The following is a 57,671-nucleotide window of genomic DNA, read 5'->3' on the forward strand; positions in this document are numbered from 1 at the left end:
ACAGAATATTTCCCATGCCGTGCCCTCAGCTGTTGTAGGGGCACGGCAATCATCAAATGTTGGCTGGTACAGAATATTTCCCATGCCGTGCCCTCAGCTGTTGTAGGGGCACGGCAATCATCAAATCTTCCCTTGTACAGAATATTTCGGATGCCGTGCCCTCAGGTGTTGTAGGGGCACGGCAATCATCAAATGTTGGCTGGTACAGAATATTTCGGATGCCGTGCCCTCAGGTGTTGTAGGGGCACGGCAATCATCAAATGTTGGCTTGTACAGAATATTTCGGATGCCGTGCCCCTACGCAGAAATTGCCCTATGCCTGCTGTTCGCCTGCCCACCTACCAGGTGGCACCAGAGCGCTTTGTGCTTTGCGCCCTACACCAGTAGTGTAGGCATAACTCAGCGCCAACAGCCACAGCCACAGGGAAGGAAATCGGGGTTCTAAAACTGGCTGTAGGCGTCGCAGCAAAGTAGGGAACCAACCTGCCAACAACCAGCCGATGAAAGCACTGATGGTAAAGTCTAGATAGCTGCCTACCCAGCGCAGGAAATCTTTTGCCCCAGCAAGTTCCCAAATCCAAACTATTAACGCCGGGTTGATTCTGGCTGCTTTAAGTGCGAGTCGGTTAAAAGTCAGCCAGTTGGTTCGGTCTTTAATAAAAGTTTCCGCCACGGGGATGGGTTCGGCTGCCAAAATACCAAAAAAGGTATTGAGCATTGAGTTAATTCGCTGGGGCGGCAAGAAGCTTCCAGTGGGAACCATCATGCCTTTAGAAAATAGCCAGGTGACCGAAATATTGCTTTGATAGGCGCGAATTTGGTTCAAGTGTTTGGCGGAAAGCAAATCGTATTTCAGCGCCGTATCCAACAATTCGGTTAAGCGTCCGAGATTGCGAACTAAAGAGCCAAATCCGGTAAAAACAAGGGGAGATTGGAGCGAGGCGGCGTCGCCGATGGCGATGAGACGGTCGAAGGCAACGGTGCGATCGCGACTCCCGACGCTAAAATGTCCCGGTATATACCCAAACGTCGCCTTTCGCCACACCAACTTATCCATATCGCACCGCCGATACTCTGGCAAAATCTGGAAAAAGTCTTCGTACATCTCTAACAACGAACCAGGATTATCTGGATTTACTTCGTGGTAGTGAAATAAATAAATCGTCAGCGCATCATCTTCGGCGGGAAATAACTCCCAAATCAACTGTCGTCCCCGGGAAATATCCCCGTGACTATAAAGGACATCGCCGTATTGAGAATCCCACACCCCCGGCTCAAATCCTTTTTCAATTACCGCCCCTACCGTCGGACAAACGCTGTCAAAAGCGCGACCTCCGTTTAATTGCCACGCAATCGGCGATGCGGTTCCCATCGCATCTACTAACAGTCGTCCTTTGGCAACTCGCTCGGATTGACTGGGTAAATGTTTAGCTTGAACGACTATCCCATCTTGCCCTACATCTGCCCGCACAAATTCCGTTTCGTCCCAAATTTCACCTCCGGCTGCGGTTAGTTTTTGTCCGCACAATCGCAGCAGTTTTTCTGCATCCAAACCCACATTTAGTACGGTTGGAGTATGCAAAACAGGCGCTTTCAGGTGGGGCGGATTGTTCGCATCAAAAAATTTACTAAACCCGTCTACATATTCCCTGGCAATAATGCTTTCAAACTCAGCCGGGGTAAATAAACCCAAATCGATAACGTTTTGAAACTCTTCGCGGGAAATATTCCATTCCCGATTCATTCTGCCAAACGGTAACCGTTCCAGCAGCAGCACCCGATAACCCAGCCGCGCCATCACCGCCGCGTGAATCACCCCTAAAGCACCACCTACATAAATTAGGTCGTAAGGGGGCAGGTGGGCAGGTGGGCAGGTGGGCGCGTGAGAAGTAGAATCTACATTCTCACCTGCTCCTTTGCTCACCTGCTCACCTGCTTTAAAAATAACTTGCTTCGGCTGCTGCGGATTGCGGACGCTATTGCGCCAGCGTTGCTCCCACCAGTAGACGCGGGTTAGATCGTACTCGCCATTGGGCATTTTCTCAAAATAACGAACCGTCTGCGGATAATGGGGCGCTAGGGCTGCAAAAATCGACTGTTGCGACAAATCGATTGCGGGAGGTTCCGGATATTGATGGGGAAACTGAGTGCGGATTTGGGTTTTCAGGCGTTGGAGAATCTGGCTTTGTTGCGGGACTTTTGCGCCAGTGCGAAACACCTTCAGATAGGTGGTTCGCTGCACCGACCAAACAAAAGCGGATAGTTCGGCTGCGGTTGACGTTTCCGGAATCGTTGTTGCTTCTGATGTAGGTTTGGGAACCCTAAGCAGAAAGCCATCGCGGGTAGCGATCTTTTCTCCGCAGCCTGGGTTAAAGCTTTGTTGTAACCAAGCGCGAACTGCTCCTGTATCCTGGGTGGGAACTTCTAAATAAAGGATTTCTTCCATTGTGCCGCTCTCTATGGGGGTTAACTTAACCAAAAAGGAGGAATTGACAAAGGCTCAAAGTACGGTAAAATTCCGGTTACTTAAGGTTTTCTTAAAAAACTTTACAAGTTTCTCATTTTAATTAAGGTAGTCGCTCCTCTCACTCACACGCCATGAATTATCCCATTCCAGCCAGCCCACAAGAAGTTGCCGCCTTGCGGCAAAAGCCCGTAGACGAAGAATTGGTCGCCGCAGCGATCGCGGGCGTGATTAAGATTTCCCGCAACCAAGGCAAATCCTTAGAACAGTTAACCGCTGAAGTCCTCGCCGATGACAGACTGTTGGATATCCAGCAACGGCGTTGGCTTAAGGATGTGGTTACCCAAGCTTGGGAAAGTTTAGCTTAGTTTAGTTACGTTTCATTGCGGTCTTGACGGTGAGGGCTGATAAATCATGCCTCTGCACTGGTTGCGTCACAAGAGTCGGCAAATTATTCGACTCTGGCGGCAAAAGGGTTACGCTAGACTGCTGCCGCTACTCTCAGCAATTCGAGTTGGAGGTTTGCTAGCAGCTGCCTTAGCGCTGTGGGGGTTCGCACTAATTGCAGATGAAGTATTAGAAAATCAAACTCAGAAATTCGACTCTGCAATTTTGCTGGCGCTATTGCGTCTGCATACGCCGCTGCTAGATCGAGTGATGCCAGCGATTACGTTTCTTGGGCAACCGTCTTTCTTGCTAGTAATATGCCTGATTGTGGCAAGTTGGCTGTTGTTTCGCAGGCACAGATCCGCAGCAATGACGTTAGCGATCGCATGTATCGGTGCTATCGGCTTAAACTTTTTGCTGAAAAACTTGTTTGCCCGCGCTAGACCAATGTTGTGGCAACGTACTGTTGATGTCAGTTTCTACAGTTTCCCCAGCGGTCACGCTATGGTTTCCCTCGTCATCTACGGGATGCTAGGCTATTTGCTAGCTACTCGCTTCCACCGCTGGAGGAAATCTATTCTCAGCGTGACTATTTTATTAATTGCAGCAATTGGTTTAAGTCGGCTTTATCTAGGCGTCCACTGGCCCACTGATGTTATAGCTGGATACGCGGCGGGATTTGTTTGGTTAATTGCTTGTATCTTCAGTTTAGAAGTTTGGCGGCAACGTCGAGCGGTACGTAGTCTTTCTGAGGAAAATTAACCTCAGAACCAAACTACTTGTGAGGCTCTAATATTTTAAAAATACTCAGAACTAACCAACATAGAATTGCGCCCATTAATCCCAATTGCCACAAGCCACATCCAGCAGCAATTCCTAAAGCCGCCGAAACCCAAATAGCTGCCGCCGAAGTCAGCCCGCTCACTGGCATTGACCTCCCATTTGGCTGAGATTCCCGTAAAATTTCCCCCGCACCGATAAAACCAATCCCAGCAGCAATACCCTGAATCACCCGACTAATCGCGTCAAAATTATGTTGGGCTGCACCGAGTTCTAGGGGTATCAAAACAAAGATGGCTGAACCAAAACTCACCAACATGTGAGTTCTTAACCCTGCTGGTTTGTGTTTCAGTTGGCGTTCTAAACCAATAATTGCTCCCAGGATTAAGGAAAGAATTAACCGCCAGAAGAGATTTAACCAATCCTTGGCAGGCAGAGAGTAATTTCCCGTGGCAATTCCTAATATCAATTCAAAATTAACTGCATCTATCTGCGGGATGATTAATTTTAAATACCCGAAGATATAAAATTGAATTCCATCGCTCATGATTGAATCGCCAAGTAATGACGAGGCAAGAGCTTACCTGTGGCTATTGTATCGAGAGCCAGCCGGGATAAGTAGAGCCAGATTGCTCCTAGCGGCAATAGCCAAGCAGATGATCGTGATATTTATTGACTATTTTTAACCATGATAAAATCGCTATCTCGCAAATATAAATTTTGTTTTCAAATCCAATGAATTGATAAATTAAGTTGCTATACCTTAAGAATACCTCTTGATAACGTCCGAATAAGCCCCTGGCTGAAATTAACTTTTATAATTCTGCCAGTAGCTTAACAAAACTTAATTACAAAGAGTTAAAACTTGGGAATGAATCTCATTGTTTTAATTAAAAACATCGATTGAAAGTTGGCAGTTTAAATCATGAGCGACAACAGAGCGCCTGCTGTTTTTTTCGACATTGGCGATACGCTGGGAGCGGCGATCATCTCACCTTTGCCTTATCGCCTTGAAGGTTTGGATGTTTACCCTTATGTGCCAGGTGTATTGGGATACCTGCGCGCTCGCAAGATTCGCATCGGGATTATATCGAATATCGGTGCCGATACACCCGAAAATATCAAGAGAGTGCTGGAAGCGAGCGGAATTTACCAATTTTTAGCTCCGGAACTGCTGATTTTTGGGGCGAAAGATTCCTCAGAAATATTTAAGCAGGCTGCAAGTAAAGCAGGGTATTCTGATAGTTTGAACGAATGTTTATTTGTGGGGGAGGATAGTCAGGAACGGAGTTATGCAAGAGAAGCTGGTTGGCGAGTTGCGCCGCATCCGCTGCTGGCTTGGGAAGTGCTGAACGGGAGCCATTTAAGATATATTCGCGTTGCAGTTCCAGCGGAGAGAAGCGAACAAGAATGGCGGAAAGTAATGAGAAATTTGCCTGTAGTTCCATTGTACGTAACGGGGGAAAAAGGAAGGAAAGTGTATGCGATCGCTTCTACAGATACCGCCGCCAGACTGGATGATTTGGGGTTTGAAGTAGATAGGCTCCTTAGGGAGGATGTGCCTCTAACAACCGAGTTGTATCTGCTGCGAGACGATAGGCAAACGCGCACGGGTTTTCTAGCGCCAGAAGGACATTCCGCCCAGTTTTTTACCGAAAGTGAAACATCGAATTGGGTATTGTCTTCATCGCGTGAAGGGCTTTTCATCGCCTTACCCGCAGGTCGTTCCGTTGAGCAATATCACTTTGAAGAAGCATATCACGGACACAATCTTAAACTGTTGCCCGATCTGAGTTTGCTCGAACCATTTGGAGAGGGCAACAATGCCAGAATGGCGAGCTTTATTCAACTACCAACAGAGGAGCTATCTTTAACTTCTGAGGAATTGGAGAAGCTGCAAGAAATTACTCCCGAACTGATTAATAATTACCTTGACCGTTACAGCGGGATTAAACCACTTAATGCAGCAAGTGATATCAAGATTAAAAGTCGGCACATTCAAAATCCCGATAATGCCTTAGCAACGGAAGCATTAGCAAGGGATCTGATGGCGATAGGTGGTGACAATTTTACAGTCAGATTGTACCCATTCATCCATGAAGGCCGCACTCTGCATAACGTGGAAGCCGAATTGCGCGGTAGCGAATCAGAGGAAATGGTTTTAATTACCGCGCACTTGGATTCTACAGCTGCCTTCAGCCACGATTTCGACCCGCAAAAAGATATTGCCCCCGGCAGAGACGACGACGGTAGCGGCGTTGCGGCGGTGTTGGCAATGGCGGGTGTAATCAAGCAGCTAGGCGAAATTAAACCGCCAAAGCGTTCGATTCGTTTTGTGCTGTTTAATGCAGAAGAACATGGTTTAGTTGGGAGTAAAGCTTATGCGCGAGGACAAGCTGCGATCGCAGCACCGATTGTAGCCGTCTACCAAATCGATATGATCGGCTATAACGTCAAACCTCCTCGTTCTTTTGAAGTTCACGTTGGCTATTTGCCTTCACAAGACGTGCAAAACAGGTCTTTAGTTCTCGCCAAACGCCTGGCAAAGCTAACCGAACAGATATCCCCAGAACTAAAGCCAATTCAAATTTACACCCAACCAGACCCAGCTGCGGGTAGAAGCGATCATGCCAGCTTTCACGAACGGGGATACGCTGCCTGCGTTGTTTCCGAGGATTTCTTCGCTGGGCCAAATTTGGATTCGCCACAACCCGAAGCCAATCCAAATTATCACATGAAATCCGATACAGTCGTCGATATCCAATACGCGACTGACATTGCTCGCGCCATTGCGGCGGCGGCGTGGGTAACCGCGAATTTGTAACAACAATTCGCCCAATATATGGTGTGGGTTTTACAGATACCCATTAAACTAAGCCCACCCCTTTTGAACAGGCGCATTAAATACCTTAATTCACAAAAAACAGGAGACAAAAATGCATACTTGTCACAACCATTTGCATTGCTTTCTTCCGCCTCACGTACTCGATCGTCTATTAGAGTCCGATGACGCAGAAATTCGCCGTCTTGCCCTTGATGCTATCAAGCGATCTGCGGCGGCGCGTGCGATGCGGTTGACACTTTCCAGAATGCCAATAATGGCAGCAATACCGTCACCAGCGGCTACAAAATACCGCCTCGTGTACGACATGAATCATATCAACTTGATGCAACTTCTTCCGGGGAAACTTGTCCGTTCTGAAGGTGACCCCCCAGTTAGCGATGAAGCTGCGAACGAGGCATACGATTATTCTGGAGTTACTTACGATTTCTACAAAGAAATATTGAACCGCAACTCTCTAGACGATCGGGGAATGAGCCTGATCTCCAGCGTTCACTTTGGGACGAGATATAACAACGCTTTCTGGAATGGCGAACAGATGGTTTATGGAGATGGAGATGGCTCGTTGTTTATCAGATTTACTAAAGGTTTGGACGTAGTTGCCCACGAGCTAACCCACGGAGTTGTTCAACATACCAGCAACTTACAATATTTGAATGAATCGGGGGCACTTAACGAACACTTTGCCGATGCGATGAGCGCCTTAGTCAAACAGTGGCATCTCAAACAAGATGTTACTCAAGCTGACTGGATGCTCGGCAATGCTATCATGGGTTCTCGCGTTAAAGCCAAGTGTTTGCGAAGCTTTAAAGCTGAAAAAGCTTACGAGAACGACCCAATTTTGGGAACCGATCCCCAGCCCAAACACATGAAAGATAAATACACCGGATTTGACGATAATGGTGGGGTGCATATTAACTCAGGCATTCCGAATCACGCCTTCTATCTGGTGGCAATGGAACTGGGTGGAAACCCATGGGAAAAAGTCGGGCCAATTTGGTATCAGACACTAAAGAATCTGAATCGATTTAGCGATTTTCAAGAAGCTGCATCAATGACTCATGAAGTTGCTGGGACGATGTTTGGAACTGGCAGCATCGAACAACAGGCTGTTAAAAAGGCATGGGATGCCGTTGGCATTACTGTTTAGCTCAGGACTGGCGCGGGACCTGGCCAGAAACCCGGTTTTTTCGCAGATTTCTGGCTGCCAAACCCACCATTTTTCCTAAAAACCGGGTTTCTTTGTGTAAGTCTTGTATTACTGAGCCGATCGCTCCTCTCTAAATCATCCGCTTTGAATCTTGACCACGATTGAATCGCTATCGGATTGCCAGCGAGGTGTATATAGCATGAAAGTTACATTTCGTCAATCGGGAGGATACGCAGGGTTGAGAATGGGTTGTGAGTTCGATACAGACTCGCTACCCGCCGACGAAGCCGCTAGGTTAGGGTCATTAGTCGAACAGAGCGGTATTATGCAGGCTCAAAGCGGGTCCAATCCGACGGCAAGGGATCTGTTGAATTACGACCTCACCGTCGAAACGAGCGAGGGTAGCCATCATGTATCCTTCGATGACATGACCGTACCACAAGGGGTTGCTCCCCTGCTCGAGTATCTGCAAGAGCGATCGCATCCAGTTAAGAGGGGATGAGCTACTTGGTTTCTACTGGGTAAAACTCCTTTGTATCTTCCGAGTATTCCCAAGCAATTCCCTGTGGATCTCTGCTTTTGCTCCACTCCGGAAAATCCGAATCGTATCTGCGTTTATAAACCGTGCTGGAATGAACTCCCAGTCGGTTCGCAAGTTCGATTTGAATTAGAGAACCAAAAGCCATCAGTTTTTTGGGGGATTTTTCTGCTACTAATGGTTCCAGTTCCTCCTGATCGTCGTATTCAGTCGGCTGCTGTTCTGGCGGCGGTGCTTCCGTTTGCGCCTCTGTTGGCGTATCAGCTTCAGCCGTTAAGGGTTCCGCTTCCCTGGCGACAGTTTCTCCCGGCGCTGCGACTGGCATTTGCTCAGCAGTTGTTGATATTTCCCCAACGCTGGCGACAGTTTCTGGCGGTACTGCCACTGGCATTTGCTCAGCAGTTGTTGATATTTCCCCAACGCTGGCGACAGTTTCTGGCGGTACTGCCACTGGCATTTGCTCAGCAGTTGTTGATATTTCCCCAACGCTGGCGACAGTTTCTGGCGCCACTGCCACTGGCATTTGCTCAGCAGTTGTTGATATTTCCCCAACGCTGGCGACAGTTTCTGGCGCCACTGCCACTGGCATTTGCTCAGCAGTTATTGATCGTCTGAGCGGAATTTCTTTGCGTGTTTCGCTGCCATCAAGCAGGCTGTTTAGGGTGCTGCCGGTTGTAAAATAATACACCGTTCCCTTATCTTCGTACTCAATAGCACGGATACCGAATTCCTTAGCTTTGGCATCCAAGAACCGCTTTGCTGCCGTTCCGGAGATGTTGGCCTTCATTGCCAAATCCAGTGCTGTCAGGCATCCTTGGTTTGCTTGGATTAGCTGGTGGAAAATTGGGTTAAGTTGCAGGCTCCACTTTAGCCATTGGTAGCGCTGCCAAACATTCAAAGCACCGCCTAGCAAAACTAGCACCAGTAGTAGAGGCCAAGCCGTGAACAAGAGAACGATCGCCAGCGCAAAGGGGATAATGAGAATTAGAACGCCACTGGCGCTATCATCGATTACTTTTCCAGCCATGTCTTTTGCTGCAAATTTACTTCATGGCAAATCATCCTTAATTTTGGCAAAAATTGGGATCGCTAGTTTGCCCTGTCGGCAAATTTGCCAAATCTTGCCTCCGGGGGCGCTTTAATCCGGGTTCTTTACCTTCACCTCCCGGCGTTGGCATCCAAGCCGTTGTTGTGCTTGACTTTGTAGCTATACAATGTAACCCGACTGCAAAAGCGATCTCTATGGGTAACTACAGCCAAATGGACGGTAGACGAGTATTGGCAACAATGATTTATCATTAGCGTATGGAGTTTGAGTGGGACGAAGCTAAAGCAGCCGCTAACCTCAAAAAGCACGGTGTCAGTTTTGAAGAAGCCAAGACCGTCTTCGACAATCCACTGGCGGTTATTTTCGATGATAAAGCTTATTCCGTAGACGAGCAACGGGAAATTATCATTGGTCACTCTCAGCAAAATCGGTTATTGCTAGTCAGCTTTACTGAACGTCCCAACAGCATCCGTATTATTAGCGCCCGTCTAGCTACCCGAAAAGAGCGTGAAGATTATGAAGAAAACGCCTTTTGATCGCTCTCCAAACTCTGAGGACGAGCTTTTGCCTGAGTACAATTTTAACTACCAGAAGGCAAAACCTAATCGCTTTGCTACTCAAAGTGGAAAGCGAAAAATGAAAGTCGTTGTGCTAGAAGAGGATGTTGCTCAAGTTTTCACAACACCGGAGTCTGTAAATAAGGTTTTACGGGCGTTAATTGAAACGATGCCTAGAACAATGGACAGTGAAACCGCATCAGACAGTCGATGACTTTAATTTGGTGCGGCAAGCGAGCGCTTAATCCATCCTATAACTACTGATTTCGACTTGAGTTTATCAGCTATATTTATCAGGCTTTTAAACAGGCGTTTATTTATCTTAGGATTTTATACTAGATGTGGGGTGTCACTACGGGTATTATTGGGTATCCTAAGAGAAAGCTAAGCCACAAGCATAAATAGATCCAGACATGTTGCCACATCAGAACGGTTTTGTATCCATTACTGAAGATGGTCAGTTACTTGTTTCAGCTAAGTCAATAGCAGAAGCAAAAATAGCTATTAAAGAATTAAAGCTGAAGAAAAAGGAGTATGCTCTGATAAAAAGAGAAATTTCTCAACAGCAGAAGCAAATTCGTGCAGCGTACACAGATAGAGTACGTCAAAGAGGTTCTAAATTTAGAGGTGGTGGTAGTATCGGTAGTTTTGTACGGACAGTTCAAACAATTAATCGTGATGCCGATCGTCGCCTCTTGGCTCAGCAACTTGCACCATTAGAGCAGAAAAAGAATGTTGTTGAGGCAATTATTAATGCAATCGATTGGGCGATTTTACAAGTCGTATATTATTGAAAATTCATAGCTTATGGATTGACAATAATAAGTACGCGCAAGGCGAAAAGACTAGCGACAGTTGCTAACTTTGAGCGGTGCGTTACGCTGTCGCTAACGCACCCTACGTTTATTATTGTTTGTCTCCAGTTGCTCAAATAAAGCTGCCAAAATTGTATTAGAAAATAAGAATCCTTCTGGGTCTGTTAATTTCAACATACCAGATTTCGGGAATTTATTTAATTCAGATTCTTCATTTAAAATTTCGACCCAACCTTGCTGATAATAGGGTTGCAAACAAGTCCAAATTTCCTTTAACGTCTCTTCTCCAAATTGCTGCAATAAATTAGATAAATCCAAACCTTCTGCTAGACGCAATCCCAGCATCAATGTTTCTAACAAAATATCATTTGCCGATAATTCTGAATCATCTATCTGGCAACCCGATGCTACCCATTTATAATACTCCTGCCTTGTACGAGGTCGGGTAAATCTTTTTCCCTCAACGTAACTCGCCGCACCCATACCAAACCCATAATAGGGGCGATTTTCCCAGTAAACTCGATTGTGGCGACATTGATGTCCGGATTGGGCATAGTTGGAAATTTCATAATGTTCGTAACCGGCATTTGTCAGTATTTGTTGCGCCAGTTTATACATTTGTACGGTCATTTCGTCGCTGGGTAATGGTTTGACACCTGGTTGATATTGTCGCGCAAAAGCGGTCACTGGCTCGACAATTAAGTCGTAAACTGAGACGTGAGTGGGTGCTATTCCTACTACTGTTTCTAATGACTCCTGCCACTGTTGTAAAGTTTGATACGGCAGTCCAGAAATCAAGTCGATGCTGAATGAGGGAAACGCGACTTGACGGATTAACTCAACGGCTGCGAAGATGTCGGCGACGGTATGCGATCGCCCGCTAATTTTGAGCAATTCATCCTGAAACGCTTGGACGCCCAAACTAATTCTATTTACCCCAGCATTTCGATATCCTTGTAGCTGAATTAAATCAAAGGTTCTGGGGTCTATTTCCATTGAAATCTCGGCATCAGATGCAATCCCAAATTGCTTTTCTATGACTGACAGGATGCGATTTAACTGTTGCACTGATACTAGGGAAGGCGTCCCACCCCCAAAGAAAACTGTCTTGAGAGATTCTCCTAATTTTGGCGTTGCTTCTATTTCTTTACATAACCACTCTACATACTGAGAAATTGTGCCGGAGTTTTCGCCACTGAGTTTATCTCCCACTACAGATATCGCAAAATCGCAGTAATAGCACCGCCGCCGACAGAAGGGAATGTGGATATAGGCTGAAGTCGGTTTATTTAGAGATGCTGCCTCTTTTTTTACCGTCGTTAATTGCTGGATCCTGAGGATTGATGACATTTTAACCTAAATACAGTTTGGATTTTTGAATTAATTTATACCAACATTTAGGTAATAATAAGCAGAAGTTGTTCGGGAAACCGGCGACAGGAGTCTCGAAGGGTAGGACGGGGGAATGGTGAGAGAGCGATAGCAGGGTTTGTAGTAGGCGCTTGAGCGCCCGTCGGCAAATCCCAGTCAGGCTTTCCCCTACTTGTACCAAAAAACCTTCGTTTAGGCTACCCTGCATCAAAAAACCAGGACTGACGCCAGGGCGTTGCCAGAAACAAAGGTGAGACCGTCGTTCGCGCTAGCGTTGGGAGGCATATCTCTGGTTGCCAAACCAACGATTTAAGGACTTAGGCAGGCGGGGTGAAAAACAAAGGTGATGCGTCAATCTCGCTGGTGTAAACGCACGATTTTTCGGAGAAACCGGGTTTTTTTGCGTAATTCCTGGATTTTTCGGAGAAACCGGGAATATGGGGGTAAGTCCTGAAAACCTGACTCAATCAGCCTTTGAGCAGATTTATCAGTTTTACCTGTTTGTATTTTGATTAACACTTGTAAATTTAATCAACGGAGCAAGGGAAAATTGTACCAATGTGTAGAGATGTTTACGGTTTTCCGCAATTAATGTGAAACAAAGGACGCAAAGCGTTGAAGATATAATATAAAAGTGGAAAATCAAACGGTTGCGTTTGATTTTAATCGGTTCTTAATGATTCCAACAAAATGGAAATTAAATCCCAATTAGCTGAAGACAATGCTTGACGCAATCATAATTATTTTATTCATCCTAGCAGCAGCGGGGATAGGGTTCCACGGGGTTGATTTGCTACCTTCTGGCGCACTGACGCAAGTGACGAATCTAGAGGGTTTGCGCTGGGTAAACGCCGGTTTTGGAGCCATACTCGGAATTGCCCTTGGTTTAAGCGCCCAAACAACTTACCGGCGCATCGAAAGACAAGTCCGCGAAATGCCTGTAGAAGTCCTGATCACCCGTTCCATAGGCTTGGTAATCGGGCTGTTGGTGGCAAACTTGATGCTGGCACCGGTGTCTTTACTGCCCATTCCGGCGGAGGTCGCTTTTATTCAGCCAGTGGTAGCAGTTTTAGCCAGCGTCACCTTCGGGTTTACCGGCGTAACTTTAGCCGATACCCACGGACGAGCCTTTTTGCGGCTGATTAATCCCAACTCGGTGGAAACCCTGTTAGTCGCAGAAGGCACGCTCAAACCAGCAGCGACCAAGGTTTTAGATACCAGCTGCATTATCGACGGACGCATTGAAGAACTGCTCGATACCGGGTTTATCGAAGGTCAAATTCTGGTGCCGCAGTTCGTGCTGCGGGAATTACAGCAAGTCGCCGATGCCGCTAACGATCAAAAGCGAGTCCGGGGACGTCGGGGACTGGATATTCTTAACCGGATGAAGACGGATCACCCAGAACGCATCGTCATCCACTCGGCGGACTACGACGATATACCCACGGTGGATGCCAAGCTGGTACGTTTGGCGCAGGAAATCAACGGTACTCTGCTGACCAACGACTTCAACTTAAGTAAAGTTGCCAGCGTGCAGAGAGTACCCGTCTTGAATATTAACGACCTAGCGCAAGCGCTTCGTCCTTCTTATCTACCTGGTGACAGCTTGGATCTGAAGATTATTAAAGAAGGCAAAGAACCGAGTCAGGGCATCGGCTATCTGGATGACGGGACGCTAGTTGTGGTCGAAGAAGGAAGTCGGTACGTGGGGAGCCAACTACGAGTAATCGTCACCTCGGCCTTACAAACATCTGCTGGGCGGATGATTTTTGCCCGCCTCCAGGCCGTTGAAGGCATGAAGGTGTAATTGCATCGGTTATAAGGTCATAGTTTATTTGACCAATTACCAATTAGCAATTAGCAATTAGCAATTCAAGAGTCGCTCTGTAACACGGTTTTAGAAACGATGCGGGTTTTCTTGCGATCGCTGTCTGAAAGTTCTTGCCCTTCTTGCAATCTAGTAGCACTGGTTTGCAGGACGGTGGCGGCGTTTTTGTCGCCCATTTGCAGTGCTGTTTTTGCCGCAGTTTGCAGCATCGTAGCAGCACCGACGCGATCGCCTTGTTGTAATTTTGTCTCGGCTAACTGTGTTTGTCGGTATTTCGCCAAGGCCAATATAGACTTTTGTACCTGCGGGTTGAGGACTGGTTGGTAATTTGGCACGAAGTTCGCCTCTACCGGAATCAATTCAGAAAGCAATCCTGTCCGATCGACTCCTGGGTCATCGTAGCGGATTTGCAATCTGGCAATGGTTTGTTTTCCTTCTGGCATCTGACCAATATAAAGGTTAGCCAAGACAACCCGCTCTAAATCGGTCATCAAATCTCCCAGTCGCACGACGAACCGATCCCCCTCCTTTTGGACTGGTAGTTCGATGGTATCGGGTGCTACTTGGGCAATCGGTTTGAGTTCTGCTAGCCGCACTTGGGGCATGAGTTCCAATAACAGGTAAGAATTAGTTAATCCCACCGACTGGATGCGGTTGAACAGCTTACCAAACTCGTCGAGTACTTGTTCCGGTTTGGCGATGTGAGAAAGAGTACCGCGACCGGCATCGGCAATGCGTTCTAATATATCTTGGTTCCAGCGATCGCCAAATCCCAAGGTGTTCACCGTCAGGTTATAGCTGGCAGCGAGTTCGGCTAATTTCAGGCAGCGGTTATTGTCGCCGTGTTCGTTTTCGCCGTCGGTTAATAAAAATGCCTGGGAAATCGCTTCTCGCTTACCCTTCGCCATTTCTTCAATTCCCAGCTTCAACCCTTCATCGATGGCGGTTCCCCCGTCTGCCTTTAGCAGAGCGATTTGGCGTTTAATGTTGGCTGGATTATCAATAACTTGATTAGAGACTAAAACTTTAGCGCGGTGATCGAAGACTACCACAGACAAGCGATCGCCCTGTGAAAGTCGCTCTACAAGGCGTCCGGCTGCCTGTTTCACCGTTTCTAAGGGACGCCCGGCCATCGAGCCAGAATGATCCAAGATTAAGCATAAATTCAGCGGCACATTGCGACTTGGTGCATCTGCGATCGCTCGAATTGACATCTCCAGCTGACGCTGGCTCGATGTCTGATGGGCATCAATATTAACATCATTCCATACTGGATTTAACCCGACTTTCATACCCCAAACTCCAACAATGAGTAATATAGGCTACCTCAAGGCGCGATCAGGACTTTTCGCAACCTACCATTAGCTTAGGCCAATCAAGAAGGATAATAGAACAAGCATAGGTGTTGGGAGCCGTACCGCGTCTGCCTTTATGTATACCCCGCCAGCGCGTTACTATGATTTAAAGAAAGATAGAGCCATTGTTTTGGAACGCGCATATGGACTCACCGATTAAGGCTGTTCAAGCTCCCTACTACGGAGATGCCTCTTTTCGCACACCCCCCCCAGATCTACCGTCCTTAATGTTGAAGGAACGGATTGTTTATCTGGGAACTCCCCTCATTTCCCCTGACGAATACAAGCGTCAAATGGGAGTCGATGTCACCAAGCTAATTATTGCCCAATTGCTCTATCTGCAATTTGACAATCCAGAAAAGCCGATTTTCTTCTACATCAACTCCACAGGTACTTCTTGGTATACCGGAGATGCGATCGGCTATGAAACAGAAGCCTTTGCCATCTGCGACACGATCAACTATATCAAGACACCCGTGCATACGATCTGCCTTGGTCAGGCAATGGGAACCGCAGCCATGATTTTATCAGCGGGAACAAAAGGTTGTCGAGCCAGTTTGCCTCACGCCACGATTGTTTTAAACCAACCTCGGAGTGGCACGCGGGGTCAAGCAACGGATATCCAAATTTACGCTAAGGAAGTGTTGGCAAACAAGGCAGCCATACTGGAAATTTTCTCCAAAAACACGGGGCAGCCAGCGGAAAAAATCGCCAAAGACACTGAGCGGATGTTATACATGACACCCCAAGAAGCCAAAGAGTATGGACTGATCGATCGCGTCCTGGAAAGCAAGAAAGATCTACCTGCACCAATACCCACATTCGCCTAAGTATCTTCCTATCCTATGCCTGTTAATGCAGCACTTCGGGTACCCTACAACATTCCAGGTAGTAACTATTGGCAGTGGGTCAATATTTATACTCGCTTGAGCCAGGAGCGAATTCTGTTCTTGAACCAGCCACTTACTACCGATATGGCGAATTCGCTGATTACCGCAATGTTGTATCTGGACTCAGACGACCAAACCAAACCGATCTACCTTTATATCAATTCTGTGGGCGATCCTGTCCTGGCGGGTATGACGAATGAAACGGTTGGTATGATGTCGATTACGTCTGGCTTGGCAATTTACGACTCGATGCAGCACATCAAGTCAGAAGTTGTAACCATTTGTTTGGGTCAAGCTGTCAGCATGGCAGCTTTTATCCTATCATCTGGAACCAAAGGAAAACGAGTTAGTTTGCCCCACGCATCGATCGCTCTCACCCAGTTTCGCAGCAGAACGCAAGGTCAAGCAACCGACATTCAAATCAACGCTAAAGAAGTCTTGGACAAAAAAGCCGTAGTCCTGGATATTCTGGCGCAAAATACGGGGCAGTCAGTTGAGAAAATTGCTAAAGACAGCGAACGCATTTTCTATATGACCCCCCAGGAAGCTAAAGAGTACGGACTGATCGATCGCGTCCTCCAAAGCACCAAAGAACTGTCTAACCCAGTTCCAGCGTTGACTTAGTTTTGCTCTGGAACTGTTGCAATCAACCTTCAAAGTAACCCCCCTGCAATCCTATGCCTATTGGTATTCCCAGCGTTCCGTATCGCCTTCCCGGTGGTTCCTACGAACAATGGATTTCTCTAGAAGATCGTCTATTTCGGGAACGCATTATTTTCCTGACAGAAGAAGTGGATGATGGCATTGCTAATGCGATCGTTGCTTACTTGCTGTATTTAGATTCCGACGATCAAACCAAGCCGATTTATCTGTATATCAATTCTCCCGGCGGCTCGGTCACCGCAGGCATGGCAATTTACGACACCATGCAGTACATCAAATCTGAGGTAATCACGATTTGTATGGGTCTAGCAGCCTCGATGGGGTCTTTCCTGTTGATGGCTGGGACAAAAGGAAAACGCATGGCTTTGCCTCACTCGCGGATCATGCTCCACCAACCTTCTGGCGGTACGCGGGGTCAAGCTACGGATATTCAGATTGAAGCGAAAGAAATTCTGCGGGTTCGCCGTCAGCTGAATGAAATTTACGCTCAACGGACGGGTCAACCCCTGGAAAAGATCGAGCGAGATATGGATCGAGACTTTTTCTTGTCGGCGCATGAGGCTAAGGAATATGGCCTGATCGATAAGGTGATCGAGGAACGGTAATAAAATTTTGGATTTGGGAATGGGTAATTGGTAATTGGTAATTGGTAATTGGTGATTTTACCCTCGTTACCAGGCTCCTGCCTGGTAACGCAATCCCCAGGCTCCTGCCTGGGAACGCCATTACCGATTACCGATTACCCAATCTAAAATCTAAAATAAACTCCCGATCATGAATCTGGCAGATTGTTACCGATTGTTAGAATTAAATACCGGCGCGTCAATTGCTGAAATTAAAGCTTCTTATCGGCGATTGGCGCGACGGTATCATCCTGATGTTAACCCGACGGATGGGCAAGCGAAGGAAAAGTTTATTGCGATTACTGAGGCTTACGAAATTCTGCTGGCGATCGCACCGACAGTAGAGATACCCAAAGAAAAGCCACCCGCAACGCCTTATAAAGCCGCTGAGTGGTCGCCGCCGCCAAAGGTAACAGTAACAACTCGGAAGGAAAAGCCAGTTACGCCAGAACCTCCGTTATCGGAAACGGATAAACAACTGAAGTGGCAATCTTACGATCAATTGCAACTGCTGCTGAAAACGCAAAAATTTCCCCGCGCGATCGCTTTAGTTGAAGGACTCGCCCAACGCCTACCCCATGACATAGAAGTGCGTCAATGGCAAGCTATTACTTATCAACGCTGGGGGCGTTATCTAGTCAGTCAGGGAGATTTAGATAAAGCCAGAATTTATCTTAAAAAAGCTTTGAAAACAGACCCCCATAATAAATCCCTCTGGTATGAAGTCAAGCGAGATTTCGACCGAATGGAATATTTGTATTAATTAATGGGTCATTGTTTATGATGGAAATTATTATCGTTGCAGGAAAGGAAATGATAGGGAATTAACCCGATCATTTCCACTTTTCTGGAGTAAACCTAACTAGAGAATCCAACTGGATCGGCTAACAACCCCAACTGCTCAAGAGTCGCTAGCCTGAGAACACCATCTGCAATCAAAAAGTTCGCTACTGCTTAATTTCTTTCTCTTCTGCCTCCTCTGTGGTAGGAGGACTCTTTGCCGGACGCTGCACAACATAACCCAAAAATACCGTAGCAATCCCGCCGACCGTCCCAGCAATTTTTTTATCAACCACCCCCTGGGTACTTAAAACTGTTGAGATTCCGGCGATCAAACCTAGAATAGTACCTAGTGTATCCAGCTGATTTTTGTTAAATTTGAGACTCATATTTAGATCTCCGTCATACTGGTCAAAAAGATTAAGTTTTTGTCAAACAAGGCTGAAAGTTTCGATAGCAAAGCTTTCAGCCTTCAGCAGCAAGAAATTCCTGACGGGAATTCAACGGGAGAGAATGCTAAATCAGGAATAACTTACTTGCACGGGAATGGAATTCACGCCAGACTTAGCAATTTGCTCCATGCGATCGCACAAAGCATCAAATCCCGACTTGTTCTTCAAAACAATGCAACCCGCAGAACCAGGCACGTTGGCATCAAAATGGATGCCAAATTCTCCCCTGGTTACACCAGAGGAAGACTCCACCGGATCTGGCGTAATGTGGAAGAACATTCCTTCGACTCCTTTGGTAGGAACGTAGTAAGGAGTAGTGGGAATGCGATACTCAAATCCCTGGGGAATTGGCCCTCTTGCTCGCGTCCACTGGTCTTCCTTGCCTTGATATCCAGCAATTCCCGATGTAGCCAGGTAATTGATATCATTTCCGTCTGGGTAAACCAGTTGGAGGTTGCCCCATAAAAGGCTGCGGGAATCGTCCAAATCCATTGAAAAAATCAGTTTATATCCATTACCGTTATTAGACATTGTTGTACTCCTTGAATGGTTTTTGAGTGAGAAGAAATCTGTCCTCTTTCTTGATTTTTAATAGTTGTAGTTGAAATCAAGTTATGCACTTTTTCAGATAGAAATGGGAAAGAATGTCAGTGCTATCCTGTCTAGTAAGTAGGTGAATATAAATAAACTCACCACAATGGCGGGCGATTATCCCACCCCACAAGAGTTGAAAGCTTTGTGGGGTGGGCGTCCCGCCCGCTATAGGATGAGATAGGGCCCACCCCACAAGAGTTGAAAGCTTTGTGGGGTGGGCGTCCCGCCCGCTAGAGAATTAGATAGCTATTTAACTGGTTCGTGGTAGCGCAAACAGCGAAGACAGCGCTACTACTAACCATTCAAGTCAGAACTGCATAAGCTCAAAACCCTGGCACCTATTTACCTAATGTAATTGGATCGGGAGGTAAGTTAAATCAGATCTTGCGTCAGCCTCCCAACCCGCCCGGAAATAAATTTCCGGATTGTAGAGACGTTACATGTAACGTCTCTACAAGTCGGTTAAAACCGACTCAATGCCATCAAACCAGTTTGTTTTAACGGACTTTCGCTGTCAGCTTTGGAATTTATTCTCTGGCGGGCTATGAGATTGGTGCAAGATCTCAATTACAGCCGATTGCTTTTCGTGTGAGGTACAGCCTTTTGGCGCAAGGCAAGTATAGCGGCAGCAAAAATGGCAGCGCGCTTGACAAACTCAGGTGTACCATCACCGCCTGCAATCCGCTATAAGTAAGTATCTGGGTATGAATACAGAGCATTCAAGTCGAGCGCAAAAACCCGGTTTCTGATGCGGTCAAGACTGATATTTCGTTACCATAACTCAAAGAAACTGGGTTTTTTAGCCCGAGACACTATTCCTCTCAAGTCTGACGATCTCACCCAAAACAGTGAGGTAATTGACCGAATAAAGATGTTAAGTAAGTAGTGGAATAAATGCAATCAAAACCTAACTCCCACTTCCATAAGTTGAAGGGAAGAAAGAGCTTTTCACTCGGAGCGGTGGCAGAGTTTATCCGTTTAATTCTCCCGATCTACTTAGTTTGAGGATACTGTGTTAGCTATGGATGCTTCATCAAGATACTGGAACTGCCGAATTAGTCTAGCTCGCGAAAATTTGGGATATGAATATCGTTTGGTTCCGACTGCACGGGAGTTTTTTAACAAACAATTTATGGAATTAGAAACAAAATCAGAGTTATCGAATTCAATCCAGGGTCAAAATGGGGATATCCAAGCCGTTCTGCTATCATATTTTCATGCCAAAAATTATTCTGTTGATGCCACCAGTCGTGCCCAAGCAGGACTTTGTCTGAGGTGCGATGTTTCTTACCCGATTCTGAAAGCTTGCCAAAAAATCGACAATCTGTTCGGGGGTGAAAAGCAATTCACTTACCGGGATTTGCTGCCATTTGTTCTCAATGATGATGGGCAAACTCCGATCGTTTTAGACAGAGATGGGAAAACTCAACTCATCCTGGATAATAAGGGTGAAGCTAAGACAACGCCTTATAAGTTTTTTACCGTTGAGATTCTGCGAACCTTTAAGCGGAATTCCCAGTCCAGCATGAGTTTGGAAAATTGGGCTTACTTGCAAACTAAACAAAATCCAGAACTGAAAGATTTTCTATCAGAATTTGGCTTTAAACAACTGAGCGACTGGGCGCTTTTGAATCGAGCGAGACCTACACAACTCGAACGGTTATCGGTGCGCGATCGCATTATCGTAGAAGTCTTTCATGCCGTCTACCGTCGAGACAGGCGTCAGCAACCAAAAGGCGCAAAAAAATGTCCGGACCCCTGCAACACTCAACTGCAAGAAATGCTGACCCGCCTGCAAGAACGAAATGTCGCGATCAACACCACGATCGAGTTGATGAAAGAACTTAGACAGGTAGCAAAGCAACTGAGACAGTATGACATTTGGAGTTACAGAGAACCGCTGGAAATCCAAGACCCCGATACGGGAGATTGCGTACCCAGACCCGATTTACCTCACGATTCCATCAATGAATTAGAGGTGGAACACCGGGAAGTTTCGGAGTTTTTCTATCAGCAACTGCGGTTAGCATTGTCTGGTGCAATAGAGAAAGAGATTGGCGATCGCATCACCACCTTGCAAAAAAGCAAAAAGTATGCTTCTTTCGCTCAAAAATTCATCCCAGGTTTGCAACTCTATTACTGTCAATGCCTGTCTCTGAAGGAAATTGCACCCTTGTTGGGAATGACCAGTTGGGATCAAGCGAGGCGGGTGTTGAATCCAGGGGAACTTCTTACCAAGGTTCGGGCTTCCTGCGTGCAACAAGTTCTCGACAAGATGTTAAAAAAGGCTCAAGATATGGGTCTGACCAAAATTCCCCCCGAACCAGACTATCTCAAAAACTTATCCGAGCAAATTGAAGCTTTTGCTGATGCAGAAATTTTCCAACAAGCAGCAGAAGAAATCCAAGCGGGGAAGAACCGTTCGATGGACAGCATATATGCCCAACAACTTCGTTTTTACTTTGAACAACATCAATGAGAAGACATTAGTACAGGAGTAAAAGAATGTTTAATCACAAGGTGCATTCAACTGATTTGAGACTCTTGCTTCCCGAAGTTATTTGGCTGGGAACAAAACATTTCGATCTGGCAAGAGAGATGAGCGATCGCGTAACTGGTGAAGCGCAACAGTGGCAAACTTATCTGAATGCTTTAGCGCTACTTAGCTTTGAACAATGGCTAAGCAATCGCCTACCCGATCGAGCAATCGATCGAGATAATTGTTCGATTGACTATCTCAGGGTTGGGGAGTTTAAATTTTGTGCGATCGCTACCGAACACCTACTTGATGAAATGGTCAATATCCCTCAAGATGCTATCGAGCAACCAGAACTCGCCGCTCATTTTTATGTAGTGCTTGAGGTCTTAGAAGAAGAAGAAAAAGTTATTCTTAGAGGCTTTCTGCGTTACGACGAACTGGTTAACTATCGCTGGCGGTTCAATTTACAATTACGGGACGGTTGTTATCAGCTACCGCTGTCTTTATTTGATGGTGATCCAAATCACTTGCTGTTATATTGCCATGTCTTACAAGCGGCTGCTATTCCTTTACCTGTACCATCTCCTGAAGAAAAATTACCGGGATATCTGAAGGAAACCAGAACCAAATTGAGCCAATGGTTACAGGGGGTATTTGATGAAGCTTGGCAGGCTATTGATAGACTGATCGGCTCAGAATTCAATTTAGCTTTGAGTACCAGAAACCTTGAGGAGGGTGCAAAGCGAGGCAAACTCATTGACTTGGGAATGCAACTGGGAAATCAAACTTTTGCGTTGCTGGTGAGTGTCACGGAAGAAGCTGAGGAAAAATTAGGTATTTTGAGTCAGTTACATCCAACGGGTAAAGAAAGGTATTTGCCGCCTCATCTTAAATTTACCTTATTGTCTAAAGCGGGTAAAACACTCCAGGAAGTCACTTCGAGAAGTGAAGATAACTACATTCAACTAAAACACTTTAAAGGTGAACCGGGAAAACGCTTTAGTATCGAAGTCAGTTTCGGAGATGTCACCGTCAGAGAAAATTTTGAGTTCTGAGATCGGCTAGTCAGATTGAGATTAATTAACTTGGGTTAGTTAAGTAATATCATCTCCGCTAGTATGGGACTCGTATAGTTAATAATGTTGTAGGGGCGGGTTTTACCAGAAATCGTTGCTACTAGGCGAATTGTATTGATAAACCCGCCCCCGACATGGGATGCCCTTCGCAAGTGGACATGATATAAATCTAACCCAGCCTAATTCATTTTTTATATTTTTTAAATCAATTTACCTTTGAATATTGCATAAGTTGATTTGAGATGCACCTATTAAAAAGTAAGGCAATATAAATATTAATTCAAAGGCGTGAATTATGAATAACAATAATAATGTAGCTCCAGAAAATAAACCGAGTAAATTAAGTAATAAGATTTTATTAACTGATGAAAATCCTGAAACCAAAAACCTCTTAATTAAATGCTTGGAAACAGCAGGATTTGACGTTGTTAGCACAGAAAATGGTCTTGTTATTGTTCAGTTAGCACATCAAGATTTTTCTACTACCGCTGAAACTAAAAAAACAAAGACTCAAGAATCTATATTTCCATCTATTCCTCGACTCCGTGAGGTTTTCGAGTTCATTGAATTGAATTATCATCAAAATATTAGACTAAAACAAGTAGCTCAAGCCGTCGGCTATTCCTCAGCTTACTTAACCGACTTAGTGCGAAAACTTACTGGAAAAACCGTTAATAATTGGATTATCGAACGCCGCATAGCAGCAGCAAGTACCTTACTTTTAGAAACTAATTACTCCGTTGATGAGATTGCTTTAAAAGTCGGCTATCAAAATATCAATCATTTTTACTGTCAGTTTCGCGATCGCTATAAAAATACTCCCCGTGCTTGGAGAGAGAAACAACGTTCTCACGCATTGTTATAATGGCTACTAAAATATTCCCTGTTAGCCATTAAATATTTGATTTACAATAGCTTGAGCATTATAGCGGATTGCAAGTGAGTGAGTTATAGCCTTAAGGCTCTCGTTTGTATAGCGGCAGCATTAATGCTGCCGCTATACAAACTTTCGGTGTACCTCATACAGCTGCAATCTGCTGTAATGAGGCAGCAGTAAGCAATTGTTTCGGCAGTTACTTACTGCTGCTTTTTTCTACATTCATCTTAACTAAAGAAACTACAAATTATATTTATATGGACATCAAAATGTCACTATATAAAAATAATTAACTCTTGCTTCTCTGAGTAACTAAAAATAGTTAATTATCAATTCAAGTAGGAAAGAATAGTATTGTTATTAGGAAAGGACGAAAGGGTTAGCAATAAAAAGCTAATTCTCGATTCAATCCAAACACCAAATCTCAATCTTTTACCAAGGAGAAAAAACATGGCTAGAAAACAAGGAAATCCTCCTACCATTCACACTGTAGAAGCTGGTGACATTTTATTTGACATCGCCCAAGTATACTATGGTGATGGCAATAAGTGGTCAAAAATTGCTGCTGCTAACGGCAATATTAAACCTGAAAGTTTACAAGTCGGTCAAAAACTTCAGATTCCTGCTTAACAGGTTTCAATAAATTCGAGAAATAGCTGGGAGCAAAATCAGCCATTAAGAAAACAGAAGGTCAGCAAATAAAACTAACCTTCTGTTACCTATCATTAGGAAATGGAACTAAAGACTTTCTGCTTTTCTCTCGAATTTTGACTACTTAAATTCCGTTCGCGTTACTCTACAAAGAAGGAGATTCAAGTTATGAATTTTACCGAAGAGATTTTAAATGCTCACAACAAGTATAGAGCCGAAGTGGGGGTTCCGCCACTGCAATGGTCAGAAGATTTAGCGGCAAGTGCTCAACAGTGGGCAGATCAATTGGCTCAAACTGGGAGGTTTGAACACAGTGGATCTGGAGAAAACCTAGCTCAGGGCAGTACCGGCGCTTTTTCCGTCACTCAGCTAGTAGATATGTGGGGTGGTGAAAAGCAGTATTTCATAAACGGTACTTTTCCTGATGTCTCTAGTACCGGGAATTGGATGGATGTGGGTCATTATACTCAAGTGGTTTGGAGAAATACAACAGAAGTTGGCTGTGGTTTAGCGAGTGGCAATGGCAACGATGTCCTGGTTTGTCACTACAATCCGGCAGGTAACTTTATGGGACAACCTGTTTACTAATGAAAGTTGTATCTCTTCTGCTCTGATGATAGCGTCCGCTCAGCACTTCCATGTTCTCACTCTTCGAGAACCAATCAAGTTAAACCAACCAATTCAGAGGAAAAAACAATGCCAATTCCTAATGCCCCATTAAACCTAAAGACGACTTTTTACAGCCGTGAAGAAACCCAAGGTCATTTGCCTGCATCAGGCATTTCTGGAGCTACTTTGCAAGAAGCGCTTAACGGCTCCGGGCTTCTCCAGTGCGCCATCGATCCAGATGTGATTCCCATGCTAACAGAGTTTACTTTAACACTATGGGATGGAACCTCAGTACGTGCCAAAGCTTTAGATGTAGGCACAGCCATCAAGGGCGAAATGATTGATATCTTCGTGGATACTAACGAAGAAGCAATCGAGTTAGGTGTGAAGGAAGTCACAGCATTTGACTTTGTGGAAGTATCTGTGGAGTAGTTACATGGCTAGAAACTTGAATAATGCACAACAGAACGAGTCAAAGTTACTGACATTGACCTTTTATGGTTATCCAGATAACGACCCACCCAGCACAACGATCGCTTATCCCAAAATTCACCAAGTTGCCGGTGGAACTGGAACCTACGACGATCCCGTTACAGTTGCGATCGTCACCCCAATGAATGGAGGAAATTGGTCTCCCAGTACAAAGATGTACGTTCCTTATCTGAAGAAGTACTTAATTGTGGAGGATGAGTGTGCGTCGTGCATTCCCGATCAAATCGATGTTTGGATGGACAGTAATGACACCTATCCAAATGAGGTTTTACAGTGTGAAAAAGCCTGGACACCCAAAGAACCAGTGGAAGTTGAGATCGATCCGCCTGTTGGTCGTGAAGTCATAACCACCCCGTTTTTCGATATTACAGCGGCTTGCAGCCGCGTGAGGTACAGCCTTTTGGCTTCGTTTGTGTAGCGGCACCCTTAAGGGTGCCCGCACACCGCTGTCGAAGGTGTACCTCATACGACTGCAAACCGCTATAGTACTGGTCAGTGCCATCAACCCTCGGGTTTCCAGGCTTAGAAATTGTGTAGCGATCGCTTGAACAACATCAAGGATAGGACTTATATCGTGTCCGGTTGTATCGGTTGCGTTTAGCTAGCAGGTGAGCAGGTGGGCAGGTGAGCAGATGGGAGGGAAAATACAGCTTTTGCACCACGACCATATACAACCGATGCTAGCGGACTTGATGTTACACATTTTGACGAAAAATCAAGGGTTTTAAAGGGTGTAGGGTGTAGGAAATTCCCACCAAACCCGACACCCGACACCCCACACCCACCCTAAGAGCGCCATATTTTTGCGTAAGTCTTGAAGGAGTTAAAAAATGTCAAAAGTACTTGATTATCTTAACAGTATCTCTGGTTCTAAAACAGTTGCCGGACAGCACAACCGAGAGCCTATCTCTGAACCAGCCAAATGGACAGAAGCTATCCATAACACCACTGGAAAATATCCTGGTCTCTGGAGTAGTGACTTTTTGTTCGAGCAAGACAATATCGATAGTCGGCAGACGATGATCGATGAGGCTAAAAAACAATGGGATCGAGGCGCGATCGTCAACCTGATGTACCACGCCTGTCCGCCGACGCAATCAGAAGCTTGCGGATGGGAAGGCGGTGTCAAAAGCCAGCTTTCTGACGACGAGTGGAACGAATTGATCGCCGACGGGACAGATCTAAACAATGTTTGGAAGTCACGCCTGGATATCATCGCCGAGTTTCTCCAGGAGCTGAAAGATCGCGGAGTGGAAGTACTTTGGCGTCCACTTCATGAAATGAACCAAGGAGTATTTTGGTGGGGAGGTCGTCCTGGTTCAAATGGAAGTCGAAAACTCTACCAAATCACCCACGACTATATGGTCAAAACAAAGGGTTTGACTAACCTAATTTGGGTCTGGAATATGCAGGATTTTCCTAGTTTAAGTCAGGACTTAAGCGATTACAATCCTGGGGATAGCTACTGGGATGTTGCTGCTCTGGACTTTTATAACGGAGATGGGTTTACCGCAGATAAATATAATGCTATGGTCAGCGTTGCTAATGGCAAACCGATCGCAATTGGTGAGTGCGATCGCTTACCTACCGCTAACGAACTGGCTGTACAACCCCTCTGGAGCTTCTTTATGGGATGGTCTGAGTTGGTTTACGAAAAAAATTCAGAGTCAGAAATTCGCGTTCTTTATAATGCTGCTAACGTCTTGACTCGCGATCAACTACCAAGATGGTAAATAGAAAGTTATATCTCACGCGATCGCACTTCCTCATTAGTAGATTTATAGTTGATAAATTTATAGCCTATAAATCAGATTATACCTGGTTTATAGGCTATTTTTGTAGCTGCATCATTACCTGAATACCTAAAACTAATTAAATAGGTTTTTATGGCTTGCTAAAATAGTTTATTACCAGTATATTTTGTTAAATATATTATTTGTATTATGAGACAATTCAAAATTTAGCTTTTTTGCTAAACATTGAAATTTTCCCATCTGGCAAAACCTAAAAAAAGGAAATGAGACTATTATGAACATTGCTCTTACATTCGACGATGGTCCACGTCCTGACTATACGCCACAAATTCTCGATATTCTGAGCAAGTACGGCATTAAAGCCACTTTCTTTTGCGTTGGTCAAAATGTTGATGCACATCCAGAACTTGTGAAGCGAGCATTCGACGAAGGACATCTCATCGCTAACCATTCTTACACGCATCCCCACCTTCCACAGTTGGATGATAGTGGAGTTTCTGGAGAGTTTGGTAATACTAACTCGGCAATCGAGAAAGCAATCGGACAAGCTCCTGGGTATTTTCGTCCTCCCTTTGGCGAAACAGATGATCGGGTGAATGGTATAGCAAGTCAACTTGGACTCAAGGGACCAATTCTATGGACTGTTGATACGAATGATTGGAACAATGTTGGAGTCGATGCGATTGTTAATACCTTAATATCAGCGCCAGATGGGTCGAACATATTGTGTCATGATGGCGTTCAAACCTCAGATCAGACAATACAGGCAATTGACCGAGCCATTCCACAAATGCAACAAAATGGAGCGAGCTTTGTGACTGTCAGTGAATTGCTGGGAACAGGAGGAGAAACAGCACTGAGAATGATGCGTGCTAGCACTAACATCTTGATTCCTCATCCTTCATTTCCGATTCTTTCCGCACGTAAAGCAGCCTAGTAAATAGTTAAAGAAGTGTCAGTTTCGCTAATGTTACTGGCACTTCAGTATAAATAGTTTGATTTCTCAAGGACAATTTTCATTCTAACTACGGGAGAGCTTAAACTCAACTCGAGAAACCCAGTTTGTCAAACAAACCGGGTTTCTGGCATCATCGTGCGTAAGTCCTGATTATGTTTGAATAGTGCATAAGTTTATCTGAGATGCACCTATTAAAAAGTAAGCCAATAAAAATATTGATTCAGAGGCGTGAAATATGACTGAAAGTAATAATGTCAACCCCCAAAATCACCAGAGTAAATTTTGGAACTTCTGGACTACCTTACCGGGTATTATTACAGCGACTGGGACTTTATTAGGAAGTGGAGGCTTGGTGGCTTTGATTCAAATTTTTAAGCCTCAAATGCCCCCTTCTAACCCGTCACCTCAAACCAGGATTGAGGTTGATGCCAAATCGGAAAGTGGCACTCCCTATACTAATTCCAAAGATAAACCCGTACAGATCAAGTTTCATGCCCAAGGTAAATGGCTGGCAATTCCTCAACATATCTCTGGCGACAATTTGCCCAAGGGTTATATGTCACCCAATGGTGCTGGCGATTTTGCCTCTAATACAGATAAGCTATGCCCTGGACACGCGTTAGGAGCCTTGGTAGTTAAGAAAGATCAAGGTAATTGTATTGCTTCAGGTGCTGAAGGCACTATTAACTTGGAACCGGGACAGACTGTTTATTTCTTAATGAACGATGTTAAGGGTCTTTACAAGGATAATGAAGGTGTCGTTAAAGTTGACTTGTCTGTAGTCAAGTGAAAAAAGATCGGGACTTACGCTCTTCGCAGGTTAGAAACCCGGTTTCTTGCTGCGATCTCTAGTTCCCAAAGCGACGAATTTTCAGAGAAACCGGGTTTCTCAAGCATAAGCGTCAGAGAAGATTTTGAGTTGTGAATATCTGCCAAGTGCATAAGTATATTTTCAGTGCAACTATTAAAGCTTAGAACGCCTAAATAATGAGCATCAGGAGAAATAAGTCATGGGTAAAGATTTTGAACAAGCCTGCAAACAAGCAACAGAATCAATTCGTAAGGGCAAGTGCAATATTCTGATAATTGGGAAAACTGGTGTAGGTAAAAGTACATTAATAAATGCTATTTTTGGAGAAAAAATGGCAGATGCTAGCGCCGGAAAACCAGTAACTCAATTTATCAAGCCGTACAATAAGCCTGAGCTTAATAATTTTACCATTTATGACACACCCGGTCTAGAACTCTCTAATCTGGATAAAGCCAAGAGAGATGTTTCCCAACTGATTGAGCAGCAGAGAAAATGTGCGTTAGAAGAACATATCCATCTTATTTGGTACTGTGTAAATGAGATGAGCGATCGAATTGAATCCAAAGAAAAACAGTGGATTGAAGAACTAAGGAATAAAGATTTACCCGTGATTATTGTCCTAACTAAAGGAACGGGAGAAGAAAACATCGAATTAGTAAATTGCTTAAAAGAATTCTCAGATATTTACATTAGAGTGCTAAACGAGCCAAAGAAAATTGTTCATGACTTTAAAGTTAAAGTCCAGAGTCCTAATTTAGAGAGGTTAGTTAAAACAACCACTCAAAATCTCCCAAAGATAGCTCAAGCAGCATTTATGATCGCTGTTTCAAATATTGATTTGAAGAGAAAGGCAGCAACCACGTGGCTTATCCCTTATGTGGCAAGTGCATTTACCATTCCATTCCTATTTCCAATTCCGTTCTTGGCAAAAAAGGTTAGCGCCACCGCAGTGCAAACGACCATGCTAGTCCACCTATTCAATTTATTTGAACTGCCGTTGGAACGGAAAATTATTGGTGAGTTAGTTTCCCTGGGAATCAGCCTTAACTTGATCGACTTATCTGTTGACTTCTCTGTGGAAAATATTGGACAGTATATAGCCGATCAATTGCTCCAAGCCAGTCTCGAAGATTTAATTGCTGGAGGTGCAGCATCATTATCTACGCTGGTAACTGGTCTGGCTTATATTGATGTCCTCATAGCTTACAAAAAAGCTCAATTGGCAGGTCAGGAAATCTCTGTAACTGACCTAGCAGAAATGCTGAAAAATAAAATACAAGAATATACACAACCTGGTTGGGAAATCTTGAGACAAATCCTGGATGATGGAGGTGGAAACTTGGCATGGCAACCGAGCTATACTAATTGATTTGTCAAGGACAATTTTCATTCTAACTACAGGAGAGCTTAAACTCAACTCGAGAAACCCGGTTTGTCAAACAATACCTTCGCCAATTTTGTCAAACGCCCGCAGGCTAAAGCCTGGGGCTACACAGACAAAGCCCACCGACCTGGGCTGAAAGAAATTCTTACAGGCTGCTTCGGCAGCCTTTGTTTGTGTAGCCGCACCCTTCAGGGTGTCGGCTTTTTGGCGAAGGTATTATCAAACAAACTGGGTTTCTCAATCATAGTCTGGCAGCGATCGCACAAAACAACACCTTTTGTAACAAATTTTCTGGCGAAAAGATCCGGAAAGCTATAATTTAGCTTGTAGCAAAGAGAATTCTGGCAAAAAGTGATATGCTGCCGCACATGAGCAAGTCAGTTGTCATCAATCTGGGACATGGTGATTTGAACAACGGCTTTCCCAGAGTTACTGCTCAACTATGGGCAGCAGGTCATCCCCTGCCGGAGCAATTTATCGGCAGCTTACCGGCAGCACCGGATCTGGTTGAATTATACAGAAATTGGCAGTCAATTTATCTAAATCTGTGCGATCGCAAACAACTTATATCTCGCTCGAAAGAGGAAGATGATGATGAACTGGAAATCGATCAAGGGGGTACAACCAACATCTCTGTTGTAGATTTCCATCAGGTACGCCAAACCTTAGAAGAAAGCATTAATGCTTGGTTCAAATCTGAGGAGTTTCTTAACATTGACCAGGAGTTGCGATCGCGTCTAGATCCAGCTGAACAAATTCGGGTAATTATTGAAATCAACGAAGTACTATTGCGGCGATTACCCTGGCATTGCTGGAATTTCTTTAGGGATTATCCACAAGCAGAAATGGCTCTGTCTAGACCAGAGTATAAACGCAGCCAAAGATTGCAGTCAAAAGACCCGAAAAACAAAGTTAGAATCTTGGCAATTCTAGGCAATAGTGTTGGTATCAATCTGGAGGCAGAAGCCAAGTTACTCAACAATTTAAAGGATGCAGAAGTTGCTTTTATTGTCAAGCCAGAGCGTGAAGAATTTAACCAACAGCTTTTAAATCCCGCCGGATGGGACATCCTCTTTTTTGCCGGTCACAGTCAAACTGAGGGGGAAACGGGCAGAATTTATATCAATGAAAACAAGACCAATAACAGTTTAGCGATCGCCGAATTAGAAACAGCGCTCAAAGATGCTATCGAGCGGGGTTTAAAGCTGGCAATTTTTAACTCTTGCGATGGGTTGGGATTGGCGCTGGAATTGGAAAAATTAAATATTCCCACAGTAATTGTCATGCGAGAGCCAGTGCCGAACTTTGTGGCACAGGAATTTTTTAAGTATTTTCTGGAAGCTTTTGCCTTTGAACGACTGCCTTTATATTTGGCAGTGCAACAAGCACGCAGAAAGTTAGAAGCTTTAGAAAATGACTTTCCCGGTGCTTCTTGGTTGCCTGCGATTTGCCAAAACCCCGCAGTACAACCACCGAATTGGCTACAGTTGGGGGGGATTCCCCCTTGTCCCTATCGCGGTTTATTTGCCTTCCAGGAGGAAGATGCACGCTTATTTTTTGGGCGGGAAACTTTTACGCAGCAACTTGTAAAAGCTGTGAATACCAAAAAATTGGTAGCAGTAATTGGGCCGAGTGGAAGTGGTAAGTCTAGTGTGGTATTTGCCGGGTTGATTCCCCATTTGCGTTGTTGTGACATTCCCTTTAAGATTGCTACTTTTCGCCCTGGAAATAATCCTTTCAATTCTCTAGCATCTGCTCTCATCTCTGTAGAAGCACCCGAAAGCAGCAATATTGAATTTACATCTGAGTCAAAATCAGATCCCCCCCTGCCCCCCCTTGACAAGGGGGGGAGCCAAAATCCAAAATCTGCTGAACTTGAAGTGGCTATAGAACTGCGATATGCCTCCGGCACGCTGACGCGATCGCAACCGGGTACGTTGTGCAATATTATCAATAGAATTCTCCAGAAATCGAGGGCGGGCGAGACGCCCACCCCACAAGAGTTTTTGCAGAATTCCAATAGAATTCTCCAGAAATCGAGGGCGGGCGAGACGCCCACCCCACAAGAGTTTTTGCAGAAGTCTCATGGGTTAGGCGAACGGTTGCTGTTAGTAGCCGATCAGTTTGAAGAACTCTATACCCTAGTTTCTGAAGCGGAACGCTTGGTATTTCTGGAAGAATTGCTGGGGGCGGTCAATAATACTCCTAACTTTACCCTTGTTATTACCTTGAGGGCTGATTTTTTAGGACGGGCGTTGGATTCTGAAGCGTTGGGAAAGGCTTTGCAACAGTATCCTCCGGAACTGCTGATCCCGATGAATCGTAAAGAATTAGAAGAAGCGATCGCAAATCCCGCCCAGATGTTAGGAGTAGAGTTAGAAGAGGGATTGACAGAACGCATCATTAATGATGTAGATCGACAACCCGGTCATTTACCGTTACTGGAATTTGCGCTCACCCAATTGTGGGCAAAACAGAAGGACGGTATTTTATCCTGTGCAGCTTACAAAGAAATCGGCGGTGTAGATTTAGCTTTAGCAAATCATGCCGAACAAGTTTATTTCAATTTGAGCGCAGCAGATCGCTTTCGATCGCAACGGATTTTCATCCAACTGGTGCATCCGGGAGAAGGAACGGAAGACACCCGCCGCTTAGCCACTCGCGCTGAAGTGGGGGAAGAGAATTGGGATTTGGTAACCTACCTCGCTTCTGCCCGTTTAGTGGTTACCGGACGGGATGAAAAAACTGGTTTGGAAACTGTGGAAATCGTCCATGAAGCACTGATTCGGAGTTGGGAAAAACTCAGAATATGGATGCAACAAGACCGGGATTTTCGCCACTGGCAAGAGCAATTGCGGGGGGTAATTCGTCAGTGGGAGAGTAGCGGTAAGGATGAAGGGGCATTGTTGCGAGGAAAGCCTTTGATAGATGCTCAATATTGGCAGCAGCAACGCTCAGATGAATTGAATTCGGGGGAGAGAAGTTTTATTCAACTGAGTTTGGCACTGCGCGATCGCGAATTTAAACAGCAGAAACGCAGTCGGCAACTTACCATCTCATCCCTCGCTGGCGGTTTGGTTTTAGCCCTAAGTATAGCTGGGGTTGCTTGGTGGCAATGGCAGAATTCAGCTATCAACGAAATCAAAGCGATTAGCGAATCGTCGCAAGCCCTTTTTGCTTCAAATCAAAAGTTTGACGCCCTGATAGAGGCAATCAAGGCGAAGGGAAAACTGCAAAAGTTAGTAGGGGTAGATACACAAACCCAAAATCAGGTACTCCAGGTACTAGAACAGGCAGTTTATGGAGCAATTGAATACAACTCCTTGACGGCTAAAAATGCAGTTTGGGGAGTAGCAATTAGTTCTGATGGCAATATCATTGCTTCGGGGGGAGAGAAAAATGCGGTCAAACTCTGGCGACGGGATGGCAGTTTACTTCACACCCTCGAAGGGCATCAAGGTACTATTTGGGGAGTCGCTATCAGCCCTGATAGTCAGTTGATTGCTTCGGCTTCTGAAGACAAAACAGTGAAACTCTGGAGTCGGGATGGTCAAGAATTAAACACCCTCAGAGGGCCTAGAGATAGAGTTTGGGCAGTGGCTTTTAGTCCTGATAGTAATAAAGTTGCTGCGGTTTCTCAGGATGGGTTGGTGTATATCTGGAGTCGGGAAGGTAAACTAATTAAAAGACTCACAGGAATCAAAACGGTTGCCAAAGTAACATTTACTCCTAATGGTAATATCGTTGCTGCCAGTGAAGACGGATCTGTCAAAATCTGGAGTATTGACGGCAAGCAATTGCCAACTCTAGAAGCACATATCGGTCCGGCTTGGGGACTTGCGGTTAGTCCTGATGGTAGCAAGATTATCGCTGGGTTTGGCGACGGAACGGTGAAAATCTGGAGTCCCGACGGCAAGGAAATTCTTTCCTTTAAAGGGCATAGCGATAGTGTAATGGAAATTGCTTTCCGCAGCGACGGTAAAGTATTTGCTACAGCAAGTAAGGACAAAACGATTAAAATTTGGAGTTTAGACGGCAGGTTGGTGACAACTCTCAACGGACATAGCGATCGCGTTAATTCAGTTGCGTTCGCGCCTGATGGTAATGCACTGGTATCAGCAAGTGAAGACAGAAGGATTAAATTCTGGAAACTCAACCATGAGTTGCTTACCTTCCTCAGAGGACATGAAAAACCAGTAATCGGAGTACGCTTTGGTCCTGATGGTAAATTTGTTGCCTCAGCATCTGACGACAGTACGGTCAAATTATGGTCAAAAGATGGCACATTGCTTCGCACCCTCAAAGGGCATAAATCTGCTGTTTTGGGAGTAGATGTTAGCAAAGACGGTCAAACAATTGCTTCTGCTAGTTGGGACAAAACCGTCAAACTCTGGAATTCTGACGGTAGTTTGCGGAAAACTCTTGTCGGACATCAGGCTGAAGTTTGGGGCGTTGCCATTAGTCCCGATAGTCGGATAATCGCTTCTGCTTCTAAGGACGCTACTATCAAACTTTGGGATAGTGGCGGTAATTTACTGAAAACTCTGAGAGGACATCAGGGCGATATCAGGGATGTAACTTTTAGTCCTGATGGTAAAACGATCGCCTCAGCAAGTTCGGATTACACCGTCAAATTGTGGAAGTTAGACGGTACTTTAGTTAAAACTCTGAACGGTCATCATGGAGGCGTTATCAGAATCGCTTTTAGTTCCAATGGCAGGATACTTGCCTCTGCAAGTCTTGATAACACCGTCAAACTCTGGAAAACTGATGGGACTTTGCTTAAAACTATCAACGCTCACAATAACGGAGTTAGGGGAGTGTCCTTCAGTCCTGATGGTAAAACAATCGCCACAGCAGGAGGAGACAATACCGTCAAACTCTGGAATTTGGATGGAACTTTGCTCAGGATTCTTAGAGGACATAGCAATCCGGTGTGGGCAGTATCTTTCAGCCCTGATGGTAAAACAATTGCTTCCTCCAGCGAGGACAAGACGGTGATTCTGTGGAATAGCTATCGCGTCCAAAATCTAGATCCGTTGGCGTTCGCTTGCGATTGGGTGCGCGATTATCTGAAGCATAATCCCTATAAACGCCATCTGTGCGATCGCATTAATTAGCGAGCGCAATTGCACTTACCCAACAACGTATCCCCAAAAACCCGGTTTCTTTAAGAAACCGGGTTTTTTTGCTCAGTTCGTCACAATTTCCTCACATTTTTTGGCTAAATTTAAACTGGGTTAAAATCTGCAATGCTTGACGAAGCAAGCATTATTATGACCTTATTCCGAGCAATGCAAGTATTAATTTTAACCATTGCCATCCGTTTGATTTCGGCTATAATTGCCGTCAGCCAACTGCATTTTGCCGCTTTTGCTGAGATGTTTTAGCAAATCGGTAATAACTAATAGCATTTGAACAATTAGCAATTAGCAATTAGCAATTACCTATGATATCCAACCCCGTTATTGACATCAAAAATATCAATTTTTACTTTGGTAAAGGAGCCTTACGCAAACAGGTTTTATTTGATGTTGACCTGGAAATTTATCCGGGAGAAATTGTGATTATGACCGGGCCATCTGGGTCGGGTAAAACAACCTTGCTGACCTTGATTGGTGGTTTGCGTTCGGCGCAAGAAGGGAGTTTAAAAGTTTTCGGACAACAACTGGTGGGAGCGAGTAAAAGCAAGATGGAAGAAGTCCGCCGCCAGATTGGTTATATTTTCCAATCACACAACTTATTGAAAAGCTTAACGGCGATACAAAACGTGCAAATGTCCCTCGAACTTCACCCAGAGATTTCTGCTCAAGAAATGCAGCAAAAAGAAGAGGAAATCCTTAAAGCTGTTGGTTTGGGCGCGCACATTAATTATTATCCAGAAAACCTTTCAGGAGGACAAAAACAACGGGTGGCGATCGCGCGCGCTTTAGTCAGCCATCCCAAGTTAGTTTTAGCAGACGAACCAACCGCTTCATTAGATAGTAAATCCGGTCGCGATGTGGTAGAAATTATGCAGCGTTTAGCCAAAGAACAAGGCGGTACAATATTAATAGTGACTCACGATAACCGCATTTTAGATATTGCCGATCGCATCGTACATATGGAAGATGGTCGTTTAACTCGCGACGAACCTCTTTCTGTACAAACACCCGTTTGATTGGGTAATAGTTAATAGGTAATAGGTAATGGGAAAGCAAGAAGTAATTAGACGTTTGGCAAAAGTGCTTTTTATCCAATTCAAGGGCAGGCGGGACGCCTACCCCACAAGAATAAAACAGGACTGACGCAAAGAAACCGGGTTTCTATGAAACGCAGCTAATCGGTAATAACTAATAGCATTTTAACAATTAACAATTAACCATTAACAATTAACAATTAACAATTACCTGAAACCCAAGAATAAAAGTCATAAATTAGCGGCGATCGCTTTAAATTTGACCCGATATTATTGGTTTGATGCAGAGTTGAACAATGAAGCGGGCGATGAGGGATAATTAGTTATAATGAAATTTTTACAGCGGATTGCAGGCGTTGATGGTACACCCACAGCGGTGTGCGGGCACCCTTAAGGGTGCCGCTACACAAACTCAGCCTTAAGGCTTTCCCTCACTCACTTGCAATCCGCTATACTCGCTCTCGTTGCCATATTTTGTGATTTTGCTAGATTGGGGATTGATTAACGCTGAATTTGACTTGCTCGGTCATGCTATTGAGTTAAATATTGCTCAATTAACTCAAACTGCTCAAACCAACCAAACACAAGAACTGCCCATCAGTTTAGAGGGACTCGCGCGCATTCAGGCACCAACTATTACCCTAACTGCAATCGATTGGCGGGTGAATATTACTGGTAGGGAAATTTCGCCGCAAAATTTCCAAGGAAATTTAACCGCTGTGGGGACAATTTTCGGAGGCAGCTTCTTTGTCAGGTTAGATCAACCAAACTTACAACAACGAGAAACTTGGAGATTAGCTGAAGCACAGTTCCTCAGAAAGCTGGATCGATCTGATTATATTTTCGGTTCCCAAGCACCGTTTTGGCGCAGTCAAGGAACGGGTGATTATTGGGGTTTTACGATCGTTCAGCGGTGGGGATTTACGCCGCCACCACCTTCGGGGAGGGGTGGTTTCAATCCTCAACAACGCTTGCAAGCATCTCAAATTGAACGCACGATTGTGGGTAGGGCAAATCCGGGTACTTTGGTGCGACTAACTCAAGGTTTGGGCGAGGGGGCGCTAGCTGAAGTTTTAGTAGATTCTTCTGGGATTTATCGGTTTGAAAACGTGCGGGTTGACAATCAATCTTCTAATACTAATTATCGCGTTTTACTGTACCGCGATGCCAGGCTTACCGCTCAGCCAGAAATTCGCGATGTGAGTTTTTCTAGAGCGCTGGAACTATTGCCTTCTGGGGCGTCTGCTTTGATTGTTTCTGGTGGTTTGCGACGGCAATTTGCGGCTAATGACACTTGGGTGGGAACCTTCTCGGATTTCCGGGGTGGAATTTTCCAACGCTGGGGTTTAACAGAAGAATTGACGGTGGGGTTGGGGGGTGTTTACGATCGCAATTTTGATCCCCAATCCGCAAGTGAGTTTAGAGGTTTGGCAGAGTTATTCTTTCTACCTGCGTCGGGCAAATTACAAGCATCGGTTTCGGTTGTCAAGGGTGATTCTTGGGATGTGAATGCTGATGTTCGCTTGCAGCCGTTTCCCAATTTTACTGCTAGATTTAATAGCGATCGCTTCTCCCAACGGCTCAATTTAGATTGGCGAGTTTTGCCGGGTTTAAGTTTATTTGGAGCGATTGACAGCCGCGATGGAAATTCCGCCGGGTTGCAATTTTACCGTCGGGGCAGAAATGATGAAACATCTGTTCGCGCCACTTTTGATACTAACAATCGCTTCCGCTGGAATTTAACTCAACGTTTTGGTAAACTACAATTCACCCAACAAGGGAACGAAATCAGCACGCAATCTGCACTGGGCTATAACTTTTCTGCTCAACAATCGCTGCTATTTAATTACGAAACTCGCTCTCAAAACTTGCTCGATGACAACCTGGCAACTTTGTCTTGGCGCTATCGCTCAACAGCGCGATCGCTTGATGGCAATTATCTTTGGGAAGCGCAAGTGGGATACGCAATTGGTTCTCGCGGTGAGGGAATTATTGCCTCGGCGGGAACAACCATCATACCGGGTTTGTTGTTGCGGGGGCGCTATCAGGGAGTGGCGCTTACTTCCTCAGAATCGAGTTTTAATATTGAGTTAGTTTCCAGCTTGGATTTACAGGCAGGAATTAGCCCCAGCGATCGCCGCAACGAGAACTTCCGCACGCTGGGAGGAATCGCTATCTTTGCGTTTTTTGATGCTAACAATAATGGCAAAAAAGATGCAGGCGAATCAATTTATACAGGCAATCTAGATATGTTTGTGCTAGATAATAAACCCCTGGCATCATATCAAGTGCAGCGGCGGCGCGATCGCAACAGTCTGCGTCTCCCCCAGGGGACTTATCGCCTTGATTTTAAGCCATCCGGTTTTCCCCCCGGCTGGAAAACCGCCGTTGATGCTTTAGCAATTGATGTGGTTGCTGGAGCCTATACGGTGGTGCGAGTGCCTTTACAGCAGATTGCTTTTCAGTGAGGTACAGCGCTTGGGCTTCGTTTGTGTAGCGGCACCCTTAAGGGTGCCGCTACACAAACGAAGGTATACCTCATTTTTCAGAGAAACAAATGTGATTTGCGATCCTAGAAACCGGGTTTCTGGCGCCGAGATTAGCGTGCTTTAGCGACGATTTTTACAACAAACCCGGTTTCTTTGCCATGGTGCGATCGCCATCATCCTAGAAACCGGGTTTCTGGCGCCGAGATTAGCGTGCTTTAGCGACGATTTTTACCAGAAACCCGGTTTCTTTGCCATGGTGCGCTCGCCCAAAATCAAGTTATCTGATTTTGCTCCAACTTCACAAACTTACCGATAAAACCAGATACCAAAGAAAGCACAATTGAACCAAACAAAGGAGGCCAAAAACCAGAAACTTTAAACCCAATGTCAAACGCACTTGCTAGCCATCCCGCTAAGGACAGGGAGATGGCATTCACGACTAAGAGAAATAGACCCAGGGATAAAATTGTTAGCGGTAACGTCAGGATGGTGATAATCGGTTTAACCGTTGCATTTACAAACCCAATAATCACCACGGCGAATATAGCTGCCGTAAAACTGCTCACCTCAATTCCCGGTACTATCTTTGCCGTTACCAGCAGCGAAATTGCTGCAACTAACCAAGTCAAGCAGAAATTTAGCATATACCATCACCTTTTCAAGAAAACGATTTTTCCAAATCAACTTTTACCAGAGGTCTAATCTGGAACGAATTGGGAAGAGAACGCTGAAAATACAGCTTTCCCCTTTTCCATTCTACCAGTTGAGGCCGCTGGCGATCATAACCCTTAACCATAAACTTTCACGACTTGTTTGATTTGAGGTCAATGTATTATTTTTGACAAAGTTTTAAACTCTGAACTTGATCTGCGGCATAATTGACAGGGACAAATGCATAACGTTCACTTGAGCAATTAGAGGGGACAACTTTCACCAATGCGATCGCGGATTCCTGGCGATCGCCTCCGTTAAAACTAATCTTACCCGTCGCCCCAAACGCTTGAAAATCGGGCGCGGATAAAGCTTGTTGCACATCGCGGCGATTCGGATTCTGCTTTTTTTCCAAAGCTGTTATCAAAGCACGAGTGGCATCATAAGCTAAAGCGGTGCGCCAACTCACTCCCCCTCCCCATAACTGCTGGGTAGTTTGGGGAAACTCCCGATTGGGACTATCCCAGCGATGCCAGGGAATTGCCACCACCAAACGGTTTGCTGCTGCTTGTCCTACCGTTTGCAAAACCTTTGGACTGTAGAGGGTATCTCCTCCCACCATCCAATAACGACCTTGGTTGGCATTAATTATCTTTAAAGCGTTAGGAAACGCGTCGGTACTGGTTTGATTGTCTGGTAGCAAAACAAGCGCTGTAGATCCTTGTTTTTGTGCTTGGTCTATCGAGTTAGCTGCGTTGAATTCAGGTTTAGACAAATCAAATTCCTTGATAACTTGTCCTCCACTTGCGGCGAAATTAATGCTAAATTGCTCCCGAATCGATTTGCTGAAATTATTTTCTGGATTGTAGAAAAGTGTTGCCCTCTGCTGCTGGAGTTGGTTGTGCAAGTAGCTTGCTAAAGCTTGACCCGCAAAGCGATCGCTTGGCACAGTCCGAAAGAAAACCCGATCGGGTTTCATCCCCCAAGATGTCAGGTTTACCGAGGTACTTCCAGGTGAAATCAATACCAATTGTTGCTGTTGATAGATAGGCAATGCTGCCAAAGTCACTTCACTCCCAAGATGACCGATGACAGCTAAAATATCCCGTTTTGCTGCCAAATTTTCGGCAAATTTTTGAGCTTTAATTGGGTTGCTGGCATCATCGGCAATTAAAACTTTCAATCCTTTACCATTAATCTTTTTCCCGTTATTGATTTCATTTTGTGCTTGTGCAACGCCTCGTAAAATTTCTAAAGCTGAGTCCCGATTATTTTGCATCGGAGCCGCAACAGCTATAGTATAAGCGCTTCTACCCATGAGGCGAGCATTATTGAGATAAATTAAAGTTTCAGGGTCGCGTCGCTCTTGCCATGCCTGCTCTAATAAAGGAATAGCTTTCGCATAATTTCCAGCAGCAAAAGCTTTAACTCCTTCTTGCTTTATCTGTACCTCAGAACCTGGAATCAGGATTTCTTCTCCACAGCTTAAGTTGTCTTCTTGAGGGAAAAGCCTCATCCCAATCCTTGAACAACCACCGATTCCGCTTAAATACCAATAAACCCCATAAATACCCGTTACTACGAGCAAAGAAACTGCACCAACAGCCAGACACTTTCTCAAATACCAAAGGTAACTCTTTGGCTTCATTTCTTTTAAAAGTTGCCGAATTTGTTTTGTGTTTTGAGGCCGTTTTTTCCAGGAAGGAGCGATTAAATTGTCAATCAAATTCGCCAAATAAGCTGGAACATCGCTCGTACAGTCTCGCCATTTTAACTTATCTTTTTTACTGTCGGCGAGCTGATTAGGATGTATACCTGTAATTAAATGAACAAATGTTCGCCCAAGCGCATAAAAATCCGACTGGGGAACCGCTCTGCCTGCAATTTGCTCTGGATCCGTATAACCCTCTGAACAAATTCGGGTGATATTATGTCCATCAATGACGGTTTGCGTTACTTCCCTGGCTGTACCAAAGTCAATCAGCACCAGTTTTCCATCGGGCTTAAGCATAATATTAGAAGGTTTGATATCCCGATGAAAAAAATTATTTTGATGCACGTAATCTAAAATTTCTACCAATTGTTCCAGCCAAGCGATCGCTAAATCTTGAGTCAGTTTATTGTTTTCCTTTAACCACTGATCTAAATTCTGTCCTTCTATTTTTTCCATCACCAAGCAGCGCAATTCCCGCTCTTGGCTGAGCGAGACAATTATTTCTGGCTCGGCTTTGGGAATTCCTTCATGTTTTAACTTATTGAGCAGTTTTGCTTCTTGTTCAAATAGTTCGATGATGTGGGTATTATTCCTTATTAAAACCTTGAGGACTTTTCGTGTTTTTGTATCTGCAATATCTTCTACTTCAAAAACCTCCGTGTAAGGATGCTTGCCCAACTGCCGTAAAGGTGTAACTAGCCGATATCTACGATTGACTAGCAATTCGGTTCCACAACTTTGGCAACGCTCCAGATTTGTAGAGTTGTTTCGATTTTGACACCAGGGATTGATGCAGTAGCAATTATTATTTTCCACGATTGTATATAATATAAGTTTGAGCAAATATCTGAGTTTTATTTGAGGGAGCGCATTGATTTTATTTGAATTATTAACACAAAATTATTTGATTTTTATTAATTTTAATTTTTCTTCACAATCGAGCGTATAAAGCGGGTTTCTTGCTGGGATCTATCGTTTCCAAACCAAAGATTTTTCACAGAAACAAAGGTGATTTGTAGAAACCGGGTTTCCAGCTGCGTTCGCGCCAGCTAGGGTATGCATATCTCGAGTTGACAAACCAAAGATTTTTCACAGAAACTTTGGTGTTTGCGTAAGTCCTGAAACGGTTATGCTTTACCCGACAATTTCTGAACATATTTCCTAACTACAGGCTGGAGAGTGAAAAGAACTTCACTGTCTCCTGGGATTTTTTCAATCAACGATCGCCTATTGAGCGATTCCAGCGCTTCTATTATTCCTGATTTGGATAAGTCGGGTAAAATAACTTCGGCTAATTGATTCAGCGACATCGGATCGCTACAAGCTGCCATCCGATACATAAGCTGTTTTTCTAACTCGGAAATCCGCTCAAATTGCTGATATAAAACTTCCCCAATATCGCCGATGACGATTGTACCCATTTCGAGGAATTGAGCAACGCTGCCATTAAAAAACTCTTTGATCGTTGTCGCCATCATTTTTAAGGCTAAGGGATTGCCACTGTACAGTTGATTGAGAGTTTCCCATTTATTTTCGTCTTTGGATAACCCTTTTTCCCTTAATATTTTACTCGCTTCTTCAACCTTCAAACCAGTCAGTTGTAAGCAGCGAACGAGATGGGTTTTTTCTGCCAACGCCGCAACGATCTTGGGATTTTCCCAGCTAGTCAGAACCAAGCAGCTATTATGTTTAACCTCACCGAATTGTCTGAATAACTTACCATAATCCTCATATCCTGAGCGATATTGTCCCGCTAGCTTACCCCTGTCTAAAATCGCCTCTACCTCATCTAGTACGATCAGACAGCGATGGTGTTTTAAATAATCGATCAGTCGCGATACCATCCGGTCTATACTGTTGGGTAAATCGGTTTCCTGCTGGTTAGACAACGCTCCAATCAGATCGGTCAAAAATTCTTCGACGGGTGGCGAGGCGCGGAGACTTCGCCAGATTAAATAATCAAAATCATCTTGAATTTCTTCTGCCAACATCGCAGCTAAAGCAGTTTTGCCAATTCCCCCCATGCCTGATAGGGTAACCAGGCGACAACCCTCAGCAATTATCCATTGTTTAAGGGTCACCAATTCTTCTGTGCGTCCGTAAAAACTACCAATATCCGGTGCTGCACTCCAATCTTGGATGGGAATTGGATGTACTTCGGGTTCTTCCTTTGCATTGCTATCAACAATTTCGTGCCAATTACCAACCCCTACAGCCTCGCAAATCTTGATAAAAGTTTCTCGCTGAATGGGTTGTCCGCGCCAAAACCGCCTTAAAGTCGCTTGGGAAGTCAAAGCAGTTTCCCACCAATCAAGCGTTACGGTTTTCGTCCAGCCTTTCTTTTTTCTAGCTCGATCGACGATTTCTAGACCCCGTGCAGATGCTGTGAGAGACGCCATACTCAACCACGATCGCAATTCTTTCTAGATTTTGTCACCTTTATGTCCAGTGGTAGATGCTGCTGAGTCAGAAACTGAGTCATGGGGTGAGCCAAAAGGTGAGCCGTCAGGCTGATGGGGTTTTGGGAATATAAGGGTGTTGCAGGCAGGAGTGCGGTTTTAGTGGCTGCCCATCCCAATGCATAAATGTCTCGATGCCACACATATCTTAAAGCAGGTTCGAGTTGGAAACAACTTGCCATGTCCCCCCAGGGGAACCGCTTTCAATCTTAGTGTCGGGACTGAGTCGGTTCGGTTTATTTACAACCTGTTTGTTTCGTACACATCTTAGCGAGAGGTGCTTTCATCATGGCAATCATCACTGGTACGTTTGGCAACGATAACCTATCGGGAAAGTTCTTGGAAAATGATTTAATTCAGGGATTTGCTGGCAATGATATTCTTCAGGGTATCGGCGGTAACGATACCGTCTACGGAGGTCTAGGAAACGATACTATTACAGGCGATTCTGGTAAGTTTTTACTGTTTGGTGAATCGGGGGATGATATCATTACAGGCGGCAAAGATAACGACACAATTTATGGGCAAGAAGGCAAAGATGTGATTTTTGGCGAGCTTGGTAACGATCAAATCTTTGGCAATCAAGATACTGATGTCATTTTAGGCGGTGCAGGCGATGACACAATCTGGGCAGGTAAAGGTGACGATATAGTGTCTGGAGGAGAAGGTAAAGATTTACTCTTTGGTAACTTGGGTGTAGATTTTGTTTATGGAGAGGGAGGAAACGATACTATTTATGGCGGTCAGGATACAGACTTGCTCTCTGGTGGCACCGGAAACGATTTGGTTTCGGGTGATAAGGGCGAAGATTTCCTCTGGGGTGTCGATATCGAAGCTTCCAATCCTGGCTCTGGCGAAATTGATACCCTGATAGGTGGAGACGGAACTGATTTCTTTACCCTGGGAGGTGAAGGTAAATCTTACTATGTGGGTGCGGGAAACAGTGACTATGGAATTATTTCTGACTTCAGTATTGTAGATGATTTCATTGCCGTTCGCAGTTTAAATGGCTTAACTCTGTCCAATTTAACCCTCGGTAACCTCGGCGCAGGAACCGGAGTGTTTGAGAACAAAGAACTTATTGGTTTTGTCCAAGGTTTGAATGCCGATGCGTTGAGTTTAACGCGAGACTTTGTGGCTATTCCGTAAACCTCATATCTTTAGGACTTACGCACCAGAAGCCTAGAAACCGGGTTTATGTGTAGATCTCCAGTTGCCAAACCAACTATTTTTCATAGAAACCCGGTTTCTTTGCTTTAGGAGTTATTCATTCTCATGGGTAAGTCCCGATCTGACAATCGTGCAGGTAACTGTACGGTTTCTGACTAGCTTCATCAATTGAGTATCCCAGATTCTACAAACGCTTTACGGAATATGCGATCGCCATGTTGTTGTCATAACTAGCCTAAAAAAACTTCTCTTCAAATTTTGTAACCATCGAACTATGCAAACCACCAGAAACAGAGTTACCGATTCTCTTCCCCTTAGTCTCTACGCTACAGGGGGAATCATCTTTTTAATCGTAGCGATTATTTTCCGTCCCTTTACGATTATTAAAGCTGGAGAGCGCGGCGTTGTCATGAACTTCGGCAAAGTTCAAAATACCGTTTTAGATGAAGGCATCCATCCCATCGTACCAATCGTCACATCGGTTAAAAGACTCAGCGTCCGCGTGCAAAAAAACGATTTCCAAAGCGACGCTGCTTCCAAAGATCTGCAAAAAGTGACAACGGAACTAGCCGTCAACTGGCACATCGATCCCGCTCAAGTTAACAAAATATATCAACAAGTTGGAGAGCAAGAGCAAATTGTCACAGGAATTATCACTCCTGCGGTTTCCGAAGTTCTCAAAGCAGCCACTGCCAAAAAAACCGCTGAAGAAATTATCACCAAGCGCACCGCGTTAAAACAGGAAATTGATACCCAACTCAAAAACCGTCTCGCTGCTTACGGAATTATTGTCGATGATGTCTCTTTAGTTAATTTTGGGTTTTCTCCCGAATTTACCAAAGCGATTGAAGCCAAACAAATCGCCGAACAAGAAGCCAAGCAAGCCGAATATATTGCCTTAAAAGCGTCTAAAGAAGCTCAGGGAGAAGTGAATCGCGCTAAAGGTCAAGCAGAAGCCCAAAGATTGCTGCGGGAAAATTTAACGCCTCAAATTCTGCAAAAACAAGCGATTGAAAAATGGGATGGTCGCTTTCCTCAAGTGATGGGTGGAAATAATGCGCTGCCATTCATCAATATTACTCCCCAAAACTCACCCTCCCAGCCAAATCGATAGATGGTTTTGGATGTTGAATAAACTCCCCCCTTCTTAAGGGGGGCAGGGGAATAAACTCCCCCCTTCTTAAGGGGGGCAGGGGAATAATCTCCCCCCTTCTTAAGGGGGGCAGGGGAATAATCTCCCCCCTTCTTAAGGGGGGCAGGGGGGGATCTCCGCCCCCCAAGGGTGTAACTACTACAAAAATCAACATTTACACGAGAAGGAAAATGTTAAAACCATTCACAAATAAAATAGTCCCCCTAATCATTTTACCGTTAATTGTCAGCGCTTGTACTCTCAATAGCCCTAGCGTTACTAAGGCTAAGTACGACCAAGTTAAAACAGGCATGACTGTATCCGAGATTGAAAAAATTATCGGAAAACCAGGGGAAAGCAGTGGCGAAATATCTTTTACCATTCCAGGTGTGCCAAATCTACCTAGTGGAAATAAACAGGCTATTTACCAGTGGAAAAACCCCGACGGCAGTGCGATGACGGGTGTGTTTGTAGATGACAAGCTTGTGTTTAAAGTGCAAGTCAATCTTAAATAAGTAACGCAAGTTGCTAGTTATAAACAAGGGCGTTGCTAATTGCAAGCTTGCTAATTGCAAGCTTGCTAATATAGTATTTTTACCAATCTCGCCATTAGCCATTAGCCATTAGCCGCTCCAAGAGAGATAACTAGCAACTTGAGTTAATTAGCGTCCCAAATCAACTATGAAATTTGTAGCTGTTCCATTCAAACAAACTTTCTGCGCCGGATTGGCGAGTTTGGTTGTTATCGGCATTCCCTCTGTCAGCTTGGGTGTCACCGTAGAGCAAGTTCCTAATCCCAGACAAGCAAGTGGAGGGTGGGTGACGGATATGGCTGATATTCTCAGTCCAAATGCCGAAGCTCAGCTAAATCAAATGATTTCAAATCTAGAAGCCAAAAATGGCAGCGAAATCGCCGTTGTCACAGTACATGAAACTGCACCTTCTGCAAGTCCCAAGCATTTTGCCACGACGTTGTTTAATCGCTGGGGTATTGGGAAAGCGGATAAAAATAACGGAGTTTTGGTTTTAATTTCCCAAAGCGATCGCCGCGTAGAAATTGAAACAGGCTACGGGTTGCAAGCTCTTCTACCTAATACCAAAGTCAGCGATATTATCCAGCAGGAAATTACGCCAAAATTCAAACAAGGCGACTATGACGGCGGTACAATTGCTGGCACTAAATCTCTGATATTAGCACTGGAAACTTCCAACCAAGTTGGTGACGCTGACATACCTTGGTATGTCTTTCCAGGTGCATTTGGAGGTGGAATAGTTGTGTTATGGTTACTCCTGCGTCGCCGTAAAAATAAACACAGCAAATCTGCCTCTGTTTCTAGCAACAGTTCGCCCCAAAGTAAAAATAAACACAGCAAATCTCCCTCTGTTTCTAGCAACAGTTCGCACCAGATTAGCAATGACAGCGACTTTAGCTATGAAATTGTCAGTAACAATTACACCGCTAGTAGCTGCGACAGTAATAATAGTTCTGACACCAACAGTAACTGCGACAGTAATATTAGTTCTGACACTAGCAGTAGTTGCAGCAGCACTAGCTATGACAGTAGCAGTACCAGTAGTAGCTATGACAGTGGCAGTAGCTATAGTAGTAGCAGTAGCGACTTTGGTGGCGGTAGTAGCGGCGGTGACGGTGCCGGTGGTAGTTGGTAACTAAAGGAATCAAAAAATGAGTCAAATAGCAATTAACGATCGCCCGTTGTGGCAGCGCATTCCGCTTTATTTGCAAATTGCGATCGCGCTGATTCTGGGATTAATTTTAGGTGTTGCACTCGGCGCAGGTCAACCTAACCCCGCCAATGTCGCCTGGATCAATAACCTAGTAATTCCCTGCAACCTCGTCCTCAAGGCGCTGCGTGCCCTCGCTACGCCCCTAATTTTACTAGCAGTTCTCCACTCTTTCCTGACGGCAAATATTCCCGGCAGATCGGGTCGTCGTTTGGCAGTTTTGCTTTTTAGCAATACCACGGTTGCTATTTTAATCGGTCTTTTAGTCGCAAATATCCTACAACCAGGAAAATGGGGTCGCCTTGCTGCGCCAACAGAAACATCTGCAACTAAGGCATTCGATCCTTGGGGACTCTTGCAAGATATGGTACCGGAAGCAGTTCTCAAACCTTTGGTTGATAATAATGTCCTGCAACTGATTTTTCTCGCCTTAGCGTTTGGGATTGTTTTACGGGGATTGAAACAACAACAAATTGAAGAAGGAAAGACGGCATATGTGGCAATTGAGGATGCGATCGCAATTCTATTCGAGGCAGTAATTCGCATCTTACACTGGGTTATTGCTCTCGTTCCCATCGCCGTTTTCGGAATAGTGGCAAAAACTGTCGCCCTTCAAGGTTTTGCACCGTTTAAATCTTTAGGTGCATTTATCATCGCCGTATTGGTCGCTTTATTTTTGCAAGCTTGCTATTACTTAATTCGGGTGCATTTCGGTTCTTGGGTGAGTCCGCAACGCTTCCTTTCCGGAGGTTCTGATGCACTGTTAACGGCATTTTCAACTGCTTCTTCTACGGCTACCATGCCTATCACCTTTGAAGCGTTGCTAGAAAAAATCGGTTTGCGGGAATCTTCTGCTTCTTTAGGTGCGTTAGTCGGCAGCAATTTCAATAACGACGGCACGGCTTTATATGAGGCAATGTCGGCTTTATTTGTCGCCCAAGTATTGGGGTTAAGTCTTGCCTTACCCCAACAATTCATTGTGATTCTCACCGCTATTTTCGCTTCTGTAGGTGCAGCAGGTATTCCCGAAGCAGGTTTGGTAACAATGACTCTGGTATTTACTGCCGTTGGCTTGCCGACTCAGTATATCGCTTTATTAATTACTGTAGACTGGTTCTTAGATCGTTGCCGGACTGCTATTAATGTCATGGGAGATATGACGGTGAGTTGTTTGTTAGATGGTAAGAAACGTCAACCTCAATTGAGTGGAATTGAACCATCTGATGAAAATTAGTCGCCATCTCATGTCCCTTCCCATCGGTTGCGGATATTTTAAGGATTTGTAGGGGCGGGTTTTACAGACAATTCCTGATGCCAACAAACCAATTACAGCAGATTGCAAGCTCGTCTAGGTACAGCCTTTTGGCTCTCGTTTGTCAAGCGCGCAGCATTAATGCTGCGCGCTTGACAAACAAGCCGTATGAGGTACGGCTGCAATCCGCTATAAAAAAGTGGGGAGAAAGCTCGTAAAAACAAGCGATCGCCCCACTACGCCGTTAGACACAAATGCGCCAATCAAAATCCTAAAAGCCTCGCACCTTGGTAGAAAATAAAGCTGGATACCCATGCTAAACCCACCGACCACGCCACCGATATCCAAGCAAATTTCGCACTCTTGGATTCGCTTTTTAACACAGCTACTGTCGAAAGACAAGGGATATACAGCAGGGTAAACAGCATGAAACTATACGCCTGTACCCAGTCGATTTGTTGCGCGATCGCTCCCATTAATTGACTATCCTCAGACTGACCGTAAATTACCGCCAATCCACCCAAAACGATCTCTTTCGCCACAAAGCCAAAAACCAGCGCCACCGCTAATTGCGAATTAATTCCAATCGGTCCTAAAATCGGCTGCATGAATTGACCCAGGATTCCCGAAAGCGTTTGGGAACTCGCAGGTGGAACACCAGGCGGTAAGTTATTCAGCGCCCAAATTGCCACAACCCCTAAGATAATAAACCGATAAGACCACCGCCAAAAGTGCTTTACCTCACACCAAGAACGCAGCAGAATTTGTTTGAAAGTAGGGAAGCGATAAGGAGGCAATTCCAAAACAAATGGCTCTTGGTTAGGAAACTGACCTTTGAACAAAAACGCGGTCAAAATAGCCGCCACAAAGCTGAGAATATACAAACTAAACAAGACTATAGGCGCCATGCTTGCGGCAAAAAGCGCCGTCGTCATAAAGATAAATACGTTCAGCCTCGCCGAACATAAAGAAAAGGGAATTACCAGCATGGAAAGCATCCGCAAACCAGGGGAACGCATCACCCTAGTCCCCATAATTGCCGGTACGTTGCAGCCAAATCCCATCAGCGACATCACAAAAGATCGACCGTCTAATCCCAATCTCTGCATCAACGCATCCATCAAAAATGCCGACCGAGATAAGTAGCCGCTATCTTCTACAATTGCCATGCAGAAGAAGAACAAAATAATCACCGGAATAAATGCGGCGACGGTTGTCAAACCAGTATACAACCCGTCAATTAGGAAACCCCTTAATACTTCTGGCACTCCGGCTAAACCAGGTTCTAAGGCATTTTTCTGCAACCAATCAAACCCATTTCCCAATAATTCTTGCAGCGGCGTTCCCAGCGCATAAACTGCCTGGAACATCAAAAACATTGCCGCAAAAAAGATTGGCAACCCAAACACAGGATCGAGTAGAACTTTATCTAACCGCGTTGTCCAGTTTTCTCTTGCTTGGGTTGGTATGTGAACCGCATCTTGCAATAGGTTACCCATTTCGGCAGCCAGTTGGCGATCGCTTACCAAATGCTCCTCAATCTTACCAACGCAAATTGCCTCGTCTTGATGACTCAAACTATCAGCAATTGTTCGATAAGCCGTCTCGTAACCGTGACCGTATTTGGCACTAATTGGCATTACCGGCATCCCCAAATGCGCTGCCATTTTCTCCGGTTCGACTTCCACCCCAAACTTGGGAGCCTCATCTGCCATATTTAACAGCAACACCGCCGGAACTCCCAAATGCTTCACCTGCAACGCCAGACTGACTTGGCGGTCAATTTGGGCAGTATTGAGAACTATTAGCACTAAATCCAGAGGAGTTTTTTCGAGAAAATCTCTCACTACTGCCTCATCTTCCGAAAAGCCGCGCAGATCGTAAATACCTGGCAAGTCTACAATCTCCGCTGGTTCGTCGCCGAGTTTGACCTTCGCCATCATCAGGTCTACGGTAATTCCAGGCCAGTTGCCGATACTGGCATTTGCGCCCGTAATTCGGTTAAAAAAGGTCGATTTGCCCGTATTCGGCATTCCCAAGACAGCTATCTGTTTCATGCTCATTCTCCTTCACTCAAGTGCGTGACATGGATTTCTTTGGCTTCGCTGCGGCGCAGCATCACTTCGGTGGTTCCCACGCGCACGTGAAGTGGTCCGCCAAACCAGGCACGCCGAATCATTTCCACTTGCCGTCCGGCGCGAAAACCCAGTGCTTGCAGGCGTTGTTGCAAGCTCTCTTCTGCCTGTAACGCTGCGATAGTGCCGATTTGACCGGGTTGTAATGAAGCGAGGTGAATTCTTAACATTTTGGGAATTACTAGGAAACTTTCTCAAAAACTTGATGATAATATCAGCATACTCCTGTGATCTAGCTAACTCTAGGGGGGTTTTGTTAAAAAAACCTGTAAATTTATGCCTTTCTACAGGTGAAAATTTCTGTTGGATCGGGTAATCGGGAAGTAAACGGAAGAACAGTAGGGGCACGGCATGTAAAACATTGGTTTTCAAACCCGAAATATCGCTCGTGCCGTGCCCCTACCAGGTTGCGGTGGAAGCCCAACGACTAAAGTCGCGCCTATACAAGCAAAGACCGCCTGCGCGGTCTAAATTAAGAATAAGGGGGGTTGTTAACCCGGATTTCTAAGCAAGTCCCTAGCGCAACATCAACGCAACTTCTTTAGCAAAATAAGTCAAAATCAAATCCGCACCTGCCCGTTTCATGCTGGTTAGAGTTTCCAAAATTACCTTTTTTTCATCAATCCAGCCTTGCTGTGCGGCGGCTTTTATCATCGCATATTCGCCGCTGACGTTATAGGCAGCAACGGGTAAATTTGTTGCGGCTTTGACTTGACAGATAATATCCAAATAAGCCAAGGCAGGTTTTACCATCACAATATCTGCCCCTTCGGCAATATCTAAGGCAACTTCCTTGAGTGCTTCCCTGGCATTTGCCGCATCCATTTGGTATGTTTTTTTATCGCCAAATTTGGGGGCAGAATCGAGCGCATCCCGAAACGGGCCATAATAAGCAGAGGCATACTTAGCCGAGTAAGCGAGAATTCCCACATCAAAGTAACCTGCTGCATCCAAAGCTTTGCGAATTGCGCCTACCCGTCCATCCATCATGTCAGAAGGTGCGACCATATCTGCCCCTGCTGCTGCTTGAGATAGCGCCATTTTGACTAAAATTTCTACGGTGGGGTCGTTGAGAATAACACCATTGTCATCTACAACACCATCGTGTCCGTGAGTGGTGAAAGGGTCTAACGCTACATCGGTGATGACAACAATATCTGGAATGGCTTTTTTAATTGCTTTTACCGTTTGCTGAACCAATCCTTCTTCGTTGTAACTTTCGCTGCCAGTATCGTCTTTTTTGCCAGAGGAAATGACGGGGAAGAGCGCCACAGCATTCACTCCCAACGCTGCTGCATCGGCTATTTCTTTTAGCAGCAAATCCAACGTATAGCGGTAGCATCCCGGCATCGATGCTATTTCAACCTTTTGCCCTTCTCCTTCCATCACAAAGACGGGATAAATTAAGTCATTCGCAGTTAAATGAGTTTCCTGTACCATTCGCCGCAACGTAGGGGTGCGACGCAGGCGGCGGGGGCGATAAATTAATTCAGTCGCGGGGGTTGTTTGATTCGATGTCATAGCTATGAGGCGAGAAGGGTTCTCTTTTTTAGGGAATGAGAATCATTCTATAAAAAATTGCGCCTCTAGAATGCACAATCTGAAAACAGCAGATTGGGGCTGGTGTCGAGGCAGAGCCTCTATTGTCGTAACCAGGCTGAGCCTGGTTACGAGTTGAACCAGGCTCAGCCTGGTGTCGCTTCGTTTCGGTGGCACAAGGGGCTAAATCAATGCAAAATGGATGCAGTTTATCTGTACCAGTGCCTGCTATGCCTACCTTACTAGCGGATGCCAAGAATCTTCTTTCTGACCTGATACGTCGTTATGGCAAGCGGGTTGACTATTTGGCGATTCGACTGGAAGAAGCTGAAGCAACCGATATTTTACTGCGCGCCGATAAGATCGAAACCCTGTCCCAAGGGATTTCGATTGGGGGACAGGTACGCGCTTGTTACAAGGGTGGTTGGGGCTTTGCCAGCTTTAATCAACTTTCGACTTTAGCAGAACGGGTTGAGGAAGCGATCGCTGCTGCCCACATCGTGGGTGAAGAAGAAACCATCCTCGCCCCTATTGACGCGGTGCAGGATATATGCATTATCCCCCTCACCGGCACCGATCCTCGCCAAATACCGCTAGCCGAGAAAAAGGCATTGTGCGATCGCTACAGCGAAATTCTCCGCAGCGTTGACCCTCGCATCGCTACCACCTCGGTGCGCTATGGCGATAGCGCCCAGCGCATCATCCTCGCCACGTCGGAAGGGACGATGCTAGAACAATCCTGGGTGGATATGGAAATGCGCTTTGCCGCCACGGCCCGCGACGGGGAAACCGTACAAACCGGACGGGAAACGACGGGATCGCGCAAAGCTTACGAAGATTTAACCAATTTAGACGAGCAAGTGCGGGGTGCAGCGCAACGGGGGGTGGAGGCTTTAAGCTTACCGCCCGTCAAAGGTAATACCTACACCGTCGTCATCGATCCGATTCTCAGCGGGTTATTCGTCCACGAAGCCTTCGGACACCTGAGTGAAGCCGATATGGCATACGAAAACCCGGACTTGCTAGAAGTCATGACCATCGGACGCAGATTTGGTCCCAAAGATCTGCAAATCTTTGACGGCGCCGCCCCAGAAGGTCATCGCGGTAGCTATTTTTACGACGACGAAGGCACCCCCGCAACGACGACTCAATTAATTAAAGATGGCGTCTTAGTCGGAAGATTACATTCCCGCGAAACTGCTGGCAAATTAGACGAACAACCCACTGGCAATGCCCGTTGTCTCAGTTATCACTACCCTCCCATCGTGCGGATGACCAACACCTGGATCGAACGGGGAAATACGCCAGTCAAGGACTTATTTACTGGTATCAAAGAAGGGGTTTATGCCCGCAACTGGTTGGGTGGTATGACGAATGGGGAAATGTTCACCTTTAGTGCGGGGGAAGCTTGGATGATCCGCAATGGTAAAATAGCCGAACCAGTGAGGGATGTCACGCTTTCCGGTAATGTATTTACAACGCTGACAGATATTGAAGCGATTGGGGATGATTTTTACTGGGATGAATCCGGCGGATGCGGTAAAGGCGGACAAAGCGGTTTACCCGTAGGTTGCGGTGGTCCGAGTTTGCGAATTCGCAATGTTATTGTAGGGGGAGAAGCGGCATAATGGCTAATGGCTAATGGCTAATGGCTAATGGCTAATTGCTAATGGGTACAGGACTTACGCAAAAAAACTTTGGTGATATGAAAAATCGTGGGTTTCCACGAGCGAGATTGACGCATCACCTTTGTTTTTGGCGCCGCGTGCGTAAGTCCTGGGGTAATTGGTAATGGGAAATAATTATCTATTACCAATTACCAATTACCAATCACCAATTACCAATTACCGATTACCAATCGCTGCATCTACCTGTTTTAACAATGCTTCTGGGGTTGAAGAGTTATCTAAAACTACGTTGGCTTGGGCTAGCTTTTTTTCTATTGACATTTGGCTGTTAATGCGGGATTGAATTTCTTCTAAAGGCAGACCATCGCGGGATTTGACTCGTTCAACTTGCTGGGTTTGGTCGCAAGCTACTACCCAGATTTCCGTTACCAGATCGGTCATGCGAGCTTCAAACAATAATGGTACGACTAGGACGACTGTGGGGTATTTTTGGGGGTCTAGGGTATCTAATTGAGCGGTAATGCGATCGCGCACGTATGGATGAATGCGTTGCTCTAACCACAAGCGTTCTGAGGGACTGCTAAAAACAATTTGACCCAGCCGCAGGCGGTCGAGTTTGCCATCGGGTAGTAAGATGCCGAAACCGTAGCGTTCCTGAATTTCTTCTAATACTTGAGAACCTGGTTCTACGGCTTCGCGCGCATAAATATCTGCATCCAAAACTGGCAAATTATAGTGGCTTGCCAGATAATTCGAGACGGTACTTTTGCCAGTCCCAATACCGCCCGTTAAACCAATAATACGCCTCATAGTATTTTAGATTTTAGATTTTAGATTTGCCATTACCAATTAGCAATTAGCAATTAGCAATTAGCTGATAGTAAAGCCCAGACGGAAGTGCTATCTATGGGCTTAGAGAAAAAGTGTCCTTGTCCGTATTCCCATTCGAGTTCCACAAGTTGTCCTAGTTGAAATGCAGATTCTACACCCTCGGCGATCGCATCCATTTCCAAACTGTGCGCCAGGGTAATAATTGTTCGCACGATTTCCAAACTTTCGCTATCAACGCTCATCTGACTCACTCACGAACGGTCGATTTTTAACGTATCGATCGGCATTTGGTGCAGCCGCGCCAAACAAGAGTAGCCGGTGCCAAAATCATCGATCGATAGCTGAATTCCCAACGCTTTAAGTTGCTCCAACATCCCAATTTCAAAACTGGTATAGGCTTTTTAAACAGGAGGCTGGTGGATTGTCATCCAGTTAATAATAGCTTGGGTTAATCCTTCTAAGGTGTATTCAAGCGCTTCCACATCTACCCGACCCAGGAGTTGCTTGCAGTCGCGGGAAGTTTGGGGGCCGATTGAGGCGATCGCTACTTTATCCAGCTTATCGGTTAATTGGGATGCCTCTACTAACTGACAAAAATTTCTCACAGTTTTGGAACTAGCAAAGGTAATTATATCTACTGCTTGCTTCGACAAGGCGTGTTTTGCTTCTTTAGCGATCGCATCCGGACACCTGGACTCGTAAGCCGCCACCTCGACGACTTCTGCACCTTTAGCCGATAACTCCTGGACTAACACCTCCCGTCCACCAGTTTCCACTCTCGGAAATAACACTTTTTTCCCTTGGAGAGATGCGGGAAAATGTTCCACGAGGGAATCTGCCACAAAGTTGGGCGGGATAAAATCGGGTTGCAAATTGTGCAGTTTTAGGCTATTAGCTGTTTTTTTACCGACGACGGCGATTTTAAGCTGCGCTAAGCTACGCGCATCTTTTCCTTGAGCGAATAAGCGCTCAAAGAAATAATCTACACCGTTGGTAGAGGTGAGAATTAACCAATCAAAGGTTTGTATGCAAGCGATCGCATTATCCAATCCTTCCCAGTTTGAAGGCGGACCAATTTCTATCGCAGGCATTTCAATTACCGTTGCACCTGCTGCCTGAAGGCGGTGAGTAAATTCCCCCGACTGTCCGACTGAACGGGTAACGAGGATAGTTTTATTGGCGAGGGGGAGGGAAGAGGACGCGGGGATGGGGAGACGGGGAGACGCGGGGATGATTTGATTCTCTGCTTCTTTCTTGGTTTCTGGCGCTGGATGTTGGTTATTTGTCTGAGTCATAGCAATAGGGGATATCAAATCTAGGGGGCTGGATTTTAAATTATCCCCAATTGGGGACATTCGCTCGGATACCAAGTTGCCGTTAATATTAATCAACATTTCTGCCCTCTGCCCTGCTAACGGCGGTTGTAAGTAGGGGCGCAGTCCAACAACTTCTCCAATTACAATTACCGCCGGGGAAAGAGACGCCCCAGCACATGCAGCTGCAATAGTTCCCAACTGTGCTGTCCAAATTTGTTGTTGGGGATGTCCGCAATAACGAATAACGGCGACGGGAGTTTGCAGACTTCGCCCCCCACGATGCAGTTGGCGGACAATTTCCCCCAGATTGCGCCCCCCCATCAAGATTACCAGCGTATCGATCCGCGATAGCGCTTCCCAGTCTAATTCTGTTGGTTCGTGGGCGCTTAAAACTGCAAAACACCGACTCAAAACCGGATCTGTTAGGGGAATTCCTGCTAGCAACGGTGCTGCCAATGCGGCAGAAATTCCCGGCACAACCTCAAACGGGCAACCTGCGGCAATTAATGCTTGAATTTCCTGACTAGATCGCCCAAAAATAAACGGATCGCCGCTTTTTAACCGCACGACTTGCTTCCCTAACAGGCACTGTTCCACCAGCAAGCGGTCAATTTCTGCTTGGGGGGTACTCTTGCGTCCACCCCGCTTACCGACGTGGAATTTTACGCAATTATCCGGTACTAAATCTAACAGCCGCTCATCGATCAAGGCATCATAAATTAATACCTCTGCTTGCGATAATAATTGTTGCGAGCGCACTGTCAGGTAAGCGACATCCGATGGCCCTGCACCCACTAGATAAACTTGGCCTTTTTCCTCGATCATGGAATAATTTCAGATTGCAGATTTTTGATTTCAGATTTATGGAATAATTGCAGATTTCAGATTTTTGATTTCAGATTTATGAAAAACTTAAATCGGCAATCTGCAATCTGCCATCTAAAATTCCGCAATTATTTTTTCTTTTCGCCGAGTTTCTGGATAATCTGGTCAATTTGATCTGCTTGCTGGGTTTGACCTTGGGTTTTCAACAGCTCTTTGGTTTTATTCAAAGTAGCGATTGCTTCGTCTTTTTTGCCTTGACTTGATAAAGCCAGCGCTAAGACATAGTGGGCTTTTGCCGAGTCTGGTTTGAGGCTAACAGCTTCTTTTGATTCGGTTACTGCTTCGTCGATTTTGTTTTGTTGTCCCAACAAAACGGCTAAG

General features: G+C 45.2%; 51 protein-coding genes and 1 pseudogene (1 of these 52 running past the window's edge). 34 read left to right on the plus strand and 18 right to left on the minus strand.

Translation table 11 applies throughout. From position 1 onward, the window contains the following. Window positions 1-313 precede the first annotated feature (313 nt). Window positions 314-2,446 (minus strand): NAD(P)/FAD-dependent oxidoreductase, encoded by a 2,133-nt coding sequence (locus MiSe_RS11145; RefSeq protein WP_226578838.1) that lies wholly within the window; start codon window positions 2,444-2,446, stop codon window positions 314-316. A gap of 152 nt (window positions 2,447-2,598) precedes the next feature. On the opposite strand from MiSe_RS11145, the gene MiSe_RS11150 reads away from it, so the two are divergent. Both MiSe_RS11150 and MiSe_RS11155 read left to right on the plus strand, forming a co-directional pair. Next, window positions 2,599-2,832, plus strand: coding sequence for a hypothetical protein (locus MiSe_RS11150; protein WP_226578840.1), 234 nt, complete (start codon window positions 2,599-2,601; stop codon window positions 2,830-2,832). A gap of 46 nt (window positions 2,833-2,878) precedes the next feature. Next, a complete protein-coding gene (locus tag MiSe_RS11155; RefSeq protein ID WP_226578842.1) occupies window positions 2,879-3,613 on the plus strand; it encodes a phosphatase PAP2 family protein in 735 nt (244 codons plus the stop codon). Window positions 3,614-3,626: 13 nt separating this feature from the next. Here MiSe_RS11155 and MiSe_RS11160 read toward each other — a convergent pair whose 3' ends face one another. Further along, on the minus strand, window positions 3,627-4,178 hold the full coding sequence (locus MiSe_RS11160) for an MgtC/SapB family protein (protein ID WP_226578844.1): 552 nt from the start codon (window positions 4,176-4,178) through the stop codon (window positions 3,627-3,629). Window positions 4,179-4,556: 378 nt separating this feature from the next. On the opposite strand from MiSe_RS11160, the gene MiSe_RS11165 reads away from it, so the two are divergent. The 3 genes from MiSe_RS11165 to MiSe_RS11175 all read left to right on the plus strand — a co-directional run bounded on the left by MiSe_RS11165 (window position 4,557) and on the right by MiSe_RS11175 (window position 8,125). Next, window positions 4,557-6,455: a M28 family peptidase gene (locus MiSe_RS11165; RefSeq protein ID WP_226578846.1), complete on the plus strand. Its 1,899-nt coding sequence runs from the start codon at window positions 4,557-4,559 to the stop codon at window positions 6,453-6,455. 112 nt (window positions 6,456-6,567) lie between these two features. Continuing rightward, on the plus strand, window positions 6,568-7,623 hold the full coding sequence (locus MiSe_RS11170; protein ID WP_226578849.1) for a M4 family metallopeptidase: 1,056 nt from the start codon (window positions 6,568-6,570) through the stop codon (window positions 7,621-7,623). A 199-nt stretch (window positions 7,624-7,822) separates the two neighbouring features. Further along, the gene (locus MiSe_RS11175) at window positions 7,823-8,125 is read left to right on the plus strand and encodes a protealysin inhibitor emfourin (RefSeq protein ID WP_226578851.1); all 303 of its coding nucleotides are present in this window, start codon (window positions 7,823-7,825) and stop codon (window positions 8,123-8,125) included. 1 nt (window position 8,126) lies between these two features. On the opposite strand, the gene MiSe_RS11180 is transcribed toward MiSe_RS11175, so the two are convergent. Next, on the minus strand, window positions 8,127-9,188 hold the full coding sequence (locus MiSe_RS11180) for a hypothetical protein (protein WP_226578854.1): 1,062 nt from the start codon (window positions 9,186-9,188) through the stop codon (window positions 8,127-8,129). A 278-nt stretch (window positions 9,189-9,466) separates the two neighbouring features. Between MiSe_RS11180 and MiSe_RS11185 the strand changes: the two genes are divergently transcribed. From MiSe_RS11185 to MiSe_RS11195, 3 genes are all read left to right on the plus strand, one after another. Further along, entirely contained in the window at window positions 9,467-9,745 is a 279-nt protein-coding gene (locus tag MiSe_RS11185; protein WP_226578857.1) for a BrnT family toxin, read from the plus strand. Next, window positions 9,726-9,980, plus strand: a complete 255-nt coding sequence (locus MiSe_RS11190; RefSeq protein ID WP_226578860.1) for a hypothetical protein — start codon at window positions 9,726-9,728, stop codon at window positions 9,978-9,980. The genes MiSe_RS11185 and MiSe_RS11190 overlap by 20 nt, the downstream gene beginning before the upstream one ends. A 199-nt stretch (window positions 9,981-10,179) precedes the next feature. After that, entirely contained in the window at window positions 10,180-10,560 is a 381-nt protein-coding gene (locus MiSe_RS11195) for a hypothetical protein (RefSeq protein ID WP_226578862.1), read from the plus strand. 93 nt (window positions 10,561-10,653) lie between these two features. Here the strand turns inward: MiSe_RS11195 and hemW are convergent, their stop codons facing one another. After that, on the minus strand, window positions 10,654-11,931 hold the full coding sequence (hemW, locus tag MiSe_RS11200; protein ID WP_226578865.1) for a radical SAM family heme chaperone HemW: 1,278 nt from the start codon (window positions 11,929-11,931) through the stop codon (window positions 10,654-10,656). Between the two features lie 742 nt (window positions 11,932-12,673). Between hemW and MiSe_RS11205 the strand changes: the two genes are divergently transcribed. Then, window positions 12,674-13,759, plus strand: a complete 1,086-nt coding sequence (locus MiSe_RS11205; RefSeq protein ID WP_226578868.1) for a PIN/TRAM domain-containing protein — start codon at window positions 12,674-12,676, stop codon at window positions 13,757-13,759. A 65-nt stretch (window positions 13,760-13,824) separates the two neighbouring features. Here the strand turns inward: MiSe_RS11205 and MiSe_RS11210 are convergent, their stop codons facing one another. Further along, on the minus strand, window positions 13,825-15,072 hold the full coding sequence (locus MiSe_RS11210) for a vWA domain-containing protein (RefSeq protein ID WP_226578870.1): 1,248 nt from the start codon (window positions 15,070-15,072) through the stop codon (window positions 13,825-13,827). A 206-nt stretch (window positions 15,073-15,278) separates the two neighbouring features. On the opposite strand from MiSe_RS11210, the gene MiSe_RS11215 reads away from it, so the two are divergent. The 4 genes from MiSe_RS11215 to MiSe_RS11230 all read left to right on the plus strand — a co-directional run bounded on the left by MiSe_RS11215 (window position 15,279) and on the right by MiSe_RS11230 (window position 18,074). Next, a complete protein-coding gene (locus MiSe_RS11215; protein ID WP_226578872.1) occupies window positions 15,279-15,965 on the plus strand; it encodes an ATP-dependent Clp protease proteolytic subunit in 687 nt (228 codons plus the stop codon). 15 nt (window positions 15,966-15,980) lie between these two features. After that, complete coding sequence (locus MiSe_RS11220; protein ID WP_226578874.1) at window positions 15,981-16,649, plus strand: ATP-dependent Clp protease proteolytic subunit; 669 nt, start codon at window positions 15,981-15,983, stop codon at window positions 16,647-16,649. A gap of 53 nt (window positions 16,650-16,702) precedes the next feature. Then, window positions 16,703-17,293 carry an ATP-dependent Clp protease proteolytic subunit gene (locus MiSe_RS11225; RefSeq protein WP_226578876.1) on the plus strand — a complete coding sequence of 197 codons (591 nt, stop codon included), beginning with the start codon at window positions 16,703-16,705 and terminating at the stop codon, window positions 17,291-17,293. A 169-nt stretch (window positions 17,294-17,462) separates the two neighbouring features. Then, window positions 17,463-18,074, plus strand: coding sequence for a J domain-containing protein (locus MiSe_RS11230; RefSeq protein WP_226578878.1), 612 nt, complete (start codon window positions 17,463-17,465; stop codon window positions 18,072-18,074). A gap of 184 nt (window positions 18,075-18,258) precedes the next feature. Here MiSe_RS11230 and MiSe_RS11235 read toward each other — a convergent pair whose 3' ends face one another. Further along, window positions 18,259-18,480 carry a hypothetical protein gene (locus tag MiSe_RS11235; RefSeq protein ID WP_226578880.1) on the minus strand — a complete coding sequence of 74 codons (222 nt, stop codon included), beginning with the start codon at window positions 18,478-18,480 and terminating at the stop codon, window positions 18,259-18,261. A gap of 132 nt (window positions 18,481-18,612) precedes the next feature. Further along, entirely contained in the window at window positions 18,613-19,074 is a 462-nt protein-coding gene (locus MiSe_RS11240) for a DUF2778 domain-containing protein (RefSeq protein WP_226578883.1), read from the minus strand. A 1,084-nt stretch (window positions 19,075-20,158) separates the two neighbouring features. Here MiSe_RS11240 and MiSe_RS11245 point away from each other — a divergent pair. From MiSe_RS11245 to MiSe_RS11315, 15 genes are all read left to right on the plus strand, one after another. Continuing rightward, the gene (locus tag MiSe_RS11245) at window positions 20,159-21,616 is read left to right on the plus strand and encodes a hypothetical protein (RefSeq protein WP_226578886.1); all 1,458 of its coding nucleotides are present in this window, start codon (window positions 20,159-20,161) and stop codon (window positions 21,614-21,616) included. 26 nt (window positions 21,617-21,642) lie between these two features. Further along, complete coding sequence (locus MiSe_RS11250) at window positions 21,643-22,671, plus strand: DUF1822 family protein (RefSeq protein WP_226578889.1); 1,029 nt, start codon at window positions 21,643-21,645, stop codon at window positions 22,669-22,671. 316 nt (window positions 22,672-22,987) lie between these two features. Beyond that, window positions 22,988-23,557: a helix-turn-helix domain-containing protein gene (locus MiSe_RS11255; protein ID WP_226578892.1), complete on the plus strand. Its 570-nt coding sequence runs from the start codon at window positions 22,988-22,990 to the stop codon at window positions 23,555-23,557. A 462-nt stretch (window positions 23,558-24,019) separates the two neighbouring features. Then, window positions 24,020-24,199: a LysM peptidoglycan-binding domain-containing protein gene (locus MiSe_RS11260; protein ID WP_226578896.1), complete on the plus strand. Its 180-nt coding sequence runs from the start codon at window positions 24,020-24,022 to the stop codon at window positions 24,197-24,199. Window positions 24,200-24,388: 189 nt separating this feature from the next. After that, entirely contained in the window at window positions 24,389-24,808 is a 420-nt protein-coding gene (locus MiSe_RS11265; protein WP_226578900.1) for a CAP family protein, read from the plus strand. A gap of 108 nt (window positions 24,809-24,916) precedes the next feature. Then, complete coding sequence (locus MiSe_RS11270; RefSeq protein WP_226578902.1) at window positions 24,917-25,261, plus strand: 3D domain-containing protein; 345 nt, start codon at window positions 24,917-24,919, stop codon at window positions 25,259-25,261. Between the two features lie 4 nt (window positions 25,262-25,265). Next, window positions 25,266-25,739 (plus strand): hypothetical protein, encoded by a 474-nt coding sequence (locus tag MiSe_RS11275; protein ID WP_226578905.1) that lies wholly within the window; start codon window positions 25,266-25,268, stop codon window positions 25,737-25,739. Between the two features lie 412 nt (window positions 25,740-26,151). After that, on the plus strand, window positions 26,152-27,054 hold the full coding sequence (locus tag MiSe_RS11280; RefSeq protein ID WP_226578908.1) for a glycoside hydrolase family 26 protein: 903 nt from the start codon (window positions 26,152-26,154) through the stop codon (window positions 27,052-27,054). A gap of 295 nt (window positions 27,055-27,349) precedes the next feature. Further along, the gene (locus MiSe_RS11285) at window positions 27,350-28,012 is read left to right on the plus strand and encodes a polysaccharide deacetylase family protein (RefSeq protein WP_226578911.1); all 663 of its coding nucleotides are present in this window, start codon (window positions 27,350-27,352) and stop codon (window positions 28,010-28,012) included. Window positions 28,013-28,268: 256 nt separating this feature from the next. Further along, entirely contained in the window at window positions 28,269-28,823 is a 555-nt protein-coding gene (locus MiSe_RS11290; RefSeq protein ID WP_226578913.1) for a hypothetical protein, read from the plus strand. A gap of 220 nt (window positions 28,824-29,043) precedes the next feature. Continuing rightward, entirely contained in the window at window positions 29,044-30,213 is a 1,170-nt protein-coding gene (locus MiSe_RS11295) for a GTPase domain-containing protein (RefSeq protein ID WP_226578916.1), read from the plus strand. Window positions 30,214-30,596: 383 nt separating this feature from the next. Next, a complete protein-coding gene (locus MiSe_RS11300) occupies window positions 30,597-35,348 on the plus strand; it encodes an nSTAND1 domain-containing NTPase (protein WP_444980484.1) in 4,752 nt (1,583 codons plus the stop codon). 132 nt (window positions 35,349-35,480) lie between these two features. Next, window positions 35,481-35,618, plus strand: coding sequence for a hypothetical protein (locus MiSe_RS11305; protein WP_226578922.1), 138 nt, complete (start codon window positions 35,481-35,483; stop codon window positions 35,616-35,618). Window positions 35,619-35,677: 59 nt separating this feature from the next. Next, on the plus strand, window positions 35,678-36,388 hold the full coding sequence (locus MiSe_RS11310) for a DevA family ABC transporter ATP-binding protein (RefSeq protein ID WP_226578925.1): 711 nt from the start codon (window positions 35,678-35,680) through the stop codon (window positions 36,386-36,388). Window positions 36,389-36,882: 494 nt separating this feature from the next. Further along, the gene (locus MiSe_RS11315; RefSeq protein WP_226578928.1) at window positions 36,883-38,874 is read left to right on the plus strand and encodes a carboxypeptidase regulatory-like domain-containing protein; all 1,992 of its coding nucleotides are present in this window, start codon (window positions 36,883-36,885) and stop codon (window positions 38,872-38,874) included. A gap of 293 nt (window positions 38,875-39,167) precedes the next feature. Here the strand turns inward: MiSe_RS11315 and MiSe_RS11320 are convergent, their stop codons facing one another. From MiSe_RS11320 to MiSe_RS11335, 4 genes are all read right to left on the minus strand, one after another. Further along, window positions 39,168-39,539 carry a phage holin family protein gene (locus MiSe_RS11320; RefSeq protein WP_226578931.1) on the minus strand — a complete coding sequence of 124 codons (372 nt, stop codon included), beginning with the start codon at window positions 39,537-39,539 and terminating at the stop codon, window positions 39,168-39,170. A gap of 188 nt (window positions 39,540-39,727) precedes the next feature. Further along, complete coding sequence (locus MiSe_RS11325; protein WP_226578933.1) at window positions 39,728-42,076, minus strand: bifunctional serine/threonine-protein kinase/ABC transporter substrate-binding protein; 2,349 nt, start codon at window positions 42,074-42,076, stop codon at window positions 39,728-39,730. 311 nt (window positions 42,077-42,387) lie between these two features. Beyond that, complete coding sequence (locus tag MiSe_RS11330) at window positions 42,388-43,659, minus strand: NB-ARC domain-containing protein (RefSeq protein ID WP_226578936.1); 1,272 nt, start codon at window positions 43,657-43,659, stop codon at window positions 42,388-42,390. A 2-nt stretch (window positions 43,660-43,661) separates the two neighbouring features. Beyond that, window positions 43,662-43,901, minus strand: a complete 240-nt coding sequence (locus tag MiSe_RS11335) for a hypothetical protein (RefSeq protein ID WP_226578939.1) — start codon at window positions 43,899-43,901, stop codon at window positions 43,662-43,664. Between the two features lie 106 nt (window positions 43,902-44,007). Between MiSe_RS11335 and MiSe_RS11340 the strand changes: the two genes are divergently transcribed. The 5 genes from MiSe_RS11340 to MiSe_RS11360 all read left to right on the plus strand — a co-directional run bounded on the left by MiSe_RS11340 (window position 44,008) and on the right by MiSe_RS11360 (window position 48,998). Further along, entirely contained in the window at window positions 44,008-44,868 is an 861-nt protein-coding gene (locus MiSe_RS11340; RefSeq protein ID WP_226578943.1) for a calcium-binding protein, read from the plus strand. Window positions 44,869-45,163: 295 nt separating this feature from the next. Beyond that, on the plus strand, window positions 45,164-46,003 hold the full coding sequence (locus MiSe_RS11345) for a prohibitin family protein (RefSeq protein ID WP_226578946.1): 840 nt from the start codon (window positions 45,164-45,166) through the stop codon (window positions 46,001-46,003). A 209-nt stretch (window positions 46,004-46,212) separates the two neighbouring features. Continuing rightward, window positions 46,213-46,536 (plus strand): hypothetical protein, encoded by a 324-nt coding sequence (locus MiSe_RS11350; RefSeq protein ID WP_226578948.1) that lies wholly within the window; start codon window positions 46,213-46,215, stop codon window positions 46,534-46,536. A 166-nt stretch (window positions 46,537-46,702) separates the two neighbouring features. Continuing rightward, the gene (locus tag MiSe_RS11355; RefSeq protein ID WP_226578949.1) at window positions 46,703-47,689 is read left to right on the plus strand and encodes a TPM domain-containing protein; all 987 of its coding nucleotides are present in this window, start codon (window positions 46,703-46,705) and stop codon (window positions 47,687-47,689) included. Between the two features lie 16 nt (window positions 47,690-47,705). Beyond that, window positions 47,706-48,998: a dicarboxylate/amino acid:cation symporter gene (locus tag MiSe_RS11360; protein ID WP_226578951.1), complete on the plus strand. Its 1,293-nt coding sequence runs from the start codon at window positions 47,706-47,708 to the stop codon at window positions 48,996-48,998. 281 nt (window positions 48,999-49,279) lie between these two features. Here the strand turns inward: MiSe_RS11360 and feoB are convergent, their stop codons facing one another. From feoB to hemB, 3 genes are all read right to left on the minus strand, one after another. After that, window positions 49,280-51,073 carry a ferrous iron transport protein B gene (gene feoB / locus MiSe_RS11365; protein ID WP_226578953.1) on the minus strand — a complete coding sequence of 598 codons (1,794 nt, stop codon included), beginning with the start codon at window positions 51,071-51,073 and terminating at the stop codon, window positions 49,280-49,282. A 2-nt stretch (window positions 51,074-51,075) separates the two neighbouring features. Beyond that, window positions 51,076-51,321: a FeoA family protein gene (locus MiSe_RS11370; protein WP_226578955.1), complete on the minus strand. Its 246-nt coding sequence runs from the start codon at window positions 51,319-51,321 to the stop codon at window positions 51,076-51,078. 346 nt (window positions 51,322-51,667) lie between these two features. Then, on the minus strand, window positions 51,668-52,672 hold the full coding sequence (gene hemB / locus MiSe_RS11375) for a porphobilinogen synthase (protein WP_226578957.1): 1,005 nt from the start codon (window positions 52,670-52,672) through the stop codon (window positions 51,668-51,670). A 248-nt stretch (window positions 52,673-52,920) separates the two neighbouring features. Here hemB and MiSe_RS11380 point away from each other — a divergent pair, with 248 nt between their 5' ends. Further along, window positions 52,921-54,318 (plus strand): TldD/PmbA family protein, encoded by a 1,398-nt coding sequence (locus MiSe_RS11380; RefSeq protein WP_226578959.1) that lies wholly within the window; start codon window positions 52,921-52,923, stop codon window positions 54,316-54,318. Between the two features lie 216 nt (window positions 54,319-54,534). Here the strand turns inward: MiSe_RS11380 and coaE are convergent, their stop codons facing one another. From coaE to MiSe_RS11400, 4 genes and pseudogenes are all read right to left on the minus strand, one after another. Beyond that, on the minus strand, window positions 54,535-55,128 hold the full coding sequence (coaE, locus tag MiSe_RS11385; RefSeq protein ID WP_226578962.1) for a dephospho-CoA kinase: 594 nt from the start codon (window positions 55,126-55,128) through the stop codon (window positions 54,535-54,537). A gap of 53 nt (window positions 55,129-55,181) precedes the next feature. Continuing rightward, a pseudogene (locus MiSe_RS11390) lies at window positions 55,182-55,523 on the minus strand (EAL domain-containing protein). 27 nt (window positions 55,524-55,550) lie between these two features. After that, window positions 55,551-57,290 carry a uroporphyrinogen-III C-methyltransferase gene (gene cobA, locus MiSe_RS11395; RefSeq protein WP_226578966.1) on the minus strand — a complete coding sequence of 580 codons (1,740 nt, stop codon included), beginning with the start codon at window positions 57,288-57,290 and terminating at the stop codon, window positions 55,551-55,553. A 128-nt stretch (window positions 57,291-57,418) separates the two neighbouring features. Then, window positions 57,419-57,671, minus strand: the final stretch of a protein-coding gene (locus tag MiSe_RS11400) for a tetratricopeptide repeat protein (RefSeq protein WP_226578970.1). The gene runs 899 nt beyond the window's last position; only the last 253 of its 1,152 coding nucleotides appear in the window; the start codon falls outside the window, past its right edge — the gene reads right to left on this strand; its stop codon occupies window positions 57,419-57,421.

Origin of the sequence: Microseira wollei NIES-4236 (assembly GCF_020521235.1) — a bacterium.
GTDB lineage: Bacteria > Cyanobacteriota > Cyanobacteriia > Cyanobacteriales > Aerosakkonemataceae > Microseira > Microseira wollei.

What these genes read in the sequence shown, in the direction of transcription:
- MiSe_RS11145 (WP_226578838.1), bottom strand. Translation starts at nt 2,446, where the DNA reads ATGGAAGAAATCCTTTATTTAGAAGTTCCCACCCAGGATACAGGAGCA.
- MiSe_RS11150 (WP_226578840.1), top strand. Translation starts at nt 2,599, where the DNA reads ATGAATTATCCCATTCCAGCCAGCCCACAAGAAGTTGCCGCCTTGCGG.
- MiSe_RS11155 (WP_226578842.1), top strand. Translation starts at nt 2,879, where the DNA reads ATGCCTCTGCACTGGTTGCGTCACAAGAGTCGGCAAATTATTCGACTC.
- MiSe_RS11160 (WP_226578844.1), bottom strand. Translation starts at nt 4,178, where the DNA reads ATGAGCGATGGAATTCAATTTTATATCTTCGGGTATTTAAAATTAATC.
- MiSe_RS11165 (WP_226578846.1), top strand. Translation starts at nt 4,557, where the DNA reads ATGAGCGACAACAGAGCGCCTGCTGTTTTTTTCGACATTGGCGATACG.
- MiSe_RS11170 (WP_226578849.1), top strand. Translation starts at nt 6,568, where the DNA reads ATGCATACTTGTCACAACCATTTGCATTGCTTTCTTCCGCCTCACGTA.
- MiSe_RS11175 (WP_226578851.1), top strand. Translation starts at nt 7,823, where the DNA reads ATGAAAGTTACATTTCGTCAATCGGGAGGATACGCAGGGTTGAGAATG.
- MiSe_RS11180 (WP_226578854.1), bottom strand. Translation starts at nt 9,188, where the DNA reads ATGGCTGGAAAAGTAATCGATGATAGCGCCAGTGGCGTTCTAATTCTC.
- MiSe_RS11185 (WP_226578857.1), top strand. Translation starts at nt 9,467, where the DNA reads ATGGAGTTTGAGTGGGACGAAGCTAAAGCAGCCGCTAACCTCAAAAAG.
- MiSe_RS11190 (WP_226578860.1), top strand. Translation starts at nt 9,726, where the DNA reads ATGAAGAAAACGCCTTTTGATCGCTCTCCAAACTCTGAGGACGAGCTT.
- MiSe_RS11195 (WP_226578862.1), top strand. Translation starts at nt 10,180, where the DNA reads ATGTTGCCACATCAGAACGGTTTTGTATCCATTACTGAAGATGGTCAG.
- hemW (WP_226578865.1), bottom strand. Translation starts at nt 11,931, where the DNA reads ATGTCATCAATCCTCAGGATCCAGCAATTAACGACGGTAAAAAAAGAG.
- MiSe_RS11205 (WP_226578868.1), top strand. Translation starts at nt 12,674, where the DNA reads ATGCTTGACGCAATCATAATTATTTTATTCATCCTAGCAGCAGCGGGG.
- MiSe_RS11210 (WP_226578870.1), bottom strand. Translation starts at nt 15,072, where the DNA reads ATGAAAGTCGGGTTAAATCCAGTATGGAATGATGTTAATATTGATGCC.
- MiSe_RS11215 (WP_226578872.1), top strand. Translation starts at nt 15,279, where the DNA reads ATGGACTCACCGATTAAGGCTGTTCAAGCTCCCTACTACGGAGATGCC.
- MiSe_RS11220 (WP_226578874.1), top strand. Translation starts at nt 15,981, where the DNA reads ATGCCTGTTAATGCAGCACTTCGGGTACCCTACAACATTCCAGGTAGT.
- MiSe_RS11225 (WP_226578876.1), top strand. Translation starts at nt 16,703, where the DNA reads ATGCCTATTGGTATTCCCAGCGTTCCGTATCGCCTTCCCGGTGGTTCC.
- MiSe_RS11230 (WP_226578878.1), top strand. Translation starts at nt 17,463, where the DNA reads ATGAATCTGGCAGATTGTTACCGATTGTTAGAATTAAATACCGGCGCG.
- MiSe_RS11235 (WP_226578880.1), bottom strand. Translation starts at nt 18,480, where the DNA reads ATGAGTCTCAAATTTAACAAAAATCAGCTGGATACACTAGGTACTATT.
- MiSe_RS11240 (WP_226578883.1), bottom strand. Translation starts at nt 19,074, where the DNA reads ATGTCTAATAACGGTAATGGATATAAACTGATTTTTTCAATGGATTTG.
- MiSe_RS11245 (WP_226578886.1), top strand. Translation starts at nt 20,159, where the DNA reads ATGGATGCTTCATCAAGATACTGGAACTGCCGAATTAGTCTAGCTCGC.
- MiSe_RS11250 (WP_226578889.1), top strand. Translation starts at nt 21,643, where the DNA reads ATGTTTAATCACAAGGTGCATTCAACTGATTTGAGACTCTTGCTTCCC.
- MiSe_RS11255 (WP_226578892.1), top strand. Translation starts at nt 22,988, where the DNA reads ATGAATAACAATAATAATGTAGCTCCAGAAAATAAACCGAGTAAATTA.
- MiSe_RS11260 (WP_226578896.1), top strand. Translation starts at nt 24,020, where the DNA reads ATGGCTAGAAAACAAGGAAATCCTCCTACCATTCACACTGTAGAAGCT.
- MiSe_RS11265 (WP_226578900.1), top strand. Translation starts at nt 24,389, where the DNA reads ATGAATTTTACCGAAGAGATTTTAAATGCTCACAACAAGTATAGAGCC.
- MiSe_RS11270 (WP_226578902.1), top strand. Translation starts at nt 24,917, where the DNA reads ATGCCAATTCCTAATGCCCCATTAAACCTAAAGACGACTTTTTACAGC.
- MiSe_RS11275 (WP_226578905.1), top strand. Translation starts at nt 25,266, where the DNA reads ATGGCTAGAAACTTGAATAATGCACAACAGAACGAGTCAAAGTTACTG.
- MiSe_RS11280 (WP_226578908.1), top strand. Translation starts at nt 26,152, where the DNA reads ATGTCAAAAGTACTTGATTATCTTAACAGTATCTCTGGTTCTAAAACA.
- MiSe_RS11285 (WP_226578911.1), top strand. Translation starts at nt 27,350, where the DNA reads ATGAACATTGCTCTTACATTCGACGATGGTCCACGTCCTGACTATACG.
- MiSe_RS11290 (WP_226578913.1), top strand. Translation starts at nt 28,269, where the DNA reads ATGACTGAAAGTAATAATGTCAACCCCCAAAATCACCAGAGTAAATTT.
- MiSe_RS11295 (WP_226578916.1), top strand. Translation starts at nt 29,044, where the DNA reads ATGGGTAAAGATTTTGAACAAGCCTGCAAACAAGCAACAGAATCAATT.
- MiSe_RS11300 (WP_444980484.1), top strand. Translation starts at nt 30,597, where the DNA reads ATGAGCAAGTCAGTTGTCATCAATCTGGGACATGGTGATTTGAACAAC.
- MiSe_RS11305 (WP_226578922.1), top strand. Translation starts at nt 35,481, where the DNA reads ATGCTTGACGAAGCAAGCATTATTATGACCTTATTCCGAGCAATGCAA.
- MiSe_RS11310 (WP_226578925.1), top strand. Translation starts at nt 35,678, where the DNA reads ATGATATCCAACCCCGTTATTGACATCAAAAATATCAATTTTTACTTT.
- MiSe_RS11320 (WP_226578931.1), bottom strand. Translation starts at nt 39,539, where the DNA reads ATGCTAAATTTCTGCTTGACTTGGTTAGTTGCAGCAATTTCGCTGCTG.
- MiSe_RS11330 (WP_226578936.1), bottom strand. Translation starts at nt 43,659, where the DNA reads ATGGCGTCTCTCACAGCATCTGCACGGGGTCTAGAAATCGTCGATCGA.
- MiSe_RS11335 (WP_226578939.1), bottom strand. Translation starts at nt 43,901, where the DNA reads ATGGCAAGTTGTTTCCAACTCGAACCTGCTTTAAGATATGTGTGGCAT.
- MiSe_RS11340 (WP_226578943.1), top strand. Translation starts at nt 44,008, where the DNA reads ATGGCAATCATCACTGGTACGTTTGGCAACGATAACCTATCGGGAAAG.
- MiSe_RS11345 (WP_226578946.1), top strand. Translation starts at nt 45,164, where the DNA reads ATGCAAACCACCAGAAACAGAGTTACCGATTCTCTTCCCCTTAGTCTC.
- MiSe_RS11350 (WP_226578948.1), top strand. Translation starts at nt 46,213, where the DNA reads ATGTTAAAACCATTCACAAATAAAATAGTCCCCCTAATCATTTTACCG.
- MiSe_RS11355 (WP_226578949.1), top strand. Translation starts at nt 46,703, where the DNA reads ATGAAATTTGTAGCTGTTCCATTCAAACAAACTTTCTGCGCCGGATTG.
- MiSe_RS11360 (WP_226578951.1), top strand. Translation starts at nt 47,706, where the DNA reads ATGAGTCAAATAGCAATTAACGATCGCCCGTTGTGGCAGCGCATTCCG.
- feoB (WP_226578953.1), bottom strand. Translation starts at nt 51,073, where the DNA reads ATGAAACAGATAGCTGTCTTGGGAATGCCGAATACGGGCAAATCGACC.
- MiSe_RS11370 (WP_226578955.1), bottom strand. Translation starts at nt 51,321, where the DNA reads ATGTTAAGAATTCACCTCGCTTCATTACAACCCGGTCAAATCGGCACT.
- hemB (WP_226578957.1), bottom strand. Translation starts at nt 52,672, where the DNA reads ATGACATCGAATCAAACAACCCCCGCGACTGAATTAATTTATCGCCCC.
- MiSe_RS11380 (WP_226578959.1), top strand. Translation starts at nt 52,921, where the DNA reads ATGCCTACCTTACTAGCGGATGCCAAGAATCTTCTTTCTGACCTGATA.
- coaE (WP_226578962.1), bottom strand. Translation starts at nt 55,128, where the DNA reads ATGAGGCGTATTATTGGTTTAACGGGCGGTATTGGGACTGGCAAAAGT.
- cobA (WP_226578966.1), bottom strand. Translation starts at nt 57,290, where the DNA reads ATGATCGAGGAAAAAGGCCAAGTTTATCTAGTGGGTGCAGGGCCATCG.